The organism is Streptomyces sp. NPDC004629 (assembly GCF_042873595.1).
Taxonomy (GTDB): domain Bacteria; phylum Actinomycetota; class Actinomycetes; order Streptomycetales; family Streptomycetaceae; genus Streptomyces.
In genome coordinates this window covers 55,500-113,170 of sequence record NZ_JBIALO010000006.1, presented here as the reverse complement: position 1 = coordinate 113,170, position 57,671 = coordinate 55,500, and the positions used below count along the sequence as shown (strand labels likewise).

The following is a 57,671-nucleotide window of genomic DNA, read 5'->3' as shown; positions in this document are numbered from 1 at the left end:
CGAGGTCGCCGAGGGTGCGGGCGAGGTGCAGGCCGTGCAGCGGTTCGAGGTGCAGTGCGGCGGGCGCGATCTGACGGCCGGGGCCCAGGGGGGCGATGCGGAGTCCGCCGAACTCGGCCCAGGCCTCGACGGCCGCGGGGAAGACGGAGTGCCGGTGACCGGCGGGTGAGACATGGGCGCGCAGGGCGTCGGCCCAGACTTCGGCCTGTTTTATGTCCCAGCGTCCGGGCTGCCAGCCGGCGGCGCGCAGCGCGGCGTCGACGGGCACGGCGAAGCGGGTGGAGGTGGTGCGGTCGGTGTGCATCTGCCCTTCGTTCGTCGAGGCCTTGCGGTGGTACGGGTGGTTCCGGTCGTGCGGGCGTGGCGCGGGGAGGGTGGTGGGGGTGTCGGGGAGGGATACGGATGCCGGCCTGGGGTGTTCAGCCGTTCGCGGCGGTCGCATCGACGACGCGGACGCCGAAGTGGGCGCTCAGGGCGGTGCAGGCGCGGCAGGGTGCGGCGAAGCTGCCGTGCAGGGGGTCGCCGTCCTCGCGTATCCGGCGCGTGGTGAGCTTGGCCTGCTTGAGGGCTTTGCGGGCTTCGCCGTTGGTCATCGGCTTGCGGGCGGCGCGCTTGCTGCGTGCGGCGTCGGCGGCGGCGATGTGGCGGGAGATGAGGATGGTCTCGGCGCAGCGGCCGGTGAAGCGGTCCCGCTGGTCGCTGGTGAGGGTGTCGAGGAAGTCCTGGACGAGGGGGTGCAGGGGTGGGGTCTGGTCGCCGCGTGCGGCGGTGCCGGTGAGGGTGGCGCCGCGCACGGACAGGGCGGCGGCGACGGTCGGCAGGATGCCGTCGCGTCGGTGGAGGAGGGCGGGCACCTGGGGTGACTCGGTGTGGCTCCAGCCGATGCGGGGGTCGCCGGACGGGCTGTCGGCGGAGCCGGCCCGCGCTGTGGCGCGGGCGTTCCCCTGCGGTCCCGTCTGCGTCGAGTTCATGATCGTCTTTCCCCTCCCGGGCGTCCCCCGAAGGACACAGAGTGCCAAATGCCGTGGCGGGTGCGGAAGCTGGGGCGGTGCGACACGCCCGGGTTTGGGCGGGCTGTCACGGTGTGGTGACCTCTGGTCACGGAAGCGGAGGCCCGGTGACCGGTGTCCGCGTACCGCATAGGCTGTCGGCACCGCGATGGGCGCGGTCAACGCGTCGGTGACGTTGGAGAGACAGTCGGATACGGGTCGTGGCGCGCCGTGCGTGGTGCGGTCGCGGTTCGTACAGAGTGCCGCAGGGGGCAACCGCCATGACGACAGGTCGGCTCGGGCAACAAGCCGCGCCGCCGAACGCGGCCTATGCCGGGCAGGTCGTGCACTTCCCGGATCCGGTCCGGGCGGCGCGCCACCCGAGAGGGGTACGGGTCGACGAGCGCGGCTATCCCGACTTCTCGCCCTATGCGCGTGCGGCGGCGGAGATCGCCGATCCGCCGGAGGGTTTCGGCGTCGACGAACTGCGGCTGACGGACTATGTGTCGGCGAACGCGGCCCTGTCGGCGGCGGGGCACGAGCTGTGGGACACGGTCCCTGAGGTGGCCACCCCGCACGGCTGGACCTGGCATCACGTGGCCGGTTCGCGGCGGCTGGAACTGGTTCCGGTCGAGGTGAAGGCGCTGCTGCGGCACCACGGTGGGATCGCCACGGCGCGTGTCGACCGGGGCAAGCGGGGCACGCGGCCGTTGCAGGAGACGCGTCCGGCGCACTTCGGGCTGCCGAAGCCGGGTGTGGCCGTGACGGAGCAGCAGGTGCAGGGGGTCGAGGAGGACCTGGGGTACCGGCTGCCCGGCGCGTACCGCTCGTTCCTGAAGGCGGCGGGTGGTTGTGCGCCGGTGGGCACGGCGCTGGACGCGGAGTTGGGGCTGCTGCTGGACCAGCCGTTCTTCACGGTGCGGGACGAGGCGGCGGTCAATGACCTGGTGTACGTGAACAAGTGTCTGCGGGACCATCTGACCAAGGATTACCTGGGTGTGGCCTTTGTGCAGGGCGGGCTGCTCGCGGTGAAGGTCAAGGGCGAGCGGACGGGTTCGGTGTGGTTCTGCGCGTACGACGATGTGCGGGACGTGGATCCGGCGTGGCCGCCGGCGGAGCGGGTGGCGCGGCTGCTGCTGCCGTGCGGTGAGGACTTCGACGCCTTTCTGTCGCGGCTCGCGGGCAGTCCGCCGGAGCTGGATACGGTGGCGAACCTGATGGTGGACGGCGGCTTCGCGCGTGCGGTGCCGGTGTCGTCGGCCGGGTCTGCGGGGGAGTGAGCTTTCGATGGTGACGTTTGCGCAGGCGCAGGAGCGCGCGGAGGAGTGGATCAACGGGGACGTGCCCGCGTACCAGCATCGCGAGGTGCGGGTGCGGGAGTTCGAACTCGGCTTTGTGGTGTGGGGCGAGGACCGGGCGGAGGGTCCGCGTTCGGACGCGGGCGCGCAGCGGCTTGTGATCGCCCGGGACAGTGGTGAGGCCACGTTGTGGCCGGCGCTGCCGGTGGGTGAGGTGATCCGCCGGTACGAGGAGGAGTACGGCCGTGAGGCGGGCCTGGCCGCGGCGCCGCCGGCGCCCGCGGCGCGGGTGGATCTCAACCAGACGTCGTTCCTGCTGAGTCCTCCGGAGTGGCTTCAGGAGGCGGCCGACAAGCTGGGCATTCCGGATCGGCGGGCGGCGGGAGGCGGTGCGTTGCCCGAGACTCAGGCCGGGGTTCCGGCCCGGCCGCCCGCGTCCGATACGGCGTCGGGTGCGACGCCCGGTGCGGGGGGCGGTTCCGGTTCTGTGTGGCCGGCCGCGGGGGGCGCCGAGGGCGGTGCCGGGCAGGTGGCGCCCGGTGCGCCGGTGGGCGCGACGCCCTGGGCGGGCACGGACACCAACGCCGACGCGGGTGAGGACCGGTCGGTGCCGCTGCCCGCGACGGTGTTCTCGCCGCCGGCGGGCGACTCGGACGACGACACTTCGCCGCCCGCCGCGCCGGACGCCAAGACGGCGCTGATGTCGGGCGGCAGTCAGTTGCCGCGCACGGTGGTCTCCCCGGCCGTCGACGACCCGAACACCCCCGTCCCACAGGGCAGCACGCCTCCGCCCCCACCGGGGAACATGCCTGCACCTCCGCCGGTCACACCGAGCAGCATGCCTGCGCCTCCGCCGGGTGTGCCGGGCAGCACGCCGCCGCCCGCGCCGGGTGTGCCGGGCGCTACGCCTCCGCCTGTGCCGGGTGGTTCGGGGGGCATGCCTGCGCCTCCGCCGGGTGTGCCAGGCAGCACGCCGCCGCCCGCGCCGGGTGTGCCGGGCGCTACGCCTCCGCCTGTGCCAGGTGAGCCGGGGAGCATGCCTGCATCTTCGCCGGGCGCGCCGGGCGCTACGCCTCCGCCTGTGCCGGGCGCGCCGGGCAGCGTGCCCCCGCCTGTGCCGGGTGGGCCGGGGAGCATGCCTGCGCCTCCGCCGGGTGGGCCGGGCAGTATGCCTGCATCTTCGCCGGGTGTGCCGGGGGGCATGCCTGCGCCTCCGCCGGGCGCGCCGGGGAGCACGCCTCCCCCCGTGCCGGGTGCGCCGGGCGTTACGCCTCCGCCTGTGCCGGGTGGGCCGGGGGCCATGGCTTCGGCTCCGGCGGGTGTGCCCCCGTACGGCTATCCGCAGGGTGCTGGTGCCCCCGGCACCCCGCCTCCGGGTGCCGGGCCGGCCGGCCCGTCCCCTGCGCAGGGCCCCGCCACGCCGCCGCCTCCGGGATTCCCGCAGGGCAGTCCTCCGCCTCCGGGTGTGCCGCAGGGCAGCGCTCCGCCGCCGTCTGGGTTCCCGCAGGGCAGTCCTGTGCCCCCGGCCGCCGCGGGTGACATCGCGGACGCCGCCACGAGCAAGGCCGCGCCGCCGGCGCGTCGTGGCGCCGGCATGGGCACGCCGCCTCCGCCGCCGGGCGCTCCGGGCACCCCGGGCGTACGGCCGGGGAGCACGCCTTCGCCGGGTGGGCCCGGTACGCCGCCCGGCGGTTACGTGCCGACGCAGTTCGTGTCGTCGCTCGGCCCGGACGGATCCGGCGCCCCGAACCCGCCGGGTGCGCCGGGCGACACCCCTCCCGGCAGCGTGCACCACGCGGCCACCGTGCTGGCCGACCCGAGTCAGATGGCGGGTGGCGGCACGGGCGGCGGCGCCCCGCAGCGCCCGGGAGCCCCGCAGCCTCCCGGAGCGCCGCAGCCCCCGGGTGCCCCTGGCGCGCCGAATCCGCCGGGTGTGCCGGGTGCGCCTCCCGTGGCCGGCGCCCCGCAGCCGCCTCCCGTGCATCACGCCGAGACCGTGCTGGCCGCGCCCCCGGTGGGCGGCCCCGGCACGCCTCCGCCGCCGCCCCACGGCGTACCGGGCGTACCCGGTGCGCCGGGCGCTCCCGGTATGCCCCCGGGCGCCCCGCCGGCGCCGCCCGGCGCGGTCCCGCCGCCCGCGTACGGCTATCCGCAGCAGGCGCAGCCGACGGTCGGCCCGGGGTATCAGGCCGTGCTGCGCTACCGCGCGCTGGACGGTTCCGAGCAGCAGCTGATCCGGCGCTCGGCGCCGGGCACGCCGCACCCGGAGTGGCAGATCTTCCACGAGCTGCGCGCTATGAACGTCCCGCCGGACCAGGTGCTGGAGCTGCACACGGAGCTGGAGTCCTGTGAGCTGCCGGGTGCCTACTGCGCGCGAATGATCCGCGAGCAGTGGCCGCAGGCACGCATCACGAGCATCGCGCCGTACGGCACGGACCATGCGAGCCGGCAGCAGGGAATGCAGCAACTGCTCGCGCACCAGGGCGAGTTGCACCAGGTGGCGGACGGCCCCGCGCGGCCGGCGCCGGTACGGGCGCCGCTGCCCCCGGTGCAGGCCGCGCCGCCGGTCCCGCCGGAGGGGGTGGCGCAGGAACTGGCGGCGGCGTTCGGGCCGGGTGTGTTCCACTTCGAGCAGGCCGCGGTGTCCCGGCAGGGCGTGCCGCCGGTCGTGGCGCACACGCTGGTCGTGGCCGGACTGCCGGTGGACGTGGGCCCGTTCTTCTGGGCACAGGCCCAGCCGGGCCGTCCGGTGCCGACGCTGGCGGAGCTGGCGCAGGAGCGCGGGGTGCAGCCCGCCGCGGACGCGGGTTCGTACCTGGTGATGGGCACCGACTTCGGCCGGGCGATCTGTGTGCAGTACGGCACGGCGAACATCGTGGCCGTGCCGGTGGAGGCGGGGCCTGGCGGGGCGCCGGTACCGCCGCAGTTCGTGAACACCGGCCTGCCGGAGTTCGCGCGCTGCCTGGCGCTGCTCGGCCGGATGTGGCGGCTGCGGTACGGCCTCAACCAGGAGCAGGCGGGTCGCTGGACCGTCGATTTCCAGGCCCAGCTCGCCTCCCTCGATCCGGCGGCGCTCGGTTCGCCGGAGAGTTGGTGGTCGGTGCTGCTGGAGCAGATGTGGGACGGCCTGTTGTAGCCGTGCACTGGTGAGCCCGGGGGCCGGGTCCGGTCGAGTGATCGGACCCGGCCCCCTTTGCGTGTCACGAACGCTTACACCCTATTCATCCTGATCTGCGCGAAATCATCATTTCGTGTGTGTTCGGCGGAGAGAGGTTCCAGGATGAACAGGGCATCGGTGCCATCGCACGGCTTCCTGACCGTCCGCGGGCGCGGCTACCGCCCCGAGCAGGTGGACGCGTACACGGCGGCGCTCTCGGGGGAGCGGGACGCCGCGTGGGAGCGGGCCGCGCGGCTGACCGTACTCGCCAGGGACATGGAGGCGGAGGTGGGGCGGCTGCGTGAGACGGTCGCGCGGCTCGCTCCGCAGACGTACGAGACGCTCGGGGAGAACGCGTGCCGGATCTTCCAGCTGGCGCAGGAGGAGGCGGCGGCCCTGCGGGAGGGCGTTCGAGGCGTGGTGCGGGAGGAGTTGGCCCGGGCCGAGGAGTATGCGCTCGGCGTGCGCCGGGCGGCCCAGGCCGAGGCGGACATCTTGCGCGCGGAGGCCGAGGAGCGCGCCCGCCGACGGCTCCTCGCGGCGCAGGCCGAGGCGGACGACGTGCGCGTCGGGGCCCGGCGTGCGGTGAAGGAGTGGCGCGGCGAGGCCCTTGCGGCGCTGCGGGACATGCGGCAGCGGACCGCCGCGATGCTCGCCGAGCAGGCCAAGGAGCATGCGGCGCGGTGGGCGGAGGCGGACCAGGAGGAGATTGAGCGGGCGGCGGCGCGGGAGAGCGGGGACACCGATGCCGTGACCCGGGCCGAGGCCGCGCTGGCCGTGGCGCAGCGGGAGATCGGGGAGGCGCGGGAGGCGGCCCGGCGGTGCCAGGACGAGGCACACGCGCGTGCCGCCGAGATCGTTGCCGACGCGCGGGTGCGGGAGGAGTACATCGCGCACGAGACCGAGCGGGTGCTGCGCGAGCACAGCGAGGTGTGGGACGACATGCAGGCGCAGATGGACTGTGTGCGCGACAGCCTCACCTCGCTGACCGGGCGCACCGCCTGGGAGTGACCCGGCCGCACCGGGCCCCGAGGCGTCCGGCGGCGGGGTCAGTCGTGCAGTACGGGGAAGCGGCGCGGCGCGAGGAGCAGCACGGCCAGGAAGGCCAGGGCCGCCGCGCAGGCCGCTCCGAGGTACACCGCGTGCACCGCCTCGGCGATGGCGCGCCGGGTGGACTCCGCTGCGGTGCCGGAGTCCAGGGAGCGGGTCACCGCGTCCAGGTCGCCCGCGTCGCCCAGCCGGGCGGCCAGCACGCCGTTGGCGACCGCGCCGAACACGGCGGCGCCGACGGTCTGGCCGGTCTGGCGGCAGAACAGGACGGAGGCGGTGGCCGTGCCGCGTTCCGCCCAGCCCACCGTGGACTGGACGCCGACGATCAGCGGCAGTTGGAACAGGCCGAGCGCGGCGCCTAGCAGCAGCATCAGCAGCGTCGGCTGCCACGCCGCGCCCGGGTACGGCAGGAACGGGAACGCGAACAGGATCAGTGCCGCCGCGCCGATGCCGAGCAGCGCGGTGTCGCGAAAGCCGATGCGCCGGTACACGTGCTGGCTCAGCGCCGCGGACACCGGCCAGGTCAGGGTCCACACGGAGAGCACGAATCCGGCGGCCACCGGGGCCAGGCCGAGCACCGACTGCGCGTACGTCGGCAGGAACACGGTGGGTGCCACCATCAGCAGGCCGAGCGCGCCCAGCGCGAGGTTGACCGCCGCGATCGTAGGGCGCCGCCACACCCAGCCGGGGATGATCGGCTCCGCCGCCCGGCGCTCCACCCACACCACGACCGCGACCAGGGCGAGGCCCGTGGCGAACAGGGTGAGTGACGGCGTGGACAGCCATGGCCACGCCACCCCGCCCTGTACCAGTGCGGTCAGCAGCGCCCCGCCGCACGCGAACACCGCGAGCGCGCCCGCCCAGTCGATGCGCGGGGGCGTGCGCGGCTCGCGTGCGGGTTCGTGGAGATGGCGGACGATCAGCCACAGGGCCGCCGCGCCGATGGGCAGGTTGACCAGGAAGATCCACCGCCAGTCCGCGTAGGCCGCCAGCACTCCGCCGAGCCCCGGGCCGGCGACCGCCGACACCGCCCACACCGTGGACAGCTTGGACTGGATCTTCGGGCGTTCCTTGAGCGGGTACAGATCGGCCGCGAGGGTCTGCACCGTGCCCTGCAACGCGCCGCCGCCCAGGCCCTGCACGATGCGGAACGCGATCAGCGCCCCCATGTTCCAGGCGAGCGCGCACAGCAGCGAGCCGACCAGGAAGACGGCCGCGCCCGCGACCAGGACCGGCTTGCGGCCGAAGGTGTCGGAGAGCTTGCCGTAGACGGGGAGGGTGACGGTGACGGCGAGCAGATAGCCGGAGAACAGCCAGGAGAAGACGGAGAAGCCGCCGAGGTCGCCGACGATCTGCGGGACGGCCGTGGAGACGATGGTGGAGTCGAGGGCCGCCAGTGCCATCGCGAGCATCAGCGCGGCGACCACCGCGCCCCTGCGGTTTGTCCCGGCCTGCCGAGCGGCGTCGCGTATCACGGGTTTCGTGCTGCCCACCGCGGTCCCCCTGACTGGTTTCCCTGTGCATCCATCCGGCGTACGACAGCTTCCCACTTGACCCTGACGCGGCGGGAGGGTGGAGGCTTCCTTGGCCGGAGGGTGGACCCGACCCCGAGAAGGTGTCCACCCGGCGGTGGACGACCCCTAGGGGTACCTCCGTACTGAGGCCCGGGCAGGGTTCGTCCCGGCGAAGGACGAGATGCGTACGTCGTCGTCCTTAACCTGGCTTTATGCCGCTGGGGGGCGGCTCGCCGCACGGCAGGGGTGGGGTTTTCCCCAGGAGGAAACGGGGCTGTGCACCAGCGCGCGGCACCCCTGCCGGCCACGAGACTCATCGACGTACCGCTTCGCGCCGCTCAAGCGCAAACCGACATAGGAGACTTACCGTGACATCGGCTGTGACCATTCCCAGGCACGGGGGTACTGGAGGGCGTACGGCCGTTGCCGCGCGGGCGCGGCAGGTCGTCAAGGCGTACGGCTCCGGGGAGACCCGGGTCGTCGCCCTCGACCACGTCGACGTGGACATCGCCCGCGGTCGGTTCACCGCGATCATGGGCCCCTCGGGGTCCGGCAAGTCCACCCTGATGCACTGCCTCGCCGGTCTCGACACGGTCACCAGCGGGCAGATCCACCTGGACGAGACCGAGATCACCGGCCTGAAGGACAAGAAGCTCACCCAACTGCGCCGGGACCGGATCGGGTTCATCTTCCAGGCGTTCAACCTGCTGCCGACGCTGAACGCGATCGAGAACATCACCCTGCCCATGGACATCGCCGGGCGCAAGCCCGACAAGGCGTGGCTGGACCGGGTCGTGGAGACCGTCGGCCTGGCCGGACGGCTCAAGCACCGGCCCACCCAGCTCTCCGGCGGACAGCAGCAGCGGGTCGCCGTGGCCCGCGCGCTGGCCGCCCGCCCCGAGATCATCTTCGGTGACGAGCCGACCGGAAACCTCGACTCCCGGGCGGGCGCCGAGGTGCTGGGCTTCCTACGCCGGTCGGTCGACGAACTGGGCCAGACCATCGTCATGGTCACCCACGACCCGGTGGCCGCCTCGTACGCGGACCGGGTCCTCTACCTCGCCGACGGCCGCATCGTCGACGAGATGTACCAGCCGACCGCCGACCAGGTCCTCGACCGCATGAAGGACTTCGACGCCCGGGGGCGCACGTCATGACCGTCCTGAGGACCTCGCTGCGCAACTTCTTCGCGCACAAGGGACGCATGGCGCTGTCGGCGGTCGCCGTCCTGCTGTCGGTCGCGTTCGTGTGCGGCACGCTGGTGTTCACCGACACCATGAACACGACGTTCGACAAGCTGTTCTCGGTGACCGCGTCCGACGTCACCGTCTCGCCGAAGGAAGCCAAGAGCGAGGAGACCCCGCAGAACGGCGTGCCGCTGTCGCTGCCCGCCGCCGCACTGGACCGGGCCAAGACCGTGGACGGCGTCAAGTCGGCCGAGGGCGCGGTCAGTTCGATGAGCGTGACCGTGGTGGACGGTGACAACGAGAACGTGGGCTCCACCACCGGCGCGCCCACCATCGCGGGCAACTGGACGAGCAACGACCTGCGTTCCATGGAGATCACCTCCGGGCACGCCCCGCGCGGGCCGACCCAGACGATGGTCGACGCCGACACCGCCGACAAGCATCACCTGAAGCTCGGCGACGAACTGCGCACCATCACACAGCGGGGTGACTTCACCGCCCGGATCGTCGGCATCGCCACCTTCAAGGTGACCAACCCCGGCGCCGCCATCGTCTACTTCGACACCCCCACCGCCCAGCGCCACCTGCTCGGCGGCACCGGCCGCTACACCCAGATCAACGTCACCGCCGCGGCCGGCGTCTCCGACGCGCAGCTCAAGCAGAACGTCGCAGGCGCGCTCGGCGGGCCGTACAAGTTCCAGACGGCCAAGGAGAACGCCGACGAGAACCGCAAGGACGTCGGCGCCTTCATGGACGTCATCAAGTACGCCATGCTCGGCTTCGCCGGGATCGCGTTCCTGGTGGGCATCTTCCTGATCATCAACACCTTCTCGATGCTGGTCGCCCAGCGCACCCGCGAGATCGGCCTGATGCGGGCCATCGGCTCCTCCCGCCGGCAGGTCAACCGGTCGGTGCTGGCCGAGGCGCTGCTGCTCGGCTTCGTCGGCTCGGTCCTCGGCGTCGGCGCCGGCGTCGGCATCGCGGTCGGCCTGATGAAGCTCATGGGCGCGGCGGGCATGGAACTGTCCACCCGTGACCTGACCGTCAAGGCCACCACCCCGGTGGTGGGCCTGGTGCTCGGCGTGGTCGTCACTGTGCTGGCCGCCTATCTGCCGGCCCGGCGCGCCGGCAAGGTCTCCCCGATGGCCGCGCTGCGCGACGCCGGCACCCCGGCCGACGGCCGGGCGGGTCTGGTACGCGCCCTGATCGGCCTGGTGCTCACCGGCGCCGGCGGCGCCGCCCTGTACGCGGCGGCCACCGCGGACAAGGCGAGCGACGGCGCGCTCGTCCTCGGCCTGGGCATCGTGCTGACCCTGATCGGCTTCGTCGTCATCGGCCCGCTGCTGGCCGGGGGCGTGGTCCGGGTGATCAGCGCGGTGCTGCTGCGGGCCTTCGGGCCGGTCGGCCGGATGGCCGAACGCAACGCCCTGCGCAACCCGCGGCGCACCGGAGCCACCGGCGCCGCCCTGATGATCGGCCTCGCGCTGGTCGCCTGCCTGTCGGTGGTCGGCTCCTCCATGGTCGCCTCCGCCACCAGCGAACTGGACAAGTCGGTCGGCGCGGACTTCATCATCGAGGGCAACCAGCCGATCGTCCCGCAGGCGGAGAAGGCCATGGCGCAGGCCCCGGGCCTGGCCCACGTCACCCGCTACAAGGACCTCGACGCCACCCTCACCTCGCCCGACGGCAAGGCCGACGACTCCGGCATCACGGCCGCGGATCCGACGTACGCCGACGACCTGCGCCGCCCGACCACCGAGGGCACCCTGAAGGACGCCTACGGCACCGACGCGATGTCGGTGGGCTCCGACTACGCCAAGAAGCACGACGTGCGGGTCGGCGACACCCTCACCGTCGCCTTCAAGGGCGGTCGCACGGCCCGGCTGAAGGTGGCCGCGATCACCGACGACTCCACCGCGATCGACCAGGGCGCCCGCTACATCAGCATCGCCACCATGGAGAAGTACCTGCCCAAGAGCCAGATCCCGCCGAACCTGATCATGTTCGCGAAGGCGGAGAAGGGCCAGGAGAAGCAGGCGTACGCGGCACTGAAGAGCGCGCTGAAGAAGTACCCGACCTACCAGGTCAGGGACCAGACCGACTACAAGCAGGAACTGAAGGACCAGGTCGGCCAGCTCCTGAACATGGTCTACGGCCTGCTCGCCCTGGCGATCATCGTCGCGGTGCTGGGCGTGGTGAACACCCTGGCGCTGTCGGTGGTCGAGCGGACCCGGGAGATCGGCCTGATGCGGGCCATCGGCCTGTCCCGCCGCCAGCTGCGTCGCATGATCCGCATGGAGTCCGTGGTCATCGCCCTCTTCGGTGCCCTCCTCGGCCTCGGCCTTGGCATGGGCTGGGGCACCACCGCCCAGAAGCTGCTCGCCCTGGAGGGCCTGGGCGTCCTGGACATCCCCTGGCCGACGATCATCGGCGTCTTCATCGGCTCCGCCTTCGTGGGCCTGTTCGCCGCCCTGATCCCGGCGTTCCGCGCGGGCCGGATGAACGTACTGAACGCGATCGCCACGGAGTGACAGCCTCAAGACCACCGCAGACGGGGGTTGCGGGGGAAGGGAAAGGCCCGGTGCCGGGAAGTGCGACAACTCCCCGGCACCGGGCCCCTCGTCACGCAGATCTGGGGCGGCGCACACCTGCCGTAGGCCGTCCGGATCCTCGGCCAGGACCTTGGCTGCCGTATCGAGGGCCGGTTCGTCCCACGGTTCACACACTGTCACGTCGATCGCTCTCGCGGGTGAACGTCACTCGGGCGTCGTAGGCTGGACACGCCCCGGCCCGCACAGCGTGTCGGGTGATTCGCGTTGCCCATCCCAGGACGGACACCCCCTCCATGAGCCTGCACGGTCTGCTCGACGCCGTCGTCAAGGACGCCGCCGTCGCGGAAGCGATCAAGGCGGCGGCCGACGGCAACCGCACCCACGTCGACCTGGTCGGCCCCCCGGCGGCCCGCCCCTTCGCGATCGCCGCCCTGGCCCGCGAGACCGGCCGCCCCGTGCTCGCCGTGACGGCCACGGGCCGCGAGGCCGAGGACCTGGCCGCCGCGCTCCGCTCACTGCTGCCACCGGAGGGCGTCGTGGAGTACCCCTCCTGGGAGACCCTTCCGCACGAGCGGCTCAGCCCGCGCAGCGACACCGTCGGCCGCCGCCTCGCCGTGCTGCGCCGCCTCGCCCACCCCAGCCCCGACGACCCGGAGACCGGCCCGGTCTCCGTCGTCGTCGCCCCCGTGCGCTCCGTGCTCCAGCCGCAGGTCAAGGGTCTCGGCGACCTCGAACCGGTCTCCTTGAGGAGCGGCCGGAGCGCGGACCTGAACGAGATCGTGGACGCCCTCGGAGCCGCCGCCTACGCGCGCGTGGAGCTGGTCGAGAAGCGCGGCGAGTTCGCGGTGCGCGGCGGCATCCTCGATGTGTTCCCGCCCACCGAGGAGCACCCCCTGCGCGTCGAGTTCTGGGGCGACGACATCGAGGAGATCCGCTACTTCAAGGTCGCCGACCAGCGCTCCCTGGAGGTCGCCGAGCACGGCCTGTGGGCACCTCCCTGCCGCGAGCTGCTGCTCACGGACGACGTACGCGCCCGTGCCCGTGCCCTCGCCGAGGAACACCCCGAGCTGGGCGAACTGCTCGGGAAGATCGCCGAGGGCATCGCGGTCGAGGGCATGGAGTCCCTGGCCCCCGTCCTGGTCGACGACATGGAGCTGCTGCTCGACGTCCTGCCCGCGGGCGCCATGACCGTCGTCTGCGACCCGGAGCGGGTCCGCACCCGTGCCGCCGACCTCGTCGCCACCTCGCAGGAGTTCCTCCAGGCGTCCTGGGCGGCCACCGCCGGCGGCGGGGAGGCCCCCATCGACGTCGGCGCGGCCTCCCTGTGGTCCCTCGCGGACATCCGGGACCGGGCCCGCGAGTTGGGCATGATGTGGTGGTCGGTGTCCCCGTTCGCCGTCGACGAGTCCCTGACGTCAGCCGCTGACGCGGTGGGCGACGCCGACACCCTCACGCTGGGCATGCACGCGCCGGAGACCTACCGCGGCGACACCGCCAAGGCGCTCGCCGACACCAAGGGCTGGCTCGCCGACGGCTGGCGCACCGTCTTCGTCACCGAGGGCCACGGACCGGCCGCCCGCACGGCCGAGGTGCTCGGCAACGAGGGCGTCGCGGCCCGCCTGGACGTCGACCTCGGGCAGATCGCGCCGTCCGTCGTGCACGTGGCCTGCGGCTCGATCGACTACGGCTTCGTGGACCCGGCGCTGCGGCTCGCCGTGCTCACCGAGACCGACCTGTCCGGGCAGAAGGCGGCCGGCAAGGACGGCGCCCGCATGCCCGCCCGCCGCCGCAAGACCATCGACCCGCTGACCCTGGAGGCGGGCGACTACATCGTCCACGAGCAGCACGGCGTCGGCCGCTACATCGAGATGGTGCAGCGCACCGTGCAGGGCGCCACCCGCGAATACCTGGTGGTCGAGTACGCCCCCGCCAAGCGCGGCCAGCCCGGTGACCGCCTCTACATCCCCACCGACCAGCTGGAGCAGATCACCAAGTACGTCGGCGGCGAGGCACCCACCCTGCACCGCCTGGGCGGCGCGGACTGGACGAAGACCAAGGCACGCGCGAAGAAGGCCGTCAAGGAGATCGCCGCCGACCTGATCAAGCTGTACAGCGCGCGGATGGCCGCTCCCGGGCACGCCTTCGGCGGGGACACCCCCTGGCAGCGCGAACTGGAGGACGCCTTCCCCTACGCCGAGACCCCCGACCAGCTGACCACGATCTCCGAGGTCAAGGAGGACATGGAGAAGTCGGTCCCGATGGACCGCCTGATCTGCGGCGACGTCGGCTACGGCAAGACGGAGATCGCGGTGCGGGCCGCCTTCAAGGCGGTGCAGGACGGCAAGCAGGTCGCGGTGCTCGTGCCGACCACACTGCTGGTGCAGCAGCACTTCGGGACGTTCGGCGAACGCTACGCGCAGTTCCCGGTGAACGTGCGCGCCCTGTCCCGCTTCCAGACCGACACCCAGGCCAAGGCCGTCCTGGAGGGTCTGCGGGAGGGCTCCGTGGACGTCGTCATCGGCACCCACCGCCTCTTCTCCGCCGAGACCAAGTTCAAGGACCTCGGCCTGGTCATCGTCGACGAGGAGCAGCGCTTCGGCGTCGAGCACAAGGAGCAGCTGAAGAAGCTGCGGGCCAACGTCGACGTCCTGACGATGTCCGCGACCCCGATCCCGCGGACCCTGGAGATGGCCGTCACCGGCATCCGTGAGATGTCCACGATCACCACCCCGCCGGAGGAGCGGCACCCGGTGCTGACCTTCGTCGGGCCCTACGAGCAGAAGCAGATCGGCGCCGCGATCCGCCGCGAACTGCTGCGCGAGGGCCAGGTCTTCTACATCCACAACCGGGTCGAGTCGATCGACCGGGCCGCCGCCCGGCTGCGGGAGATCGTCCCCGAGGCGCGCATCGCCACCGCGCACGGCCAGATGTCGGAGTCGACGCTGGAGCAGGTCGTCGTCGACTTCTGGGAGAAGAAGTTCGACGTGCTGGTGTCCACGACGATCGTCGAGTCCGGCATCGACATCTCCAACGCCAACACCCTGATCGTGGAGCGCGGCGACACCTTCGGCCTGTCCCAGCTGCACCAGCTGCGCGGTCGCGTGGGCCGGGGCAGGGAACGGGGATACGCGTACTTCCTCTACCCCCCGGAGAAGCCGCTGACGGAGACCGCGCACGAACGGCTCGCGACCATCGCCCAGCACACCGAGATGGGCGCCGGCATGTATGTCGCGATGAAGGACCTGGAGATCCGCGGCGCCGGGAACCTGCTCGGCGGCGAGCAGTCCGGCCACATCGCGGGCGTCGGCTTCGACCTGTACGTGCGTATGGTGGGCGAGGCCGTCGCCGACTACCGGCGGCAGCTGGAGACCGGCGCGATCGAGGAGGAGCCGCCGCTGGAGGTCAAGATCGAGCTGCCCGTCGACGCGCATGTCCCGCACGACTACGCGCCCGGCGAGCGGCTGCGCCTCCAGGCGTACCGGTCCATCGCCTCCGCCAACTCGGAGGCGGACATCACGTCCGTACGCGAGGAACTGGTCGACCGCTACGGCAAGTTGCCCGAACCGGTGGAGAACCTGCTGCTGGTGGCCGGCCTCAGGATGCTGGCGCGGGCGTGCGGGGTCGGCGAGATCGTCCTACAGGGCAACAACATCCGTTTCGCGCCGGTGGAGTTGCGCGAGTCGCAGGAGCTGCGGGTCAAGCGGCTGTACCCGGGGACGGTCATCAAGCCGGCCGTCCACCAGATCCTGGTTCCCCGTCCGAAGACGGCGAAGGTGGGCGGCAAGCCGCTCGTCGGCCGCGAACTGCTGGCCTGGGTCGGCGAGTTCCTGGCCACCATCCTGGGCTCGTAACAGCACGCCCCCGGTCCACCGCCCGGCTTGCCCTCCGGCGGTGAGGTCGACGGTGGCCGGGTGTGGGTTGGTGTTGGGGCGGTGCCGTGGGTGGTTGGTGGGGTGTGGGGCGGCTTCTGGTGGTGACGTGGGTGGTGGGTCGGGTGTGGGTCTGCTGGCTGGTGGTGGGGTTGGTGGTGGGCCGGGTGTGGTTTGGTGGTGGGGCGGTGACGTGGGTGGTTGGCCGGGTGCGGGTCGGCTGTCCGGTGGTGACGGCGGCGGTCGGCGGGGTGTGAGTCGACCCACAAGTGCCCGTCGTGCCACCGGCGATACGCCCTGTTCGCCCCCAACGCCCCTTTGAGCCCTCTGTGTCGGCCACCCGTCGGCGGCTACCGTGTCACCAGCAACGATCTGCTCCAAGCCGGGGCGGAGCAGAAAAGCTCAAGGGGGACGCGCCGTGGGGCGTCTGAGGGGCGGGGCCGTCACCGCCGCCGTCGTGATGCTTGCCGTGGCCGGCTGCACGGAGCTGCAGACGGACGGATCCTCCGGGGCCGAGGGCACGGACCGCGGGGGTGCGGCCCTGGCCGCCGCGGACTCACTGACCGTCAAGGGGCGGGCCCCCAAGACCGGTTACGCCCGCGACCGGTTCGGCACGGCCTGGGCCGACACCGACTCCAACTCCTGCGGCACCCGCGTTATCTCTGTGCTTCGCCGGGCGATTGAGGCGTTTGCGCAGTTCACTCAGGGAGCGGTGCGCTGTGCTTACTGAGAGGCACGTGGGTCACCGGGGTGTAGGAAACGCACGCCTCTTCCATACGGCGACGATGCTGGCGGTTGCCGTGCTTCTCGTCTCGGGTTGCGAGGGCCTCGGCGAGGACAACTCCTCGACGGGGTCAGGGTCAACCGCGTCGGACGGGCGGGCGGTCAGTCCGCTCAGGAACCCGGACGGCACGAAACCAGGGCTCGCGCCCGTGGCGGCGGACGCGGACAAGGCTGCGGCCCGCACGCTCATTGAGGGGCTGACCGTGAAGGGACGCGGACCGAAGACGGACTACGCGCGCGACAAGTTCGGCTACGCATGGATGGACACGGCCGACGGGGTGCCCCTCGCGAGGAATGGGTGCGACACTCGAAATGATCTCATCCGTCGTGACGGTCGGAAGCTCCGTTTCCGAGCCGGCTCCGACTGCGTGGTCATCGCCATGACGCTGCACGACCCGTACACGGGGACGACCATCGAGTGGCGCAAGCAGCAGGCCTCCGAGGTTCAGATAGACCACGTGGTGCCGCTGTCGTACAGCTGGCAGATGGGTTCGTCACGCTGGCCGAAGAGCAAGCGTGAGCAGCTTGCCAACGACGTGCTCAATCTGATCCCGGTCCAGGGGCGGGCCAACTCGGCCAAGGGCGACTCCGGACCCGCGTCCTGGCAGCCGCCCAACAAACAGATCAGGTGCGCCTACGCCGTCCGCTTCGCGCAGGTTGCCCACAAGTACGACCTTGCGGTGACGGCAGCGGACAAGGCGATGATGCTGAAGCAGTGCGGCGCCGGGTAGTGACCCGGTGAACTGGGAAAACGCGCTCGGTTTCGAGCTGTCGGACACGTACGCTCCATTGCGTGGCTGATCGCATACAGGAAATCGTGACGAGGTTGCCAGGGCTGAAGAGCGTCACCGACGTGTGGAAGGTGGCTGACCGCCGTCTCGCTCGCGGGGATGCCGCCTTCGTCGCGGACCTCGGGATCGCGCTCGCCGGGGCGTACGGCTCGGACACCAGGCGGATCTGGCAGTACCGGAGCGTCTTTGATTACCTGCTTCGCCTGCTGGTCACCACCCCCGGTTCTGGGAACGTCGCCCAGGCGCTGCGCCTGGTCTCCTCGGCGGAGGCCGGCGACAGGAAGCTGGACCGCTACACGGCCTCCTTGCTGGCCTCCGGCCACCCGGCAGCGGAACTGGCGGTGGCGTTCAGCGGGAAAGCCTCGGAGGAACTGCGTGCCTGCCTCGTTCACGAACTGGTCCTCAGGGGCGTCGGCGTGACGGAGATACCGGAGATCGCGCAGTGGGCGACATCGTCGCACTGGAGGCACCATCCTCTTGGATGGCTGCCGTTGGCGCTGTCCGACGTGGAAGGGCAGCCGGATCTGCCGAGCTACAGCGCCCGGGGCAGCAGCTACTCGATGCCGTACGGCCCGTCGGAGAACCGCGGCCTGGCAGTCGTCGCAGGAGCACACGTTCCATCGGCCGAGGAGACGACGACCGAAACCGTGGCCGAGGGCATCGGCGCGGCGGTGACGAACTGGGCCGAGGAGTCGAACGGCCGGATCGAGGCTCAAGTCTTCGAACTGGCAGATCCTCTGGAGGACGAGTCGGTACCGAGCCTGTTGCTGGCGCTGGGGCTGGAGTGCTTGAAGGGCGCGGGGAAGAAGTCCGGGTTCTCGGTCGCAGCCTGCCCGCCTGAGCAGGTGTGGCGGTTGCTTTTCTCCGCCGCGTCAACGGGAGGGGCCTACAACTCCGGCGCCTACGGTGCCTACGGCCGGCTGGCCGCGTGGCAGTCCCTGGCCCGCCTCTCCGGGGCCACGGAGGGCGACCCCGCAGAGGCGGTCGAGGTACGTGCTCAAGCGTGTGCCTGGTACGGCTTCAGCACCGACACGCAGTGGTTCGAGCAGGTGGCCTGGGATATCGGCCTGGCGGCGGTGTCTCCGGAGCGCCGACGGCTAGCGGTGCTGGCCGCGACGGACACCGACTGAACAAGACCATGTCCCTAGGGAGACGGAACGGCCCGAATCGCACGGCGGAGGCTGGTACGTGCGGCGGTCAGGTCGTCTTCCGTCTCCCGCAACCGGCGCTCCAGGGTGGCAATCCGATCCCGTGCCTCTGACAGCTGCTGGCCCAGCACGGTGTTCCGCTGCTCCAGATGCTGCACCCGCTCGACCAGCTGACGACGGTCCACATCGTGCAGCTCCGCACCCAGGGAGAGGCGCACGCGTTCCCGGAGACGGTCCCTTTCCTTCCTCAGATCCTTGATCTCTTCGCGGGCCAGGGCGAGTTCGGTCTGCAGGCCGGCGGAGGTGACCTGCCCTGAGTTCGGCGCGGCAGTGGTGCGGCGTCCGTGGTCACGCTGCTGCTGCATGGCGGTCTGGACGGCGTTGCGCACCTGTGTCTGGTTGGAGACGAACCAGGTGGACACCGAGGCTTCGCGCGCCACGCGAGCGGCGGTGATCCGCTCGCCCGAGGCAAGGAGGTCGTGAACAACCGCACGCTGAGCGTCAGCTGCCGAGCGCGTCCAGGTCGAGGATCTTGCCGGCCGGCTTCTTCGCCGGCACGGGCCGGTCGTAGTCGCCGAAGGTGAGGCGCACCGCGTCCTTCGCGGAGCCGCCGTCGACCTTCAGCAGATACGGCTCGCCCTCGGTGGCGACGTACAGCGTGTAGCGGTCCTTGCCGTCCTTCTCGTGCAGGACGATCGCGGGCGTGCCCCCGACGGTGGACGCCTTCCCGCGGGTGGCGTCCGAGTGGACGTCGTCCGCGCCCGAGAGCACCGAACCCAGGTCGCAGAAGCCGGCGATGTCCTTGGCGTCCTGGCCCTTCGCGGACATCTTGGTCCACTTGCCGGCCAGCATCGCCACGGCCGCATCGGTGTCCGCCTTGGACTCGCCCTTGCTCTGGGCGCGCAGGAACGCCTCGTCGTACTTCATGTAGACGATGGTGCCGGTCTTGATCAGATCGGCCTTGCCCTGCCCGTCGAGGCTCAGGGTGCCGGCGCATTCGCCCTTCTTGTCCAGGGCCATGTCGATCCGGATGGTGCCGTCGGACGCGTCGTCGGCGATGTCGCCCGTCATCCGCAACGACGAGGCACCCGTGGTGGCCTTCATCGCCCGGTCGGCGATCTGACCTCCGGTCAGTCCGGCGAACGGCTCCTTCGGTTTGTTGTCCGCCTTGTCCTGACCCTGTTGGCAGCCGGTGAGCCCCGCGGCGCTCACGGCGGCGAGACAGAGAACGGCGAGTGCGGTGCGACGCATGGGAGTTCCTCGGTGAAGTGAGACGGGGCTGACAACGGCGGACGGCGACGGATGGGGCCAACGGTCCTGTTCGTTGAGTCAATGAGAACAGAGCTTGTGAACCGAGTCAACATAGAACGGACGGTGCTAGGTGTACACGAGCGTGAAGGGGTGGATCATGTAAATATCGGTATGCTCGGCGTCACACACCGACGAGGGGAGTGGGGCGCGTGCAGGACAACGCAACGGAAGTGACCGCGGCGGGGATCGCGCGGCTCGCCGGCGTCGGCCGTGCCGCCGTCAGCAACTGGCGCCGCCGGCACGCCGACTTCCCCAAGCCGGTCGGCGGCACCGAGACCAGCCCGTCCTTCGCGCTGGCCGAGGTCGAGGCATGGCTGCGCAAGCAGGGCAAACTCGCCGAGGTCCCGCTGCGCGAACGCGTCTGGCAACAGCTCGCCGGACACCCCGCGGGCCCGGTCACCGCCCTGGTGCACGCGGGGTGCGTACTCCTGCTGATCCATGAACGGCCCGCCCTCTGGCGGGACGCGAGCACCGGCACCGACGAGCGCCTGGCCGCGAAACTGCCCGGCGCGCTGGAGCAGGCGTTGACCCCGCGCTTCGGCGCACCGGGCGGCGCGGCGCCGCACGCGCACTCCTCGGCCGGCGCCCCAAACCGTGTGAACCCCCAGCCCGCCGTGAACAGCCGGCCGGCTGTGAACCCTCAGGCTCCTGTGAACTCGCAGCCCACTGACAACCCCCGGGCCGCCGTGAACCCCCGTGCCGTTGTGAATCCCCGTGCTGCCGCGAACACTCGGCCAGCCGCGAACAGCCGTGCCGCTGTGAACGCCCCGGTTACTGTGAACCCCCGCGCTGCCGTGGACCCCCGTGCCGCTGTGAACGCCCCGGTTGCTGTGAACCCTCAGCCCGCCGTACATACCGCCCCCGCGGTTCACACGCCCACCGGCCCCGAACTGCTTCCCTCCGCCCCGCTGCTCCGCGGCGTCGCCGAACTGGCGGCCGAGGCGGGCGCCCCGCGGACGTTCGAGTTCCTGCTGGGGCGGCACCTGGACGCCAACCCGCGCCAGTACACGCTCACCCCGGCCGAACTCGCCCGGCTCATGGCCGACCTCGCGGGCCCCGCCCGTACCGTGCTCGACCCGGCCTGCGGCACCGGCGCCCTGCTGTGTGCCGTGACCGCCCGCCCCGACCAGGAACTGCACGCCCAGGACAGCGCCGCCGACCTCGCCGCGCTCACCGCGCTCCGGCTCGCGCTGCACACCCGCGCCACCGTCCGCGGCGCCGCCGGCGACAGCCTGCGCGCCGACGCGTACCGGTGGCTGCGCGCCGACGCCGTCCTGTGCCATCCGCCGTTCAACGAGCGCAACTGGGGCCACGACGAACTCGCCTACGACCCCCGCTGGGAGTACGGCTTCCCGGCGCGCACCGAGTCCGAGCTGGCCTGGGTGCAGCACGCGCTGGCCCGGCTGCGGGACGGCGGTACCGCCGTGCTGCTCATGCCGCCCGCCGCGGCCTCCCGCCGCTCCGGCCGCCGGATCCGCGCCGACCTGCTGCGGCGCGGTGCGCTGCGGGCCGTCGTCGCGCTGCCGGTCGGGGCGGCGCCGCCGTACAACATCCCCTTGCACGTCTGGATGTTGCGCCGCCCCGACCGGGCTCTCGCGCAACCCGAGGCGCTGCTCGTGGACACCGGGCGGTTCGCCGCGCAGGGGCGGGGCGGGCCGGACTGGCAGGCGGTGCGGGACGCCGTCCTGGACGCCTGGCGCGCCTTCGAACGCGCGGGGCGGCTCGACGAACGGCCGGGGCTCGCGCGTTCCGTGCCGGTGATCGAACTCCTCGACGACGATGTCGACCTCGCCCCGGCCCGGCACCTCCCGCCGCCCGCCGTGGCCGACGGCGCGGAGCAGCTCACGGCGGTTCGGGAGCGGCTGGGCGAGACCCTGCGCCTGGCCGCCGGGCTCACCCCGCCGCCCGCCGACCCCGCGCGGCCGGCGCGCTGGCCGCTGACGACGGTCGGCGAACTCGCGCGCGGAGGCGCCCTGTTGATGCGCACGGGCGGAAACGGAGGGCACGCGCGTGTGCCCGTCCTCACCGACCATGACGTCCTCTCCGGAGCCGTGCCCTCCGGGACGCTCCCGGAGAGCGACGAGGAAGCCGTGCTGACCGAACCGGGCGATGTCGTCGTCCCGGTGCTCGGCGGCGGTTCGGTGGCCCGTGTGATCGACGACGCGACGGCCGGCGCCGCGCTGGGCCGCAACCTCGTGCTGCTGCGCCCCGATCCCGCGGCGCTCGACCCGTGGTTCCTCGCCGGTTTCCTGCGCGGCACCGCCAACAACCGGCAGGCCAGCAGCTACGCCTCCACCGCCACCCGCCTCGACGTGCGCCGCCTGCACCTGCCGCGGCTCCCGCTCGACGAACAGCGGCGCTACGGGGCGCGTTTCCACGCCCTCGACGAGTTCGAGCGGGCGCTCGGGCGCGCGGGCCGGCTCGGCGAGCAACTGGTGCGCGGGATGTACGACGGCCTGACCGACGGCACGGTGGCGCCCGACTGAGACCGGCGGTACCGGACGTCCCGTGCGGGACGTCCCGTGCGGGCGGGCGCGGGCGCCGCGGGTCGACAACGGTTCGGTAGCTCCCTGTCCACATCGTTGGACCGCTTGTCCCCGGTGGGCCATATGCTCGAAGCGACACCGCCCGACCGGCGTCGCCCGCCCAGCGGACCGTGCCGGCGGGCACGTACGCCCACTTCAGGCACCACAGGAGCAGCCATGCAAGGCCACGGCTATGCACAGCCGGTGAAGCAGCCGCCGCACCCCGCGTGGCTGGTCTTCCTGCGCGTGCTGTTCGTGGGGCTCGCCTTCGCCAGCATGGGCTTTGTGAGCTGGGCGATGATGCTGCGCCTGGCCGCCGTGACCCGCAGGGCGCTGGACTGGGGCCTGCTCGTGGCGGTCCTGGTGGCCGACGTGCTCAGCGTGGTGCTGCTGGGCAGCGAGCCGGGCGACGAGATCCACAGCCCCGGCGGCTATCTGGGCCTCACCGTGCTCCTCTTCACGCTCGTGGCCTCGACCGCGTACTACCTGGTCGCGGACATACGCCACTTCCAGCGGCTCCAGGAGGCCCACGGCGGGCCGCGGACACCGGCGTACGGCTACGGGCAGCCGCCGTTCACCGGGGCGACCGTACCGATCGTGCCGCAGCCCGGGATACCGCACACGCCCGTACCGCACACCCCCGTACCGCACGCGCGCGCACCGCACATCCCCGCACCGCACGTGCCCGTTGCCCGCCCGCCGGTGCCGCAGCCGCCGATACCCGCGCCGCCCGCGCGTCCGGCGCCCGCGCGCATCGACCAGGTGCGCGCCGAACTCGACGAGCTGAGCGACTACCTGCGCAGGCACGACGGGCAGCCCGTGGACGGCAATGGCGGCAACGGCGGCGACCACGAGGGCGGAAGGTGAGCGTGGCGACGGGACGCGTCGTCGCCGGACGCTACGAACTGTCCACGCTGATCGGACAGGGCGGCATGGGCCAGGTCTGGACGGCGTACGACCAGCGGCTTGACCGGCGCGTGGCGGTGAAGCTGCTGCGCCCCGACAAGGTGGCCGGACAGGAGGCCGACGAACTGCGCCGCCGGTTCGTACGCGAGTGCCGGGTGACCGCGCAGGTCGACCACCCCGGCCTGGTGACCGTGCACGACGCGGGCAGCGAGGGCGAGGAGCTGTTCCTCGTCATGCAGTACGTCGACGGGGCCGACCTGTCCGACCACCTCGCCGAGCACGACCCGTACCCGTGGCAGTGGGCGGTCGCGGTCGCCGCGCAGCTGTGCGCCGTGCTGAGCGCCGTGCACGCGGTGCCGATCGTCCACCGGGATCTGAAGCCCCGCAATGTGATGGTGAAGCAGGACGGCACGGTCACCGTCCTCGACCTCGGGGTCGCCTCCGTGATGGACACGGACACCACCCGGCTGACCCACACGGGCTCGCCGATCGGCTCGCCCGCGTACATGGCGCCCGAGCAGGCGATGGGCGGTGCCGTCGGCCCGTACACCGACCTGTACGCGCTCGGCGTGCTGCTGCACGAACTGCTCAGCGGCGACGTGCCGTTCGCGGGTTCCACGGCGCTCGGCGTGCTGCACCGGCACCTGTACGAGCCGCCGCTGCCCGTGCGCCGGATCCGCCCCGAGGTGCCGGAGCCCCTGGAGGCGCTGGTGCTGCGCCTGCTCGCCAAGGACCCGCAGCACCGTCCCGGGTCCGCGCAGGAGGTGTACGAGCACCTGGCGCCGCTGCTGCCCGGTCGGGGTACGCCGACCGGGCAACCGCTGGATCCCACGCGCCCCTTCCTGCGCCCGCACGCGCCCTGGCCGGACCTCGCGCGCACGCCCGTGTCCTCGCCCGCCCCGGTGCCGGCCGTTCCCGGCAGGCCCGATGTCGCCGCGGCCGTCGACGAGGTCAAGCGGCTGCTCGGCGAGGGCCGTATCACCCAGGCCGTCGACATTCTCGGCGCGATCCTGCCGGCCGCCGCCGAGCAGCACGGCGAGCACTCCCCGGTCGTGCGCACCCTGCGCAAGCAGTACGCGGCCACGCTGATGGACGACGGCCAGTACCGGCGCGCGCTGCCCGAACTGCGCCGCCTGGCCGACGAACGCGCCGCCGAGGCCGGCCCGTCCGATCCGCAGTCCCTACGCTTTCGCTACGAGGCCGCCCAGTGCCTGGAACAACTCGGTGATGCGGCGGCGGCGCTCGCCGAGTACCGCGCGCTGCTGCCGTACTACGAGAACCAGTACGTGTCCGGTGACCCGCGGCTCGGCCACGACGTGCGCCGCCGCATCGGCCATCTGCTGCTCGCGCTCGGCGACCGGCCCGCCGCCCACGACACGCTCGCGCGACTGCTGATCGACGTGGAGCGGGTGCACGGCCCCGGCCACCCGCTGGCCGCCGAGGTCAGGCGGAGCCTGCAATGGCTGGGACAGGTGCGCGGCTAGCCTTTGCCGACTCCTGTGGGAATCTTGTGATCTTTGGGGGGCGGAGTTTCCCGAAGGCAGGGACGCGGCCGGATAGGTTGCGGTTCGTTTTTGCCAGAGAGCGCGTGCCAGACGGCGGGTGCCGGACAGCGCGTGCCGGTCGGCGAGCCGTCGCGGGCACCTAGCGATCAAGCGATCAGGGGTGGGGTCTTCATGTCCAGCCATCGGCAGTCGAAGAAGCGCAGATACATCACGTGGGCGGTGGCGGGCGCCGTCGTCGCGGCCGGCGCGGGCATCGCCGCGCAGTCCTCCATGGCCGCCACCACCTGGCCCGCGCAGAAGACGTACACCGGCCGCGCCTTCGACACCTGCGCCGCGCCCTCGACGGCCGCGATGAAGGCCTGGCACACCGGCTTCTACGGGGCCGCCGCCGTCTACGTGGGCGGCAAGAACCGCGGCTGCAACCAGCCCAACCTGACCGCCTCCTGGGTCAAGTCCGTCAACGCCGTCGGCTGGAAGCTGATCCCGATCTACGTCGGCGCCCAGCCGCCCTGCCAGACCGGTTCCAGCCCGGAGAAGCTCACCGCCACCACCGCCGCCTCCCTCGGCGCGCACGATGCCGCGGACGCCGTGGCCAAGGCCGCCGCGCTCGGCATGAAGGCCGGCAGCCCGATCTACCTGGACATGGAGGCGTACGACGTCACGAACAAGGCGTGCAACAACGCCGTCCTGACGTATGTGCGCTCCTTCACTAAGACGCTGCGCGGCAAGACGTACCGCGCCGGCATGTACGGCTTCACCAGTTCCAGCGCCAAGGCGATCGCCACCGCGATCGACAAGACGGACCTGCCGGGCAACCTCTGGTACGCGCTGTGGGACAAGAAGAACACCACGACCGCGGACTGGCCGTGGGGCCCGACGCAGTACACGAACCACAGCCGCGGCCACCAGTACATGGTGAACAGCAAGGAGACGCGGAACGGTTACACGATCATCGTGGACCGGGACGCCTGGGACGCACCGGTGGCCATCGTCGGCTGACATCGCCGCGCGGGGACGGGCCGGTGCCCGAAGAGCAGGTGAATCGTTGGTCCGATGGGTTGGCCAGAGGCTGCCCACTGCCTACCATCGATCATCGCAAGACCTTGTGCACCGTCGCACAATCTCCTCGGGAGGCTTCCTTGCACCGCCGCCGTCGCACCGCGCTCGTCCTGTCCGCCGCGATCGCCGCCGCGGTACCCCTGCTCACCGCCTGTGGAAGCGAGGCGCATCCGGGCGCGGCGGCCGTCGTGGGCGGTCAGCGGATCACGGTCGCCCAGCTGGAGGACCGGGTGAACGAGGTGCGCCGGGCGCAGCAGGCGGCGGTGCCGGACGAGAGCCAGTACCAGCAGGTCCTTGCCTCCACCAGCAGCCTCACCCGCGACACCCTGCACAACATGGTCCTCGACCGGGTGCTGCACCGGGCCGCGCAGGACGAGGGCGTCACCGTGAGCCGCAAGGAACTCCAGCAGATGCGCGCCGGCCTGGAACAGCAGGCGGGCGGCGCGAAGGTACTGGAGACGACGTGGCTCCAGCGGTACGGAGTCGCACCGAACCGGCTCGACGACAATCTCCGGGTCCAGCTGGAGGCCCAGAAGCTCGCCCAGAAGCTCGGCACCGACACCTCGGCGCCCGCCTTCTGGAAGGCCATGTCCACCGCCTCCGCGGAACTCCGGGTCGACCTCAACCCGCGCTATGGCACCTGGGACGTGGAGAAGAGCAGCCGCGTCGACGCGAAGACGCCCTGGGTGCGGGAGATCACGGCGAGCGGCACCCCGCAGCAGACGGCCTGACACCGCAGGTACGAGCCGACTGCCGGTGGTGGTCCGGCGTGGTCTGGCATCGCGGGTTCGGGCCGACTGCCGGTGGTGGTCCGGTGTGGTCTGGCATCGCGGGTTCGGGCCGACTGCCGGTGGTGGTCCGGTGTGGTCTGGCATCGCGGGTTCGGGGCGATTGCCGGTGGTGGTCCGGTGTGGCCTGACACCGGGGGCAGGTACGGGCCGACCGCCGGTGATGGCCGGGGCGTGGCCTGACACCGCAGGTCAGGGCCGGGCCGCCAGCGTAGGCGGGCCAGGCCGCCGGTGCCGCCCCGGGCCTGGATCCGCCCACGCCGGTCGTACGATCGCATCGGCCGACCCTGCCTGTGGACAACTCGCGGAGCGGTCGGCGGGGGTGCGTTACGTTCGATGCGTGAACACCACCAGCCTCGAAGCCGCCGCACCGGAACCGGGCCCGGACGCCGCCCCGGGCCGCGTCGTCCTGCTCACCACCAGCCACCGCGTCGCACCCGGCCTGCTGTCCTGGCCCGCCTGGCAGGCGCTGCGCGCCGCCGACCGGGTGCTGTGCGCGGACGGCACGCATCCGCAGCTGCCCTATCTGCGGGAGGCCGGCATATCCGTCCAGGAGGCGTCCCCGAGTGCCCCCGAGCTGGTCGACGCCTGCGCCGGCGGGCACACGGTGGTGGTCGTGGCGACCGGTGAGGGCGAACCGGCCCTCACCGACGGACTGGCCCGCCTCGCCGGCTCCGGCCGCGTCCGGATGCCCGCGCTGGAACTGCTCCCCGCCTCCTACGACCTGCCGGGCGCCCGGCTCCTCGACCTCGTCCAGGTCATGGACCGCATCCGCACCGAGTGCCCCTGGTCGTCCCGCCAGACCCACCAGGGCCTGGCGAAGTACGGCATCGAGGAGGCGTACGAACTCGTCGAGGCGATCGAGGCAGGCGATCGCGACGAACTCAGGGAGGAACTGGGCGACGTTCTGCTCCAGGTCGTCTTCCACTCCCGCATCGCCGAGGAGGACGCCGACGCACCGTTCTCCATCGACGACGTGGCCGGCGGCATCGTCGCCAAGCTGATCCACCGGCACCCGCATGTCTTCGGCGACGAGACGGCCGAGACCCCGGAGGACGTCAAGGAACACTGGCTGCGCACGAAGGCGGAGGAGAAGCGGCGCGCCTCCGTGACCGACGGCGTCCCGCTCGGCCAGCCCGGGCTCGCCCTCGCCGCCAAGCTCGCCTCCCGCGTGCGTACGGCCGGGCTGGAGGTGCCGCTGCCGCGGGGCGAGGGCATCGGATACGAACTGCTGGCGCTGGCGGCGCGGGCCGAGGCGGAGGGCGTCGACCCCGAGGCGGCGCTGCGGGCGGCGGCCCGGACCTACCGGGACGCGGTGCGCAGGACGGAGGGGGTGGACGCCTAGGTGTCGCAGGCATCGCTCGGGGCAGCGGGGGACCGCCCAGGATCCGCCCAGGACCCGCTCGGGGACCGCCCGGCGGATCGACCGCTAGTACCGTGGGTCACACGGGTGGCCGCGATGCGTGGGGGCGTTGCATGGAGCGGGAGTTGGAGTGGCTCGTGGGCAAGCTCCAGGAGATGCCCGACGCACAGCGGGAGTTACGGTTCCCCGGGTACGCGAGTCCGGAGTCGATGCGCAGCTATCTGCTCGCGCTGCGGGAGCAGAGCCCGGAGGCGTACCGGCAGTTCGTCGACCGGATGAGGACCACCGGCCGCCCCACGGACGCCCCCGAACCCTGGTTCCCGCCCTACCCCGACTCCCCGTACGCCGGCTCCCCGCGCCCCGATTCCCTGTACGCCGATTCCCCGTACTCCGACTCCCCGCGCCCCGATTCCCCGCACCCCGGCTCCAACAGCCCGGCCGACGCCGATGCCGACCCCTACGACGCCGACCCCTACGATGCCGACCCCTACTACGCCGATCCCTACGGCGCCGACTCCGACGCCCGGCGTAACTCCCTTTACAGCGGCCTCTCTTACAGCGCCCTTTCCAGCAACTCCGAGACCGTAGACGCCCGCGCCGCCAGCCCCCTCGCTGACGCCCGCGCCACTGACGCCGTCGCCCATGACGCTCGCGCCGCCAACCCCCTTGCCCCTAACGCTCGCGCCGCCGACTCCCCGGTCGGCGACACCCGCTCCGAACGTGTCGACCAGGCCCCCGCACCCTCCGACGCCCTCCGCCACGACCACCCCCACCCGACCGCCTCCGCGGCTCCCGCGGCCCCCGCGCCCGCCGGTGTCGACGCCCCCGCTCCCGCCCCGCTCGCCGACCACGTCGACTTCCGCGACGCCACCTTCCACGCCGATGTGATCGGCGTGCAGCACCACCACTATCCGGCCGTGCCGATGCCCACGCCGGTGCAGTGGAGCCCCGTGGACGAGGTGGACCCCGTGGAGTTCGGGGTGCAGCCGACCCGGCTCGTCCCCGGGCTGCCGGAAGTGCCGCCGTACGTCACCCGGGACTGCGACGAACAACTGCGGGACCTGCTCCTGGAGGGCGGCGGGCTGGTCGTGGTCCTGGGCGAGCGGTCCGTCGGCAAGTCGTACACCGCGTGGAACGCCGTGCGGTCGCTGGCGGAGCAGGGGTATCTGCTCTACGCCCCCGATCCGCACGAGGACCTGCGCGCGCTGCCCACCGGGCCGAAGGGCGACGCGGACAAGCGGGTCCTCTGGCTCGACGAACTCAGCGACCACCTCGGCGGCCGGAGCGGGCTGGACCGGCGGCTGCTGGGGCGCTTCGCCCACCGGGGCATGGTGGTGCTCGGCACGATGGAGCCGGAGGAGTACTACCGGCGCCGGTCCGGGACCGGGCCCGGCGAGAGCGTGCTGACGCGGGCGCGCACGGTCGCGCTGGCCCGCGAGTGGAGCGAGTCCGAGCTGGCGCGGCTGGCCGGGCACACCGACGACCCGCGCGCCTACCCGGCCTATATGTGGAGCGGGCGGGAGGGCGCCGCCTCCTACTTCGCGATCGGGCACCTGCTGTTCGACGAGTGGCAGCGCGCCGGCACACAGGCCGAGCATCCGCGCGGGCGGCTGCTGGTGCGGGTGGCCGTCGACCTGGCACGGTGCGGTGTCACGGAGGCCGTGTCGGTGGAGCTGCTGCTGCGGGCGGCCGGCAGCTATCCGGCCGAGGGGGCGGAACGGGAACCCTGGGAGGCCGCGCTGGCCTGGGCCACGGCGCCGATGTTCGGGATATCGGGGCTGCTGGTGGAGGGGGAGACCAGAGGCACCTGGCGGGCGTACGGGGCGCTCGTCGCGGAGGCGCTGCGGGCGGGGGACCTGCCGCCCGTTCCGGACGGGGTGTGGTGGACCCTGCTGGGCGACCGGGAGGTCGACCGGGCGGCCGTCCTGGACGCGGCGAAGGCCGCGCTGCGTGCGCGGGTCGAGGGCGGCGACGTCCCGGTGATGATGCGGTTCGCGTCGCTGACCGAGGGCGAGGAGCGGGAGGGCTGGTACCGGCGGGCCGCGGACCTCGGTGACGACCGCGCGGCCCTGCTGCTGGCGACGCTGCTGCTGCGCCGCGGCGAGGACGGCCAGGCGATCCCGTACCTGGAGGTGGCGGCGCGGCGGGGAGCGGTGGAGGCGGCCCGGCAGCTCGCCGTGATCTACGAGGTCCGCGCCCGGTACTGGCGGGACCGGAGCCTGGCCCACCCCCCGCCGCCCGATACGGTCGGGGAGTGACCGACCAGCCCCACCCCCCGAAGCCCGCCCCGGCCGCGCCCGACCTCTTCACCTGGGAGTTCGCTGCAGATCCCTACCCGGCCTACGCCTGGCTGCGCGAGCACGCCCCGGTGCGCCGGACGGAGCTGCCGAGCGGGGTCGAGGCCTGGCTGGTCACCCGTTACGCCGACGCCAAGCAGGCCCTGGCCGACCCGCGGCTGTCGAAGAACCCGGCGCACCACGACGAGCCCGAGCACGCCCGCGGCAGGACCGGCATCCCGGGGGAGCGCAAGGCCGAGCTGATGACGCATCTGCTGAACATCGACCCGCCGGACCACACCCGGCTGCGCCGGCTGGTCAGCAAGGCGTTCACGCCACGGCGGGTCGCCGAGTTCGCCCCGCGCGTGCAGCAGCTCACCGACCGGCTCATCGACCGGTTCGCGGACCGGGGCTCGGCCGACCTCATCCATGAGTTCACCTTCCCGCTGCCCATCTACGCCATCTGCGACCTGCTCGGCGTCCCGCGCGAGGACCAGGACGACTTCCGGGACTGGGCGGGGATGATGATCCGGCACGGCGGCGGGCCGCGGGGCGGCGTGGCCCGGTCGGTGAAGAAGATGCGCGGCTATCTGGCCGAGCTGATCCACCGTAAGCGCGCGGCGCTGCCCGCCGAGCCCGCCCCCGGCGAGGACCTCATCTCCGGGCTCATCCGCGCCTCCGACCACGGCGAGCACCTGACCGAGAACGAGGCCGCCGCGATGGCCTTCATCCTGCTGTTCGCCGGGTTCGAGACGACCGTCAACCTCATCGGCAACGGCACGTACGCGCTGCTCACCCACCCCGAGCAGCGCCGCCGCCTGCAACGGTCCCTCGCGGCCGGGGAACACGACCTGCTGGCGACCGGCGTCGAGGAGCTTTTGCGCTACGACGGCCCGGTCGAGCTGGCCACCTGGCGGTTCGCCACCGAGCCGGTCAGCATCGGCGGGCAGCGGATCGCGCCGGGCGACCCCGTTCTCGTCGTCCTCGCCGCGGCCGACCGGGATCCGGAGCGGTTCGCAGACCCGGATGTGCTCGATCTCGGCCGGCGTGACAATCAGCACCTCGGCTACGGCCACGGCATCCACTACTGCCTCGGCGCGCCGCTCGCCCGGCTGGAGGGCCGCTCCGCACTCGCCACCCTCCTCACCCGCCTCCCCGACCTGCGACTTGCGGTGGAACCGGCCGATCTGCGATGGCGCGGCGGGCTCATCATGCGTGGACTGCGCACTTTGCCCGTAGAGTTCACGCCTGTCCGGCAAGAGACCGGAATGTGAGATTCCGGAGTCCCGTGCCCCGGCCGAAGGTGACGGATTCTCAAGTTTGTGATCTTCACGTGATCTGCGCGGCATGGACTTGTGACAGATGATCGTGTGCCGATACGTTCACCATCGGTGCGGTATCCCGGCGTGGCCTGCCGCGCCGGTCAGTGCTGTCGCGCGAAAGGCTTCCGCATGCTCTCCGGGAACGGTCGTCACCGTCGCCCTCGTCAGGCTCCGGCCTTCGTCGTCGCGGCCGGAGTGACCGGCTCCGCGATCGCCATCCCGCTGCTCGGCGCCACCGGCGCGAGCGCCGCCGACGGCTCCACATGGGACCGGGTCGCCGAGTGCGAGAGCGGCGGCTCGTGGAGCGCCAGCACCGGCAACGGGTACTTCGGCGGGCTGCAGATCTCGCAGCAGGACTGGGACGGACACGGCGGTCTTGAGTATGCGACGACCCCGGACCAGGCCAGCCGTTCGCAGCAGATAGCCGTCGCCGAGAAGATCCTCGCCGACCGGGGCACCACCCCGTGGGCGACCTGCGCCCTGCTGTCCGGGCTCACCTCGGCCTCGGGCTCCGTCGGTGTCGACACCGGCGTGACGGACGGCGGTTCGTCCGGTGCGAAGGGCTCCACGAAGTCCTCCGGTCCGTCAGATCCTCAGAAACCACTGGATTCCACCGATTCACCGGAAGGATCCGAATCCTCCGGCTCGTCCGACTCGTCCTCGCCCTCAGAACCCGCCGACCCCGCGGCGCCCGAGGCGGACGCCTCGCCGTCCGCCTCGCCCTCGCCGAGCGCGAGTGCCGGCCGCGATGCGACGGACGGCCCTACGGGTTCCGCCGAGCCCGGTGGGCCGGCCTCGTCCGAGCCCGGCGCCTCGCCGGAGGACGGCTCGCCCACGGAGAACCGCGAGTCCGCGGCCTCGGACAATTCCTGGCGCAGCGGAGGCTCCTGGAGCCTGGTCGACACCGGATCCCTCGGCGGCGGTCGCCACCGGGGCGACAGTGCGAACGAAAGCGGGGCAAGCGAGGCAAGCGGGGTAAGCGGGGCAAGCAGGACGGCTGACCAGGAGTCAGGCCCCGCCGGGCGGCACGCCTACACCGTGCGCGCCGGCGACACTCTCGCCTCCATCGCCGACTCCCTTGATGTGGACGGCGGCTGGCGTGCGCTCTACGCCGCCAACGAGAAGGCCATCGGTGCCGATCCGAACCACATCGCCCCCGGTCAGACCCTGGACGTCGGGGTCGAAACGGGCGAAAAGTAGCGGGAGCTGACGTCTCGTTTCGTGGGTGATGTCCGGTTTGCTCAAAGTGTGGGATGAGTCTCAGAAGCCCTGATCGTCTTTGAAATTCCGGCGATCGCATGCCTACGGTCATGACCGCTCGCCACCGCGAGCCCCGGCTGCCGCAACGCCGAGTCCTGCCAGCGGCCGTACGGGAACAGTCGTCGCGTCAAGCGCCGTAGGCAGGAGCGGGGGACCCAAGGTAAGTGCCGTGCCGGTCGGTTGACCGAAGCGGCTCGGGGTGAAGCCACGCCTCCACACGGAGACGTGGCCGGGCAACTCAACCGGCCCGAACCCGACAGCTCACCTCGCAGGCGTCGGTGAGGGGATCCATCCATGCTGTTCTTCGGCAAGGGCAAGCGTCGTCGTACGTCCAAGGTCACCCGTGTCGTGGCGCTCGCCGGTGTCACCGGCGCCGCAGTCGCCGCCCCGCTGATGGCGGCCGGCAGCGCCTCCGCCGCCACCGCCTCCGAGTGGGACACCGTCGCCCAGTGCGAGTCCGGCGGCAACTGGTCCATCAACACCGGCAACGGCTACTACGGCGGCCTGCAGTTCTCGGCCTCCACCTGGGCCGCGTACGGCGGCACGCAGTACGCGGGCACCGCCGACAGGGCCAGCAAGTCGCAGCAGATAGCGATCGCCGAGAAGGTTCTCGCGGGCCAGGGCAAGGGTGCCTGGCCGGTCTGCGGCAAGGGCCTGTCCGGCGCCGCCTACGCCGGCGGCTCCGCGTCCGGCGGCAACACCGGCTCCTCGAACACCACCACGGGCAGCGGTTCCTCGAACACCGGCACCGGCACCGGTTCTTCGAACACCGGCACCGGCACCGGTTCTTCGAATGCCGGCACCGACCGCTCCACCGAGCGGCAGTCCGCCTCCCGCTCCGCCGACCGGCCGGCCGCGAACAAGACGGTCACCACCCCGACCGGCAAGACGGTCAAGAAGGGTGACGGCGAGTACAAGGTCGTCACGGGCGACACCCTCAGCTCGATCGCCGAGCGACACGGCGTCAAGGGCGGCTGGCAGAAGCTGTTCCAGCTGAACCAGGACATCGTCGAGAACGCCGACCTCATCTACCCGGGCCAGCAGCTGCACCTGAAGTGACGGCTGGTCGGTAGTCCGGCCACAGCCCCGGCGCAACGGCGCCCTCCCCCGTGGAGGGCGCCCCGGGGCCGCCCCCGTCCCCACGAACCCCCCGCCCCGACGCGTCTTCCCCCGTACGCGCCGGGGCGGGGCCTTTCCATGTCGCGGTGACCAGGCGGGCGGCGCGGGTGCGGCCGGCGGTCGAGGAGACCCGCCGCCTCCTACGCTCACCGCACCCCCTCAGTTCCCCCCGCCTTCTCGTTCCCGTCCTCTCCTCGTCGCTTTCCGTCCCCCGTCGTGCATGTCTCCTCCTGTGATGCGCCCGCGGTTTTTGCCCCGCCCTTTGTTCCGTTTGGAAACAATGTGTACCGTCAGCCTGTCGTCACCCTGTCCACGGGGCGGTCGGCGACCGGCCGCGGGCCCCGGGCCGGTTAGGCTCTAGTCGCAAGGCGCACAGCCCCGCACTTCCAGCGTCACATCCCAAGAAGGAGATGCTCGTGCCGTCCATCGACGTCGTCGTAGCCCGGGAAATCCTGGACTCCCGAGGCAATCCCACGGTCGAGGTCGAGGTCGGCCTCGACGACGGCAGCACGGGTCGTGCCGCCGTCCCGTCCGGCGCCTCCACCGGCGCCTTCGAGGCCATCGAGCTGCGCGACGGTGACCCCAACCGCTACCAGGGCAAGGGCGTCGAGAAGGCCGTCCTCGCCGTCATCGAGCAGATCGGCCCGGAGCTGGTCGGCTACGACGCCACCGAGCAGCGCCTGATCGACCAGGCCATGTTCGACCTGGACGCCACCGACAACAAGGGCTCGCTCGGCGCCAACGCCATCCTGGGCGTCTCCCTCGCCGTCGCCCACGCCGCCTCCGAGGCCAGTGACCTCCCCCTCTTCCGCTACCTGGGCGGCCCGAACGCGCACCTGCTGCCGGTGCCGATGATGAACATCCTGAACGGCGGCTCGCACGCCGACTCCAACGTGGACATCCAGGAGTTCATGATCGCCCCGATCGGCGCGGAGTCCTTCTCCGAGGCCCTGCGCTGGGGCGCCGAGGTCTACCACACCCTCAAGTCCGTCCTGAAGTCCAAGGGCCTGTCCACCGGCCTCGGCGACGAGGGCGGCTTCGCCCCGAACCTGGGCTCCAACCGCGAGGCCCTCGACCTCATCCTCGAAGCGATCAAGCAGGCCGGTTACGTGCCCGGCGAGCAGATCGCCCTGGCGCTCGACGTCGCCGCCTCCGAGTTCTACAAGGAGGGCAAGTACGTCTTCGAGGGCAAGGAGCGCTCCGCCGCCGAGATGACGGAGTACTACGAGGAGCTGGTCGCGGCCTACCCGCTCGTCTCCATCGAGGACCCGCTGTTCGAGGACGACTGGGCCGGCTGGAAGGTCATCACGGACAAGCTCGGCGACAAGGTCCAGCTCGTCGGCGACGACCTGTTCGTCACCAACCCCGAGCGGCTGGCCCGCGGCATCGAGGAGGGCAGCGCCAACGCCCTGCTGGTCAAGGTCAACCAGATCGGCTCCCTGACCGAGACCCTGGACGCCGTCGAGCTGGCCCAGCGCAACGGCTTCAAGTGCATGATGTCCCACCGCTCCGGCGAGACCGAGGACGTCACCATCGCCGACCTGGCCGTCGCCACCAACTGCGGCCAGATCAAGACCGGCGCCCCGGCCCGCTCCGAGCGCGTCGCCAAGTACAACCAGCTGCTGCGCATCGAGGAGATCCTCGACGACGCCGCGGTGTACGCGGGCCGCAGCGCGTTCCCGCGTTTCAAGGGCTGACCCGGTCAGGATCAGGGCTCAGCCAGTCGTACGTACGTCCCCGTACCCGGTCCCGTACCGTGTCCGGGGACGTACGCGCGTATGACGCACGCAGGCAAGGGGAGGCGGGAGATGGCCGCGAAGGACCGGGACCGGTTCTCCACCGCGACCAGGCTGCGGCTGCTGGGGGAGCAGACGGCGGCCCGGGTCTACCGCTCCCAGACCCGCCGCCAGGCCCGCCGCTCCCGGCTCACCGGCCGGGCCGCGCTGCTCGCCCTGGTCCTGTGCACGATGGTGGTGGCGCTCGCCTACCCGATGCGGCAGTACGTCTCCCAGCGGGCCGAGATCGCCGACCTGGAGCGGCAGCAGCGGCAGGCCAGGGAGCGGGTCGAGCAACTGCGCGACCTCAAGGCGCGCTGGCAGGACGACGCGTACGCGGAGCAGCAGATCCGGCAGCGGCTGCACTATGTGATGCCCGGCGAGACCGGCTACGTCGTGATCGACCCGAACGCGGCCAAGCAGGCCCGCGCCGACCACGAGGCCGCCCACCGTCCCTGGTACGCCAACGTCTGGGACGGCGTCGACAAGTCCGACGCCTCCGATCAGTGAACCGACAGAAAGACACCCTGAACACAGTCATGGAAACGCCTCCGCCGCGCACTGCGCGCACCGAGCCCACCGACGCGGACGTCGCGGCCTTCGAGCAGCAGCTCGGCCGACCGCCCCGGGGGCTGCGCGCGATCGCCCACCGCTGCCCGTGCGGGCAGCCGGACGTCGTGGAGACGGCCCCGCGGCTGCCGGACGGCACCCCCTTCCCGACGCTGTACTACCTGACGTGCCCGCGCGCCTCCTCGGCGATCGGCACCCTGGAGGCGAACGGCGTCATGAAGGAGATGACGGACCGCCTCGCCGCCGACCCCGAGCTGGCCGCCGCCTACCGTGCCGCGCACGAGGACTACATCCGGCGCCGGGACGCGATCGAGGAGCTGACCGGCTTCCCGAGCGCCGGCGGCATGCCGGACCGGGTGAAGTGCCTGCACGTCCTGGTCGCCCACGCGCTGGCCGCGGGGCCCGGGGTGAACCCCCTGGGTGACGAGGCGATCGCCCTGCTGCCCGAGTGGTGGCGCAAGGGACCGTGCGTGACGGTCCCCTCGAAGGACACCGACCACATCCCGGAGGGGGAGAACCAGTGACCCGCGTGGCCGCCGTCGACTGCGGTACGAACTCGATCCGGTTGCTCGTCGCCGACGCCGCCGTGTCCGAGGGCGCCTTGGGCGCTGGGACGACGGGCGAACTCGTCGACCTGGACCGGCGGATGACCATCGTGCGGCTCGGCCAGGGCGTCGACCGCACCGGCCGGCTCGCCCCCGAGGCCCTGGAGCGGACGTTCGCCGCCTGCCGGGAGTACGCGGCGATCATCAAGGAGCACGGCGCCGAGCGGCTGCGGTTCGTGGCCACGTCCGCCTCCCGGGACGCGGAGAACCGGGACGAGTTCGTGCGGGGTGTGCTGGACATCCTGGGCGTGGAGCCCGAAGTGATCACCGGGGACCAGGAGGCGGAGTTCTCCTTCACGGGGGCCACCGCGGAGCTGACGGGCCGCACCGACCTCGCCCGGCCCTACCTGGTGGTGGACATCGGCGGCGGCTCGACCGAGTTCGTGGTCGGCGACGAGCGGGTGCGCGCGGCGCGCTCCGTCGACGTCGGCTGTGTGCGGATGACCGAGCGGCACCTGGTGCGCGACGGCGTGGTGAGCGACCCGCCCACCGAGGCGCAGATCGCCGCCATGCGGGCCGACATCGAGGCGGCGCTCGACCTCGCCGAGGAGACGGTCCCGCTGCGCGAGGCGCACACGCTCGTGGGGCTCGCGGGGTCCGTGACCACCGTGTCGGCGATCGCGCAGGAACTGCCCGCATACGACTCCGCCCGCATCCACCACTCCCGGATCTCCCGCGACCGGGTCGCCGAGATCACCGGGTGGCTGCTGCGCTCCACGCACGCGCAGCGGGCCGCGATCCCGTCCATGCACCCGGGACGCGTCGACGTCATCGGCGCGGGCGCCCTGGTCCTCCTGGCCCTCATGGACCGCACCGCCACCCCCGAGATCATCGTCAGCGAACACGACATCCTCGACGGCATCGCCTGGTCTTTGGCCTGACCGCCTACAGGTTGCGGTACACGTCCCGCCGGTCGCCCACCTTGACCACGAGAACGACGAGTTCACCGTCGTTGATCTGGTAGGCGACCCGGTAGCTTCCGACCCGGAGCCGGTAGAGCCCGGACGGGCCGGTGAGCTTCTTGACGTCGGCGTCCTGGCGGTACGGGTCGTCACCGAGTGCGGTCAGCGCGGTCAGGATGCGCATGGCGTCGGGCCGGCTGATGGCCCGGAGCTGCCGTTGCGCCGCCGCGGTGAACCGGAAGGCGTACTTCACGCCGCCTCGCCGTCCTGTTCGGTGAACAGGTCTGCCAGCAGTTCCGCCATCGTCACTGTGGGACCGCCCTCGGCCAGGACCGCTTCGGCTTCGCGAGCCAGCATGACGTCGGCCGCTTCCTCCAGAGCTTCGAAGTCCGCGATCGGGACTACGGCGGCCACCGGAGCGCCGTTGCGCGTGATGACGGTCGGAACGCCTTCCTCGGCCCGGTTGATGTGGTCGGCGAGGTGCGCGCGGGCTTCCCGTACGGTCACGGTGTTCTCAGTCATGAGGTTAGTGTACGCATTCGCGTGTACACATGCCCGGTTCGGAGAGTCGCGTTCGGTGAGCGATCCTCGACGGCATCGCCTGGTCTTTGGTGTAGCCCTTCTTTCGCTCGTCGGGTGTACTCCGGTGAGCGGTGGGGGTGACGTCTGAGCGGGTCGGGGGCGGTGTGGTGGGGCGGTCGGCGACACGCCGCCCAGAAAGTTCGTGAAGTTCTTCACAAGGATTTGCCGCCCGGTGGCGGGCCGAATGGGGCCGGTCGGCCCTTTGCGGGGCTCAACGGCCCTGCGACCATGCTCAGGAGAGCGATATGAAGGGGTCACGCGGCGGTGCCGAAAAGGGGTCGGCCATGCCCTCCGCGGGCCCGGACGGGCAGCTCACGCGGCATTGACAACGGCCCGTATCGGACACGGGTTCCCCCGTTCCGTCATGACCTCGGTCACGCGGGCCGCGCAGTTTACCACAGGGGCCGTCGGAGCTTGTGAAGGGGCGCACGAGCCACCCCCCGAGGGCGGGTGGATACTCGATGCCATGAGCACCACGGAGCGTCCCAGGATCCTCGTAGTAGGCGGTGGGTACGTAGGCCTGTACGCGGCTCGGCGCATCCTCAAGAAGATGCGCTACGGCGAAGCGACCGTCACGGTCGTCGACCCCCGGTCGTACATGACCTACCAGCCCTTCCTTCCCGAAGCCGCCGCCGGCAGCATCTCCCCTCGCCATGTCGTCGTCCCCCTGCGACGCGTGCTGCCGAAGGCGGAGGTGCTCACCGGCCGGGTCACCACCATCGACCAGGACCGCAAGGTCGCCACCGTCGCCCCGCTGGTCGGCGAGGCGTACGAGCTGCCCTTCGACTACCTGGTGATCGCGCTCGGCGCGGTCTCCCGCACCTTCCCGATCCCCGGCCTCGCCGAGCAGGGCATCGGCATGAAGGGCATCGAGGAGTCCATCGGCCTGCGCAACCACGTCCTCGAACAGCTCGACAAGGCCGACTCCACGACCGACGAGGACATCCGCCGCAAGGCGCTCACGTTCGTCTTCGTCGGCGGCGGCTTCGCGGGCGCGGAGACCATCGGCGAGGTCGAGGACATGGCCCGGGACGCGGCCAAGTACTACACCAACGTCTCCCGCGAGGACATGCGGTTCATCCTCGTCGACGCCGCCGACAAGATCCTCCCCGAGGTCGGCCCCAAGCTGGGCCAGTACGGCAAGGAGCACCTGGAGAGCCGCGGCGTGGAGATCTACCTCTCCACCTCCATGGACTCCTGCGTCGACGGCCACGTGGTGCTCAAGAACGGCCTGGAGGTCGACTCCAACACCGTCGTGTGGACCGCCGGCGTCAAGCCGAACCCGGCCCTGGCCCGCTACGGCCTGCCCCTCGGCCCGCGCGGCCACGTGGACACCGCGCCCACGCTCCAGGTGCAGGGCACCGACTACATCTGGGCCGCCGGCGACAACGCCCAGGTGCCCGACCTGGTCGGCCGCAAGGCCGGCAACCCGAACGCCTGGTGCCCGCCCAACGCCCAGCACGCGCTGCGTCAGGCCAAGGTGCTCGGCGACAACGTCATCTCCGCCATGCGGGGCTTCAAGCAGAAGGACTACGCGCACGCCAACAAGGGTGCGGTGGCCGGCCTCGGCCTCCACAAGGGCGTCGCGATGATCGTCGTCGGCAAGATGAAGATCAAGGTCAAGGGCCGGCTCGCCTGGTACATGCACCGCGGCTACCACGGTCTGGCCATGCCGACCTGGAACCGCAAGATCCGCATCTTTGCCGACTGGACCCTCAGCATGTTCCTCAAGCGCGAGGTCGTCTCCCTCGGCGCCATGCAGAACCCCCGCGAGGAGTTCTACGAGGCCGCCAAGCCGGCGCCGGTCGCCGCCGCCGCGGTCTCGGCCTCGGCCGACAAGGCCGAGGCGAAGGCCAAGGCCTCCTGACCGGGGCTCCGTCCAGCCGCCCGAAGGGGCCGCCCGCCATCCGTGGTGCGGGCGGCCCCTTCGGCATGCGGGCCGCGGAGCGCCGGTTCGACGGTTGAACCGGCGAACCGGCGGAAACAAGCCGTACACCCACGCGTCGTGGATTGGCTACGCTCATGGCGTGCGGCGCGCGGCCCAACGGGGGGTCGGGGGAGGGGGCGGCACGGTGACCGAGGGGCTGGACGGGACCCACGAGCGGGCCCGGGACACGGACGGCGACACCCGGCCGGCCATCCAGCGCAGGATACGCGGCGAGGTCGTCGACGCCCTGCAGAGCGTCCGGTCGATGCCCTACGACTCCTTCCGCGCCCTGCTGCAGGACGAGTTGGCCGACGAGACCGGACGGCCCTTCGCGCTGGGCGACCTGCCGGACTGGCGCATGTGGTGCCGCGCCCTGACCCGTGCCTGCACCCGCGACGGGGAACCCTGTCTGCTGCCCGGCCTCGCGAGGGTCGTCCAGGACCTCGACCAGGACGGCCCGCCGGCCCTGGCCCTGCACCGGGCGGCCGACGAATGGACCGCCGCGAGCGCCCTCGGCCGGTTCGTGCCCCACTGGACCTGGCTCAGGCTGGAGTTGAACGGCCGCCCCGAGGACGACCTCGGGGACCTGCTGCGCGCCGCCACCGACGGGCGGATGACACGGCCCCCGGACCACTGCACGAGCGTATGGGATCTGTTCCTGTACCTCGTCGGGCAGGCCGCCAGGCCCGGCGGGGTGCCGCCCTGGACCGTGCTGCTGGACCGGGTGGCCCGCGAGCGCGGCCCCCGCACCCGGCGCGACCTGCCCAAGCTGACCCGGCACAGCGTCCTGGACCTCGGCGGCCCGGAGCTGGCCGACCGGCTCGACAAGGACCGCTGGGCCCGCCGGGCACCGGCCGCCCTGCCCCGCTCCGCCGTCGACTACCTGCTCATCGGCATCGCCCCCGACCCGCTGACCACCGACTGGTACACGGTGTCGTACTGGCTGCAGTCCCCCGACGAGCACGGCCGGCTGGTGACCACCCCGGGCCGCGCGGTGCGCCGGGTGCGGCTGACGGCCGCCGCGCTGCTGGCGCCCGGACCCGCCGGGGCACGCGACGAGCGGGCCGCGGCGCTCCGTGAGGAGCAACTGGCCGCCCTGGAGGAGGCCGTCAACGAGATCGTCTCGCTCGTCGAGGTCGAGGAGGGCGCCCGTGGCCGGGGCGCCGATCTGCGCCTTGAGTTCGTACTGCCGCTGGAACTGCTCAACCTCCCGGTGCACTGGTGGTCCACGGGGCGCGGCGGCGCGCGGGCCAAGCTCGCCGCCCGCTACGAGGTGGTGCTGCGCAGCCTCGACCGGCTGCGCAACCAGGGCTGGTACCGGGAGTGGATCAGACGCTGGCAGCGGCTGCAGAGCGGCTCCGACTGCCGGCCCGTGTTCATGACCGCCGAGAGCTTCCCGGCCGACGCCCGCGATGTGTCCGGGCTGGTCGCGCAGCTCAACGACGAGCGGTACGTGGCGGTGATGCTCAGCGAACCGCCGGACCCCTGGCGCCCACGCGGCCCGCACGAGGCCGCGGCCGCGCTGTCGTCGGGGCTGCCGGTGCTGGTGTGGCACCGCACCGAGGAGACGAACGTCGAGATCACACAGTCGGTCAACCAGTTGCTGCGGGGGCGCCTGCCCGACCTGCCCGCCCGGGTCGCCGCCGCCCGCCGGCAGGTACTGGTGGAGACCCCCGAGGCCAACCCGGTGACCGAGCATCTGGCCGTCCTGTGGGACGACCCCGGACGCAACCCGCTCGCTCCCGGCGAGCCCGTGGCACCGGGGGCCCTGTAGGCACGGGGGCCCTGTGGACAAGGGAGAGGGGAGCGCGTGTTGGACACCGAACCGTGGTGGATCTACCGGGGGACCGGACGGCCCCCGGACCCCGGACAGCAGGGACAGCCGGGACAGCCGGGACAGCCCGAGCCGCCCCTGCCCGCGCCCCCGCCCTGGCGCCGTCCCGACGCCCCGCCCGGCGCCGCGGTCGACCTCGGCCCGGACGGGCTCGCGCTGGTCAACGCCGCCCTGCTGTGGCGCCGTCCGCTGCTCGTCACCGGCCCGCCCGGCGCGGGCAAGAGCACCCTCGCCCGGCAACTCGCCCGGGAACTGGGCCTCGGGCCCGTGCTGCGCTGGTGGATCACCAGCACCACTTCGCTGCGCGAGGGCCTGTACGAGCACGACACCACCGGTCGGCTGTGCGCCGCCGCGGCCCGGCGGGAGGACCCCGGCGCGGGCGCCTTCGTCCGGCTGGGGCCGCTGGGCACCGCGCTGCTGCCGCGCGAGCGGCCCCGGGTGCTGCTGGTCGAGAACCTGGACCGCAGCGACGTCGCCCTCTGCGAGGCGGTGCAGGACGTCCTGGAGGAAGGGGCGTTCGACGTCGCCGAGTTACGGGACGTGCCCGCGGCGACGGTCGGCACCGCCGACGGGCCGGGCGCCGCGGCGGAGATCGCCCACGGCCGGGTGGCGTGCGGCGACGGATACCCCGTGGTGGTGATCACGGCCGCGGACGAGGACGTACTGCCGCGGGCGTTCACCGGCCGCTGCGTTCCGCTGCGGCTGTCCGCGACGCCCGACCCCGACCGGCTCGCGGAGACCTGGCTGCCGCCCGAGACCGCCGGCGCGGGCGCCCGCGCCGCCCTGCGCGTCCTGGAAGGCATGGAACCCGGCCAGGCCCCCGGCGCACGCCCCCTCCTGGACGCGATGTGGCTCGCGCAGACCCGGCACTCGGCGGGTGGACCCACGCCCGAGGGGGAATACCCCGGACAGACGGCCCTGGACGCCCTGTTGCGCCGGGCCGCATGGGGGGAGACCCGATGACAACGCCCACCTCCACCACCCGAACCCCGAGCCAGGCGCCGACGGGCACTGCGGAGCCCGGCGGCGGGCGGTGCGTGTCGGGCGCGCCGGCTCGGGCCGGTGGTGGGGTGGCGGACGGCGGGCGTGAGCCGGTGGGCGTGGCGGGACCGCACTCGGCCGTGGCGGTCCACGGGCGGCGAGTCCCACCGAGCCCCCACGGCGCCCCCGCGACCGGCAAGCCCCCGACTCCGCCCGCCCCATCCGACACTCACGAGCCCTGCACGCGTTCCGGCCCGCCGGTTTCGCCCGAGCCACGAACGCACCCCGGCCCGCCGGCTTCGCCCGAGCTGCGGACACGCCCCAACCAGCCGCCTCCCACCGAGCCATACACGCGCCCCGGCCCGCCGGTTATTCCGCCCGAGCCGCCGACAGAGCCCGGGCGGTCGGTGTCGTGCACCTCGTTCCCGACGTGGCGGGCGTTGGGGAGGGGGGTGTAGTGGAGGGGGTTGATCCCGGTGGGGTGTTGGGGGTTTTGCGGGGGCTTGCCGTGTTGCCGGGGCGGCGGGACGTCGCCGTCGTGCTGGACGACGGGCCGGCCACGGACGTGTGGTGGGAGACCGCGCGGGAGGTCGGCGCGCTGGCGCGGCGCAGCGGTGCCTTCGAGCGGGTCGCCGTGCGGCGGCCGGGCGACGGGCGGGCGTTGCCGCGCGCGCCGGGCCGGGTCACGCTGCTGCTCACCGACGGCTGGGCGGGCGGCTGGACGACGGGCCGTACCGACGGACTGCTGGCCCGCTGGGCGGCGGACGGACCGGTGGCCGTCGTACAGCTGCTGCCGCGCACCCTGTGGGACCGCACCCGGCTCACCACCTGGCCCGCCTTCCTGCGGCCCGGCGCACCCGGCGCCCGCGCCCACCGGCTGCGCTGCCGGGTGCGGGGCATCCGGCCCGGCAGCGCGGGCCGGGCCGCGCCGGGCGCCCCCGTGCCGGTGCCCGTCCTGGAGCTGGCCGCGCCCGAACTCGCCCGCTGGACCGGCATGCTGACCTCCCGGACGCCCGGCTGGACCGCGCTCCCGGTCACCTTCGCCGGCCGCGCCACGGCCCCCGCCCCGCCCCGTCCGCCGCTGACCGCCCCGCGCGCGCCCGCCGACCTGGTCGACGGCCTGCGCCGGTGGGCCCCGCCCGAGGTCTTCGAGCTGGGCGTGCTGCTCGCCGCCGTACCGCTGACCGGGCCGCTGATCCACCGGGTGCGGCGGCTGTGCCCGGCCGCCGCGGGACCGCACGCCCTGGCCCAGCTGTTCGCCTACGGTCTGCTGCGGCCGGTCGCGGCACCGCACCGGGCCACCGGCGCCCAGCGGGTGCGCTTCGACTTCGTGCCCGGCGTACGCGAGGAACTGCTGGCCTACGTCCGGCAGGAGGACCTGCGGCGCCTGGTGCGGACGGCCACCGCGGCGCTGGGGCCGCGCTCCCGTCCGCTGTGGGACCTGCCCCGGCTGATCGACGATCCCACGGCGCCGCTGCGCGTCCCGGTCGGCACGGACAGTGTGCCGTGGCTGACCGCGCAGAAGGCCGTCCTGGGCGCCCTGTCGGGCCCCAGCCTGGAACCGGCCCGGCGGATCGGTCAGGCGCTGGCCGAGCACGCGCCGGTGCCCTCGGCACCCCTGTCGCCGTCACCGGCCCGGACGCCGGCCGCGGGGCCGGTCACCCGGCAGCCCCGGGCATCGGGCCAGAGCGTCATCCCTCAGCACGTCACACCGGAAATACGGAAACGTCAGCAAACGCAGGAAACGCGGGAAACGCGGGAAACGCGGGAAACGCGGGAAACGCGGGAAACGCGGGAAATTCAGCGAACTCCGCGAACTCTGCAAACTCTGGACATTCGGGAAAGGGGCCAGGAGATGGTCGAGGCCAGCCGGCCGCGGAGCGGTACGCGGTCGGGCAGCACCCCGGTGGTGTGGGGCAACGTCCCGCCGCAGAACGCCAACTTCATCGGCCGTGAGGACCTCCTGGAGAACCTCCACCGCCGGCTGCAACGGGAGCGCGCCACCGCCGTGCTGCCCAACGCCCTGCACGGCATGGGCGGCGTCGGGAAGTCCGCGCTCGTCGTCGAGTACCTGTACCGCAGGCTCGGCGAGTACGACGTCATCTGGTGGATCCCCGCCGAGCGCAGCACCCAGATCCAGCGCTCCCTGGCCGAACTGGCGGTGCGCCTCGGCCTGCGGACCAGCGGCGAGGCGGGCACGGCCGTACCCGCCGTCCTGGAGGCGCTGCGCCGCGGCGAGCCGTACGAGGACTGGCTGCTGGTCTTCGACAACGCGGAGAGCCCGGAGAGCGTCCGCGGCTACTTCCCGGCCGGCGGCACCGGCAACATCCTCGTCACCTCCCGCAACCCGCAGTGGTCGCACGTCGCGCGCCCGCTGGAGGTCGACGTGTTCGCGCGCACGGAGAGCGTGCAGCTGCTGCGCCGCCGCGGACCCGAACTCACCGGCGCCGAGGCCGACCGGCTCGCCGACGCCCTCGGCGACCTGCCGCTCGCGGTGGAGCAGGCCGCCGCCTGGCTCGCCGAGACCGGGATGACGGCGGACGAATACCTGCGGCTGTTCGACGAGAAACGGATCGAACTCCTCGACGAGACCGAGGCACCGGACTACAACGCCCCGGTGATCGCCGCCTGGAACGTCTCCCTGGACCAGTTGGAGGCCAAGAACCCGGCGGCCCTGCAACTGCTCCAGGTGTGCTCCTTCTGCGCTCCGGAACCGATCCCGCGGCGGCTGTTCAACCGGCTGCGGGACCGTTCCATCGCCCCGGAGCTGGACACGGCGCTGCGCGACCCGATCAAGCAGGCCCAGGCCATCCGGGAGATCGGCCGCTACTCGCTGGCCCGTATGGACCACCGCGCCAACTCCGTCCAGATGCACCGGCTGGTGCAGATGGCCCTGCAGGCCCGGATGACCGACGAGGAACAGGAGCGGATGCGGCGCGGCGCCCACCAGCTGCTGGTCGCCAACGACCCGGAGGACCCGGAGAACGCCGGTGAGTGGGACCGCTACGGCGAGCTGACCCCGCACGTCATGGCCTCCGACGCGCTGCACTCGGAGGACCCCTGGGTGCGCGCGCTCATCATCAACGAGGTCAAGTACCTGTGCCGGTGGGGCGACTACGAGACGGGCAGCGACCTGGCCGGCCGGGCGCACGGCATCTGGAGGGAACGCTTCGGAGCCGACGACGTGCAGACGCTCGGCGTGGCCAAGTGGCTGAGCGTGCTGAACTTCTCGCGTGGCCGGTACCAGGACGCGGCGCGGCTGAACACCGAGGTGCTGGAGGCCTACCGGCGTACCGTCGGCGAGGATCACCAGGACACCCTGGACGCCCTCGGCAACGTCGCCATCGACTACCGGGTGCAGGGGGAGTTCGGCGTCGCGCTTGAGCTGTCGGAGTCGGTCCACGAACGGTATCTGCGGCTCAACGGCGAGGACGACCCCGAGACCCTGCGCGCCGCCCACAACGTGGGGGTGAGCCTGCGCCTGGCCGGGCTGTTCGAGCGGGCCCGGCGGCTGGACGAGGAGACCTGGAACCACAAGGTGCGGATGTTCGGCGTCGACCACGCGGTGAGCCTGGTGACCTGGCTCGGGCTGATCGTCGACATCCGTGAACTGGGCGACTACCACCAGGCGCTGACCTACCAGGAGGAGATCACCTCCCAGTGCCGGCGGGTGCTCAGCGTGGACAATCCGCTGACCATGTCCTGCCTGCGCCACCTCGCGGTGACCCGGCGCAAGGCGGGCCGGCACGACGAGGCGCGGCGCGCGGCCGACAGCGCCCGGCGCCGCCTGGTGACCCGGTACGGCGACCACGACCCGGAGACCCTGGCGGCCACCTTGGAGGTGACCGTGAACATGCGGCACTCGGGGGAGCTGGAGGAGGCCCGGGAGCTGGGCCTGCGCACCTTCGAGCAGTACCGGGACACGTTCGGCGCGACCCACCCGCACACCGTGGCCGCCCACGTCAACCTGGCGGTGACGGTCCGGCTGGTGGGCGACCCGGAGGGCGCCCGCGCCATCGACGAGCAGGCGCTCGCCGCACTGCGCGGGATGCTGGGCGACGACCACCCGCTGACCATGGTGTGCGCGACCAATCTGGCCAGTGACCTCTTCGCGCTGGGCGAGCCGGAGGCCGCCCGTGAACTGGACACCGAGACCCTGCGGCGCAGCACCGAGGTCTTCGACGCGGACCACCCCTCCACGCTGGCGTGCGCCGCCAACCTGGCGATGGACCTGCGCGCGACGGGCCGTACCGCGGATGCTGATGCCTTGTATGCCGATACCGCCGAACGTCTGCGGGCCGTGCTGGGGGCTGATCATCCGGCTGTGGTGCAGGCGCTGGACGTGGACCGGCGGGCCAACTGCGATATCGATCCGATGCCGTTGTGAGCCGCCGCCCGCCGGTCACCCACGCACCAGACCGGCCACACCGATCCGGGCGTCCGGCTCACCGGCCAGCGCGCGCACGAACTCGGGCCGGTCCACGAGCAGCCGCCCGGGTGGCGTGCCGCGCTCGCGCAGCGCCAGGGCGAGCCCGGCCCAGTTGGCGGGGCGGTCGAGTCCGGCGGCGTAGAGCGCGTGCGCCCGTTCCGCGTCCCCGGCCACCAGGGCGAGGTCGGCGGGTGCCGCGCCGGTCAGGGTGTCCGCGCCGTCGTGCAGCCGTGCGAAGGCCGCGGGGTCGGCGAGCCGCAGCCGGGCCAGCAGGGCGAGCACGTCGAGCCGGCAGCCCTGCGGATCCGGTTCCACCATGCCGTCGGGGGCGTCCCCGTCCGGCAGGGCGCCGCCCGTCGCCAGCGTGGCCGCCGCGGCCCGTACCGCTTCCTTGTCCGGGCGTACGTGGTGCGCCCGCCAGGCCCCCCGGTGGTGGGCGGCGGACAGGTCGGCGAGCCGCGCGGCGGGCTGCGGCACGGGCTCGTCACGCCACGGGGCGAGCGCGGCCCGCAGACCCTCGACGAGATGACGGCCCGCCGCCGTCAGCGCCGGGCGTTCGCCAAGGGCCGCCAGCACGGCCCAGGTCTGCCGTCGCCACAGGGCGAACTCGAAGTGGGCGAGGAGCGCCGCGGGTCCGGTCTCGGCCAGCCGCCGGGCCCGCCAGAACGCCGTCACCCCGGCGAACGCGTACGCCCCGTGCAGCAGCCCGACGAGCGGGCGCGGATCGTCTCGCCAGGGCGCGTGGTAGAGCCCGTCGTCGGTGCCGTCGTGCAGGGGGGCGAGCCGCATCAGCCCGTTGAGCGCCGAGTGCCGGTACTCGTGCAGCAGGGTGACCGCCAGTTCGGTGGCCGCGCCCGGCTCGTCGTCCGGATGCGGCGCCGACAGCACCACGCAACCGAAGGCGTCCGAGGAGGAGGCGCTGTGCGGGCGCAGCCGCTCCCCGTGCGGCAGCGGGACCAGCGACAGCAGGCCCGCCGACAGGGCCGCCGCGCTGTCCGGGCGGTCCCGCACGAGGATCGCCCACGCCCGCCGGGTGCGGCGCCGCCAGCCCTCGTACTCGGCGTCGGTCAGCCGCGTGGGGCGCTGCGCGTGCCCGCCGACCGGGGGCCGCCCCAGGTCGTCCAGGGCGACGTCCAGCAGTTGTCCGTCGCATTCCGCGCGCAGCCGGCGCAGCCCCGACCAGCCGGGCGCGGACGCCGCGGGGTCCCGGGGCACGCGGACGTCCCCGATCCGCATCCCGGCCGGCCCGCCGCGCACCTCGGCCGTGTCGCCGTGGGGGACGTCCGCGCGGCCCAGGCCGGGCAGCAGGACGCTGCCGTCCTCGACAGGCACCTCGATGCGGAAGGTGAGGCCCGCCAGGCTGGCCGCCGCGGCGGCCAGCCGGTGCAGACCGCCGAACTCGGCCCAGTACGGGGCGCGTCCGGCCGACTGCTGCCGCTCCGGGGCGGTCCGGGGTCCGCCGCCGGCGGTCCGCCCGGCGGCGGTCTGCCGGGTTGCGCTCTGTCCGGCGGTGGTCTGTTCGGTTGCGGTCTGTCCGGCTGTCGTGTGTCCGGCGGTGGTCTGTCCGGTCGGGGTCTGTCCGGCTGTCGTGTGTCCGGCGGTGGTGTGCCCGGCGGCTGTGTGCCCCGCCGCCGTGTGCCCGGCCGCCTGGGGGCCCGCCGCGGGCAGCGCGCGCAGGGCGTCGGCGACCCAGATCCCGGTCTGCGGGTCGAGGATCACCCGCCGGACCCGGTCGGGGTCCGTGCGCTGGGCCCGGGCCAGCAGGTCCCAGGCCGACCCGGCGGCCGGCAGCCGGCCGGCGGCGTCGGCGGCCGGGCCGCCCCGCTCCAGCAGGATCCGCAGCAGCAGCAGTCGTCTGCTGTACTCGGCCGCCAGCAGTTCCGCGGCCGCCGACGCGCTGTCCCCGGCCGAACTCAGCGCCGTGGAGCAGGTCGGGGACAGCCGGTGGTGTCTTGGTGCCACGTCCGGTTCAGCTTCCCTGGCTGCCTGCGACGGAGCTGAGGGGGCGTTGGACGTCGTGCAGCAGCGCGGTGACGGCCGGCCGCAGTGTCGGGTGATCGAGGGCGGGCAGGTCGTCGATCAGCGTGCCGTTGAGGTCGGGGAGCCAGGGCCTGGCATCGAGGGCGACTTCCCCCGCCGGCGCTTCGGAATTCATGGAGGGATGGTGTCATACACCCTCGCGGGGCGCTTCTCAAACGACCGGCCCGGACGGTGTGTCGGGGGCCTGCCCCGCACGTCCAGGCCCGGCCCGATGCGCCTATCGGGTGTCCTGTGGACGAACGGCGGCGTCGGTATGGCGGCCGTGTGACGGTACGGGCATGGTGACGGCGGTGACGGCGGCCGGGGAATGACGTCGACGGGCCCGATCGTTGCCTGAGGTGACCGAATGCGTGGCCGATTCCTTCACAGACGAATTCCCTCCCGGAGGTGTGCATCATGGCCGACGCCGCGTCGCGGCTGACGAGTCTTGCCGAGCAGTTGCTGGGAACCCCGCTCCCGGTGGGCGTCCGCGCCTGGGACGGTTCGCAGGCCGGTCCGCCGGGCGCCCCCGTCCTGGTCTTCCGCAGCCGGCGGGCCCTGCGCCGGCTGCTGTTCAAGCCGGGCGAACTGGGCCTGGCCCGGGCCTGGGTCGCGGGCGACCTGGGCGTCGACGGCGACCTCTACACGGCACTGGCGCTGATGTCCCCGCTGGTGTGGGACCGCGGGGAGGGCAACACCCGCAGCCTCGCCCAGGCGCTGCGCGACCCCGGGGTGCGGGCCGCCGCCCGCGACCTGCTGCGGCTCGCGGGGCCGCCGATCCCGCCGGCCCCGCCGCGCGAGGAGATCCGCAGGCACGGGCACCTGCACACCAAGAGAAGCGACAAGCGGGCCATCAGCCACCACTACGACGTCGGCAACGACTTCTACGAGATCGTCCTCGGCCCGTCCATGGTGTACTCGTGCGCCTACTGGGAGGAGGCCGGCACCCTGGAGTCCGCCCAGCGCGACAAGCTCGAACTCGTCTGCCGCAAGCTCGGTCTGACCCCCGGACAGCGGCTCCTCGACGTCGGCTGCGGCTGGGGCTCGATGGCGATCCACGCCGCCCGCGAGCACGGCGTCCACGTCGTCGGCGTCACCCTCTCCCAGGAGCAGGCCGCCTACGCCCGGAAACGGGTCGCCGAAGAGGGGCTGGCGAACCGGGTGGAGATCCGGGTGCAGGACTACCGGGACGTCGCCGACGGCCCCTACGACGCGATCTCCTCCATCGGCATGGCCGAGCATGTCGGCGCCGAACGGTACCTGGAGTACGCGACCGATCTGTTCGGCCTGCTCAAGCCCGGCGGACGGCTCCTGAACCACCAGATCGCCCGCCGTCCGCTGCGGGACGAATCGGCGTACCACGTGGACGCGTTCATCGACTCCTACGTCTTCCCCGACGGGGAGCTGGCCCCGCTCGGCAGCACCGTGTCGCTGCTGGAGCGGGCCGGTTTCGAAGTCCGGGACGTGGAGTCGATCCGCGAGCACTACGCGCTCACCCTGCGCCGCTGGGTGGCCCGCCTGGAGGCCGACTGGAACCGCGCGGTACGCCTCGCCGGGCCCGGCCGCGCCCGCGTCTGGCGCCTGTACATGGCGGCGTCCGCGCTGGCCTTTGAACGTAATCGCATCGGCGTCAATCAGGTTCTGGCCGTGCGTACTCCCGATTCGGGGGAGTCCGGTTTGCCGTTGCGCGCCCGCACGTGGAACTGAGGGCGCCCGGCATCTGCGAGGGTCGGGCGGGCCGCTGCGGCTCCGCAGGGTCGGCCCGGCCCCTTCGAGGGCGCCGGCGTGTTCGGCGATGGCGACTTCGGGGTGATCGATCGTGGCGGCGCGCAGGCCGACGTGGGGGGTGGTGACCTCCTCGGCCGGCGGCCACGCCATGGGCCGTTCGCTCTTGCTGAGCCGCGTGCCCCCTTCCTGGGCGAACGCTGCCGGGCAACGGGCTGCCTCCGCCCCGTCGGACCTGATCCGACCGGGCGGAGCACCGGGCAGACCCCCGCACCGCCAACCCGGCGTCCGCCAAGCCGGCGTCCGTCAAGCCCGGCCCGAGCACGTCCGCGGGGCGGGACGGTCCCCCGGGGGCACCGCAGGTGCTGCTGCCCCCGTGGAGTCCTCCGGGCCTTCGCCCACTCCACCCCGTGCCCGTGCGACGACATGAACCCCGCCACCCCCTGAACACGACGACGGCCTGTACCACCCCCGACGGGGTCGTACAGGCCGTCGTCGCCCAGGTAGTGCCCGCGGTCCACGGCGGAACGCACCGGCATCCAGCGCGGCGGCTACTCCGACTTGATCGCGGTCAGCATGTTCAGCCGTGCCGCCCGCCGGGCCGGCCACAGCGCGGCCAGCACGCCGACCACCGCCGACAGCAGCAGGAAGATCGCGATCCGCTCCCACGGCAGGACCAGTTCGTAGGTCGGCATGCTCGAACCGGCGAGCCGGCCGGCGGCCCAGCCGAAGAACACGCCGAGGCCGATGCCGAGGACGCCCCCGAACAGGGAGATGACCAGGGACTCCAGCCGGACCATCTGCTTGACGGAGCCGCGGTTCAGGCCGATCGCGCGCAGCATGCCGATCTCCTGGGACCGCTCGAACACCGACATGGCGAGGGTGTTGATGACACCGAGGACGGCGACGAGCACCGCCATGCCGAGCAGGCCGTAGAGCATGTTTAGCAGCAGCGTGAACATCTGCGCGATGGAGTCGGACAGGTCCTTCTTGCTCTGGACCTGGATCCCCGGGTTGGAGTCGAGGGCCTTCTCCAGCTTGTCCTTGGCCGCGTCGGAGGCGCCGCCGGCCATCTTGACCATGACCTGCATGTCACGGGCGTCGGACAGCTTGGGCAGGGCCGCGGTGTCGACCAGGACGCCCCGGATCAGCTCGTTGCCTTCGTAGACGCCGGCCACCGTCAGCCGCTTGTCCCTGCCGCCCTCGAAGTGCGCGGTGAACTCCGTGCCGGCCTTCCAGCCGCGGGACTCGGCGGTGCTGTCGTCGACCACGATCTTCGAGCCGGACACCGTGAACGCGCCGTCGTCGACCTTCAGATCGGTCAGCTTGCCGATCGCCGAGCCGTTGACGCCGGTCAGGTACTCCGACTCGCCGTCGATCCGGGCGATCGTGTCGCGCATCGGGCTGGACGCGGAGACGTCGTCGAGGGCGGCGAGCTTCCGGTCGACGTCCGGGGAGAGGTCGTTGCCGTTCGCCATCTGCACCACGTAGTCCGCGCGCAGCGCCGAGGTGGCCATCTTGTCGATTCCGGTCTGGAGGCTGACCGCCATCACCGTCATGCCGGTGATCAGGGTCAGGCCGATCATCAGCGCGGAGGCCGTGGCGGCGGTGCGGCGCGGGTTGCGGACCGCGTTCTGCCGGGCCAGCTTGCCCGACACCCCGAACACGCGCAGCACCGGGGCCGCCGCCGCGATCAGCGGGCGGGACAGCAGCGGGGTCAGGATGAACACGCCGATGATCAGCAGGACGGCGCCCAGGCCCATCGGCGCCTGACCGTCGGTGCCCTCCATCGTGGTCGCGGCCAGTACGACGGCCACACCGGCCGCCGCGAACAGCGCGCCGATCGTGTTGCGCAGCACCAGCGACTTGGTGGTGGCCTGCGCGTGCAGACTGCTCATCGCGGCGACCGGGGGGATCTTCGCGGCCCGGCGGCCCGGCAGCCACGCCGCCAGCATGGTGATGACGACGCCGACCGCGAGGGCGGCCGCGACCGTGCCCGGAGTGACGGCCAGCGGGCCGTCGGGGATGGTCTCCCCGAACGAGCCGAGCAGGGCGCGCAGTCCGGCCCCGATGCCGATACCGACGGCCAGACCGGTGACCCCGGCGACCGTGCCGACCACGAACGCCTCGATCAGCACCGACCGGGTGACCTGGCGGCGGGAGGCGCCGACCGCCCGCATCAGCGCCAGTTCCTTGGTGCGCTGGGCGACCAGCATGGTGAAGGTGTTGGCGATGATGAAGGTGCCCACGAACAGCGCGATCCCGGCGAAGACCAGCAGGCCCTGACGCATGCCGCTCATGCTGTTGGCGATCTGCCGGGCCTGCTCGTCGGCGAGGGACTGCCCGGTGGTGGTCTCCGTGAGGTCCTTCGGCAGGGCCTTGTCCAGCTGGGACTTGAGCGCGGCCTGGCTGGTGCCCGGCTTCGCGCGCACGTCGATCTCGTCGTAGCCGCCGGCCTTGCCGAACAGCTTCTGCGCGGTCGCGGTGTCGAACAGGGCGAGGCTGCCGCCCGCGGCGACATTGCCGTCGTCGGTGGTGAACACGCCGACGATCTTCGGGCTCAGGACCGGCCCGTCGATCGACAGGCGGACGGTGTCACCGACCTTGTAGCCGGCCCGCTCGGCGGTCTTGGCGTCGACGAGGACCTCGTTCTCGCCGCGCGGGGCGTGGCCGCTGGTCAGCGGGTAGCGGCTGTCGTCGGTGCCCCAGTAGTTGCCGCCCTTGGTCTGCCAGCCGTTGCCGATCAGCTTGCCGTTCTTGTCGGCCATGGCGGTGAAGCCGCTGACGACACCGACGGCCGAGGCGGCGCCCGGGACCCGGGCGCTCTTGTCGAGCAGTGCCTGGTCCAGGTCGGGGTGGCCGCCGGGCTCGTCGCCCTCGGGTTCCTGGTACGTGGCCGTGACGGCGACGTCGACGCCGTCGAAGCCCTTGGCTGAGCTGTTCTGGTAGGCGTCGGTGATGGTGTTGGTGAAGACCAGGGTCCCCGACACGAAGGCCACGCCGAGCATCACGGCGAGCACGGTCATGAGGAGCCGGGCCTTGTGCGCGAGTACGTTGCGCAAGGCAGTGCGGAACATTGTGTTCTCTTCAGTCCGTGGTGGGGGCGGGGGTCAGCTGGTGCGGCCCTTGGCGTCGAACCGCTTCATCCGGTCGAGCACCGAGTCCGCGGTCGGCCCGTACATCTCGTCGACGATGCGTCCGTCCGCGAGGAACACCACCCGGTCGGCATAGGCCGCCGCCACCGGGTCGTGGGTGACCATCACCACGGTCTGCCCCAGTTCGCGCACCGAGTTGCGCAGGAAGCCCAGCACCTCGGCGCCGGACCGCGAGTCGAGGTTCCCGGTCGGCTCGTCGCCGAAGATGATCTCCGGCTTGGCGGCGAGTGCGCGGGCGACGGCGACGCGCTGCTGCTGGCCGCCGGAGAGCTGGGAGGGCCGGTGGCCGAGCCGCCCCGACAGACCCACCATCTGGATCACCTGGTCCAGCCACTGCTTGTCCGGCTTGCGGCCCGCGATGTCCATCGGGAGCGTGATGTTCTCCAGTGCCGTCAGGGTCGGCAGCAGGTTGTACGCCTGGAAGATGAACCCGATCTTGTCCCGGCGCAACTTGGTGAGCTGCTTGTCCTTCAGGGAACCCAGCTCGGTGTCGCCGATCCGCACGGAGCCGGAGGAGAAGGTGTCCAGACCCGCGACGCAGTGCATCAGCGTGGACTTGCCGGAGCCCGACGGCCCCATGATCGCCGTGAACTCGGCCTGCCGGAAGTCGACGGAGACCCGGTCCAGGGCGACCACCTGGGTCTCGCCCTGCCCGTAGATCTTGGACAGCTCCGCGGCGCGTGCGGCCACGGTGGTGGTCCGGTCGGCGGCGATGGGTGTGGTGGTCACGGGAGGGTGCTCCTGTCGGGACGACGACGTTCGTGGGGACTGGACTGTCTCCATCGTCCTGGCCGTCCGCGCCCCGGGAGTCAGCCGCTGTTCCGGTTCCGGGGGCCGACTTCGGTCGGAGAGAAGGCGGCCGTGTCATACCTGGGGATGACGGCAGGGCGTACCGAAAGCAGGAGGGCCCGCCGCCGACGGGGGCTGAGCGGCGCCGTGCCGGAAGCAGGGGGGCGCCGCCGACGGGGGGCGCAAGGGCTCCGTACCGAAAGCAGGGAGCGCGCCGTCGGCGAGGACGGAGCGGCGCCGTGCCGTGAACAGGTGGGGCGCCCTGGTCCGGGCGGTGAAATTCCGTCATTTCGCGTACGCGCGTGCCCACCGGCCGTCACGCTATTGGCAAGTGCGGATGGGCCGTACCCCTTGCTGATGCTCCCTCAGGCATCAATAAAATAAGACAACATCGGTCCGCCCGTCCGCTGTTCGGGGGAGGTATCCCGATAGGCTCGGGACCTCGTAAGCGGAGCCCACGGCCTGCCCGGATGGTGGAATGCAGACACGGCGAGCTTAAACCTCGCTGCCCCTCGCGGGCGTACCGGTTCAAGTCCGGTTCCGGGCACATCCCGCACGACGGCGTCTGACCAGCCCGAACACCCGTCAGACGCCGCTCTTTTTTTCTGTTCTGGCGCACCGTGGGAGCACCGCGGGAGCACGACTTGGCACCGTCCCGGCATGGCATAGACGGCAAAGCGGAAGAATGCCGACGCCGGGGCCGCACGGGCCGAGCGAAGTGGGCTCCGGGAGCCGTCGAGTACCGCTACCGGATCCGCTGCCCGGCGCGGGAACCGGCGCCGCGGAAAACCCGCACACGCTCAACTGCTCCCTCCCTCAAAGGCTCTCGCCGGCGGACGCGCAGGCCGCGGATACTTCACCTTTCAAGCGCATAACGCGGGTCTCAACCGGGTAATCCGGGCCCGAATCCCACCGCCCGCACCACGCCGACGCGGTCCGAGATCGCCGCCAACCGCCTCTGGATCGCGCCAACTTCGCGAGGGGTGCCGCCAAGTGAGGGCCGCAGGTGCAGAACGGCGGCCCGTCTCGGTGAGGGTGGGCCGCCGCGGTGGGGTTGGTCAGCGGGTTGCGCGGATCATCACGGTGAGGAGTGGGGAGGTCGGCGAGGGCTGGCTGTGCCCGATGTCCTGGTAACTCCAGGACTGGTAGAGGGCGTGCACCCACGCAGGAACGCGACCAGACGAGGACCGGCGGTCGGCGCCGCCTCGGCGCGGAGTCCGCCAGATCGAGTGTCATCTGCCCGCGTCCGAGGTTCGACGCTTGCAGCGACATGCCGCGCAGCGTGCGGCAGGCAGGCCACGCCGTGGGCCGCCCCCGGCCTCATCGGCCCCTGCTCAGCCCTGGCGGGCCGCTCCTTCTGGCCAGACGACGTCGATGGGCAGTCCGGCGGCACGGGCTTCCAGGACCGTGTCCGCTGTTCCCCCGCCCTTGGGGCTCGGCGGCGAGCCGTCCCAGACGGCGACGAGCCGTTCTGCACGCCTGAGCACTTCGCTGTTGGCGTCCTCGTAGGCGGCCCGGTTGGCGTGGTCGTGGTCCAGAATCACGACGTCCGAGGCAGCCTCGATGAGCCGGTCGAAGACGGGAGCGTGGTCAGGCTTGACCTTCGCCTCCCGGTAGTCCCGCGATGGAAGAACCACGACCAGGCTGCCGCCGACATCGAGCAGCGCTTCGGCGAACAGCGAGTCGGAGCCGCGCGCGATGCACGAGACCCCGACCAGGCTCCCGTCAGCGTATTCAGCGAGCAGCTTCCGCAGGGCGGCGCGCACCAGCTCGGTGCTCGGCCCGGTCAGGTCCATGTGCCCAGTCACGGCGAACGTGGTCACGTCGCTCCTTCAGCTCGACAGCACTTCGCGGATCCTTGCCCGCGCTTCGCCGACCGTACGCGATGATGACCGGCCGACCGTATACGGATAGAGCTGGCCAAGCTGCGCACGGACGCGATTGGACCGGGTGCGGCCAGCGGCGTCGACCGCGCGGTGCGTCTGGGCCACGGCCCCGGTCATGTCGCCCATCAGGAAGTGGCACTCGGCCAAGCCGATCAGGTCGAGGGCATGACTGCGGCCGGCCTCGGAACCACGTGTGGCCAGCGCGTCACGGATGCTCTCGGCCGCCGCCTCGGCGTGCTGCTGCGGGTCGCTGCGAGCCATGTCCAGGAGCCGGCCGCCGGTGACCCCTGCCAGCTCGGCTTCGTCGAAGTAGGCGATCCAGTAGGGATCTTCGCCCTCTGCCGCGGCGAGGGCTTCTGCTGCCTCGTCGGTGGCCCGGCGGAACGCGGCGGAGCGGCCCATGGCCGCGTACGCCCAGGCCTCGCGGGTGTGAAGCATGGAGCGGATGCGGGGGCTTGCTGCCTTCCTTGCGCCCTTCTGCGCAAGGCGGACGAGTTCGAGGGCGTCCTGGGGGCGCTCCTGGTAGAGCATCTGCCGTGCCATGCCGGCGAGCACGTTGGCGCCGAAGGCCGCGTCACCGCCAGAGTGTGCCGCGCGCAGCGCGAGCAGGTAGTAGTTCTGAGCCTGCTTGTGGAGCCCCGAGTCCCAGGCCATGGTTGCCGCGGTGCCGCCGAGGTAGGCCATCACCCGGAACAGGCCTTGCTCGACTGACGGTTCCTG

General features: G+C 72.4%; 40 protein-coding genes, 1 tRNA gene, 2 pseudogenes and 1 riboswitch (2 of these 44 cut by a window edge). Of the genes and pseudogenes, 29 read left to right on the top strand and 14 right to left on the bottom strand.

Annotated features, from left to right (window positions below):
• Positions 1-304: the 5' portion of an SUKH-3 domain-containing protein gene (locus ACFYTE_RS11000; protein WP_388707823.1), read on the bottom strand. 191 nt of this gene lie to the left of the window's left edge; the window shows 304 of its 495 coding nt (coding positions 1-304); the start codon lies at positions 302-304; the stop codon falls past the left edge of the window.
• Positions 305-419: 115 nt separating this feature from the next.
• Positions 420-971 carry a YwqJ-related putative deaminase gene (locus ACFYTE_RS10995; protein WP_388707820.1) on the bottom strand — a complete coding sequence of 184 codons (552 nt, stop codon included), beginning with the start codon at positions 969-971 and terminating at the stop codon, positions 420-422.
• Positions 972-1,270: 299 nt separating this feature from the next.
• On the opposite strand from ACFYTE_RS10995, the gene ACFYTE_RS10990 reads away from it, so the two are divergent.
• The 3 genes from ACFYTE_RS10990 (at position 1,271) to ACFYTE_RS10980 (ending at position 6,455) form a co-directional block, all read left to right on the top strand.
• Entirely contained in the window at positions 1,271-2,269 is a 999-nt protein-coding gene (locus ACFYTE_RS10990) for an SMI1/KNR4 family protein (protein WP_388707817.1), read from the top strand.
• Positions 2,270-3,092: 823 nt separating this feature from the next.
• On the top strand, positions 3,093-5,423 hold the full coding sequence (locus tag ACFYTE_RS10985) for an SUKH-4 family immunity protein (RefSeq protein ID WP_388708357.1): 2,331 nt from the start codon (positions 3,093-3,095) through the stop codon (positions 5,421-5,423).
• A gap of 144 nt (positions 5,424-5,567) precedes the next feature.
• A complete protein-coding gene (locus tag ACFYTE_RS10980; protein ID WP_388707814.1) occupies positions 5,568-6,455 on the top strand; it encodes a cellulose-binding protein in 888 nt (295 codons plus the stop codon).
• A gap of 38 nt (positions 6,456-6,493) precedes the next feature.
• On the opposite strand, the gene ACFYTE_RS10975 is transcribed toward ACFYTE_RS10980, so the two are convergent.
• Entirely contained in the window at positions 6,494-7,987 is a 1,494-nt protein-coding gene (locus ACFYTE_RS10975) for an MFS transporter (RefSeq protein ID WP_388707812.1), read from the bottom strand.
• A gap of 389 nt (positions 7,988-8,376) precedes the next feature.
• On the opposite strand from ACFYTE_RS10975, the gene ACFYTE_RS10970 reads away from it, so the two are divergent.
• From ACFYTE_RS10970 to ACFYTE_RS10945, 6 genes are all read left to right on the top strand, one after another.
• The gene (locus ACFYTE_RS10970; RefSeq protein ID WP_388707809.1) at positions 8,377-9,165 is read left to right on the top strand and encodes an ABC transporter ATP-binding protein; all 789 of its coding nucleotides are present in this window, start codon (positions 8,377-8,379) and stop codon (positions 9,163-9,165) included.
• Positions 9,162-11,726, top strand: coding sequence for an ABC transporter permease (locus ACFYTE_RS10965; protein WP_388707807.1), 2,565 nt, complete (start codon positions 9,162-9,164; stop codon positions 11,724-11,726). The genes ACFYTE_RS10970 and ACFYTE_RS10965 overlap by 4 nt, the downstream gene beginning before the upstream one ends.
• Positions 11,727-12,040: 314 nt before the next feature.
• A complete protein-coding gene (gene mfd, locus ACFYTE_RS10960) occupies positions 12,041-15,598 on the top strand; it encodes a transcription-repair coupling factor (protein ID WP_388707805.1) in 3,558 nt (1,185 codons plus the stop codon).
• Between the two features lie 436 nt (positions 15,599-16,034).
• Positions 16,035-16,346 (top strand): hypothetical protein, encoded by a 312-nt coding sequence (locus ACFYTE_RS10955; RefSeq protein ID WP_388707804.1) that lies wholly within the window; start codon positions 16,035-16,037, stop codon positions 16,344-16,346.
• 55 nt (positions 16,347-16,401) lie between these two features.
• Positions 16,402-17,130, top strand: coding sequence for an HNH endonuclease family protein (locus tag ACFYTE_RS10950; protein WP_388707802.1), 729 nt, complete (start codon positions 16,402-16,404; stop codon positions 17,128-17,130).
• Positions 17,131-17,192: 62 nt separating this feature from the next.
• Complete coding sequence (locus ACFYTE_RS10945) at positions 17,193-18,320, top strand: DUF6183 family protein (protein ID WP_388707799.1); 1,128 nt, start codon at positions 17,193-17,195, stop codon at positions 18,318-18,320.
• Positions 18,321-18,334: 14 nt separating this feature from the next.
• Here the strand turns inward: ACFYTE_RS10945 and ACFYTE_RS10940 are convergent.
• Positions 18,335-18,826: pseudogene (locus ACFYTE_RS10940) on the bottom strand (DUF6262 family protein); the annotation flags it as partial.
• 13 nt (positions 18,827-18,839) lie between these two features.
• Positions 18,840-19,589 carry a hypothetical protein gene (locus ACFYTE_RS10935; RefSeq protein ID WP_388707797.1) on the bottom strand — a complete coding sequence of 250 codons (750 nt, stop codon included), beginning with the start codon at positions 19,587-19,589 and terminating at the stop codon, positions 18,840-18,842.
• A 209-nt stretch (positions 19,590-19,798) separates the two neighbouring features.
• Between ACFYTE_RS10935 and ACFYTE_RS10930 the strand changes: the two genes are divergently transcribed.
• The 14 genes from ACFYTE_RS10930 (at position 19,799) to ACFYTE_RS10865 (ending at position 37,603) form a co-directional block, all read left to right on the top strand.
• Positions 19,799-22,135, top strand: coding sequence for an N-6 DNA methylase (locus ACFYTE_RS10930; RefSeq protein ID WP_388707794.1), 2,337 nt, complete (start codon positions 19,799-19,801; stop codon positions 22,133-22,135).
• A 216-nt stretch (positions 22,136-22,351) separates the two neighbouring features.
• The gene (locus ACFYTE_RS10925; RefSeq protein WP_388707791.1) at positions 22,352-23,041 is read left to right on the top strand and encodes a hypothetical protein; all 690 of its coding nucleotides are present in this window, start codon (positions 22,352-22,354) and stop codon (positions 23,039-23,041) included.
• A gap of 38 nt (positions 23,042-23,079) precedes the next feature.
• Positions 23,080-24,564 (top strand): protein kinase, encoded by a 1,485-nt coding sequence (locus ACFYTE_RS10920; protein WP_388708354.1) that lies wholly within the window; start codon positions 23,080-23,082, stop codon positions 24,562-24,564.
• A 192-nt stretch (positions 24,565-24,756) separates the two neighbouring features.
• Positions 24,757-25,584, top strand: a complete 828-nt coding sequence (locus tag ACFYTE_RS10915; RefSeq protein WP_388707788.1) for a glycoside hydrolase domain-containing protein — start codon at positions 24,757-24,759, stop codon at positions 25,582-25,584.
• Positions 25,585-25,724: 140 nt separating this feature from the next.
• Complete coding sequence (locus ACFYTE_RS10910) at positions 25,725-26,375, top strand: SurA N-terminal domain-containing protein (RefSeq protein ID WP_388707786.1); 651 nt, start codon at positions 25,725-25,727, stop codon at positions 26,373-26,375.
• Positions 26,376-26,772: 397 nt separating this feature from the next.
• On the top strand, positions 26,773-27,777 hold the full coding sequence (locus tag ACFYTE_RS10905) for a nucleoside triphosphate pyrophosphohydrolase (protein ID WP_388707784.1): 1,005 nt from the start codon (positions 26,773-26,775) through the stop codon (positions 27,775-27,777).
• A gap of 131 nt (positions 27,778-27,908) precedes the next feature.
• Positions 27,909-30,053 carry a hypothetical protein gene (locus ACFYTE_RS10900; RefSeq protein WP_388707782.1) on the top strand — a complete coding sequence of 715 codons (2,145 nt, stop codon included), beginning with the start codon at positions 27,909-27,911 and terminating at the stop codon, positions 30,051-30,053.
• On the top strand, positions 30,050-31,345 hold the full coding sequence (locus ACFYTE_RS10895) for a cytochrome P450 (RefSeq protein ID WP_388707779.1): 1,296 nt from the start codon (positions 30,050-30,052) through the stop codon (positions 31,343-31,345). The genes ACFYTE_RS10900 and ACFYTE_RS10895 overlap by 4 nt, the downstream gene beginning before the upstream one ends.
• Before the next feature lie 177 nt (positions 31,346-31,522).
• On the top strand, positions 31,523-32,593 hold the full coding sequence (locus tag ACFYTE_RS10890; protein WP_388707776.1) for a transglycosylase family protein: 1,071 nt from the start codon (positions 31,523-31,525) through the stop codon (positions 32,591-32,593).
• Positions 32,594-32,775: 182 nt separating this feature from the next.
• Positions 32,776-32,943: riboswitch (cyclic di-AMP (ydaO/yuaA leader) on the top strand.
• A gap of 4 nt (positions 32,944-32,947) precedes the next feature.
• Positions 32,948-33,712 (top strand): transglycosylase family protein, encoded by a 765-nt coding sequence (locus ACFYTE_RS10885; RefSeq protein WP_388707774.1) that lies wholly within the window; start codon positions 32,948-32,950, stop codon positions 33,710-33,712.
• Positions 33,713-34,182: 470 nt separating this feature from the next.
• Positions 34,183-35,469 carry a phosphopyruvate hydratase gene (gene eno / locus ACFYTE_RS10880; RefSeq protein WP_388707772.1) on the top strand — a complete coding sequence of 429 codons (1,287 nt, stop codon included), beginning with the start codon at positions 34,183-34,185 and terminating at the stop codon, positions 35,467-35,469.
• Between the two features lie 111 nt (positions 35,470-35,580).
• On the top strand, positions 35,581-36,057 hold the full coding sequence (locus ACFYTE_RS10875) for a septum formation initiator family protein (RefSeq protein WP_388707769.1): 477 nt from the start codon (positions 35,581-35,583) through the stop codon (positions 36,055-36,057).
• A gap of 29 nt (positions 36,058-36,086) precedes the next feature.
• Entirely contained in the window at positions 36,087-36,641 is a 555-nt protein-coding gene (locus ACFYTE_RS10870; protein WP_388707767.1) for a DUF501 domain-containing protein, read from the top strand.
• Positions 36,638-37,603 (top strand): exopolyphosphatase, encoded by a 966-nt coding sequence (locus tag ACFYTE_RS10865; protein WP_388707764.1) that lies wholly within the window; start codon positions 36,638-36,640, stop codon positions 37,601-37,603. Before ACFYTE_RS10870 ends, ACFYTE_RS10865 begins: the two co-directional genes overlap by 4 nt.
• A 4-nt stretch (positions 37,604-37,607) precedes the next feature.
• Here ACFYTE_RS10865 and ACFYTE_RS10860 read toward each other — a convergent pair whose 3' ends face one another.
• Complete coding sequence (locus ACFYTE_RS10860; protein ID WP_062774287.1) at positions 37,608-37,877, bottom strand: type II toxin-antitoxin system RelE/ParE family toxin; 270 nt, start codon at positions 37,875-37,877, stop codon at positions 37,608-37,610.
• The gene (locus tag ACFYTE_RS10855) at positions 37,874-38,146 is read right to left on the bottom strand and encodes a type II toxin-antitoxin system Phd/YefM family antitoxin (RefSeq protein WP_137302729.1); all 273 of its coding nucleotides are present in this window, start codon (positions 38,144-38,146) and stop codon (positions 37,874-37,876) included. The genes ACFYTE_RS10860 and ACFYTE_RS10855 overlap by 4 nt, the downstream gene beginning before the upstream one ends.
• Positions 38,147-38,672: 526 nt before the next feature.
• Here ACFYTE_RS10855 and ACFYTE_RS10850 point away from each other — a divergent pair.
• From ACFYTE_RS10850 to fxsT, 4 genes are all read left to right on the top strand, one after another.
• A complete protein-coding gene (locus tag ACFYTE_RS10850) occupies positions 38,673-40,073 on the top strand; it encodes an NAD(P)/FAD-dependent oxidoreductase (RefSeq protein WP_388707761.1) in 1,401 nt (466 codons plus the stop codon).
• Positions 40,074-40,278: 205 nt separating this feature from the next.
• Positions 40,279-41,907 (top strand): hypothetical protein, encoded by a 1,629-nt coding sequence (locus tag ACFYTE_RS10845; protein WP_388707759.1) that lies wholly within the window; start codon positions 40,279-40,281, stop codon positions 41,905-41,907.
• A 36-nt stretch (positions 41,908-41,943) separates the two neighbouring features.
• On the top strand, positions 41,944-42,930 hold the full coding sequence (locus ACFYTE_RS10840) for an AAA family ATPase (RefSeq protein WP_388707756.1): 987 nt from the start codon (positions 41,944-41,946) through the stop codon (positions 42,928-42,930).
• 526 nt (positions 42,931-43,456) lie between these two features.
• Entirely contained in the window at positions 43,457-47,335 is a 3,879-nt protein-coding gene (gene fxsT / locus ACFYTE_RS10835; protein ID WP_388707754.1) for an FxSxx-COOH system tetratricopeptide repeat protein, read from the top strand.
• A 15-nt stretch (positions 47,336-47,350) separates the two neighbouring features.
• On the opposite strand, the gene ACFYTE_RS10830 is transcribed toward fxsT, so the two are convergent.
• Positions 47,351-49,339: an aKG-HExxH-type peptide beta-hydroxylase gene (locus ACFYTE_RS10830; protein WP_388707751.1), complete on the bottom strand. Its 1,989-nt coding sequence runs from the start codon at positions 49,337-49,339 to the stop codon at positions 47,351-47,353.
• Positions 49,340-49,346: 7 nt separating this feature from the next.
• Positions 49,347-49,532 carry a hypothetical protein gene (locus ACFYTE_RS10825; protein WP_388707749.1) on the bottom strand — a complete coding sequence of 62 codons (186 nt, stop codon included), beginning with the start codon at positions 49,530-49,532 and terminating at the stop codon, positions 49,347-49,349.
• Positions 49,533-49,813: 281 nt separating this feature from the next.
• Between ACFYTE_RS10825 and ACFYTE_RS10820 the strand changes: the two genes are divergently transcribed.
• The gene (locus tag ACFYTE_RS10820; RefSeq protein WP_388707747.1) at positions 49,814-51,103 is read left to right on the top strand and encodes a class I SAM-dependent methyltransferase; all 1,290 of its coding nucleotides are present in this window, start codon (positions 49,814-49,816) and stop codon (positions 51,101-51,103) included.
• A 569-nt stretch (positions 51,104-51,672) separates the two neighbouring features.
• Here ACFYTE_RS10820 and ACFYTE_RS10815 read toward each other — a convergent pair.
• Both ACFYTE_RS10815 and ACFYTE_RS10810 read right to left on the bottom strand, forming a co-directional pair.
• Positions 51,673-54,198 carry an ABC transporter permease gene (locus tag ACFYTE_RS10815; RefSeq protein WP_388707745.1) on the bottom strand — a complete coding sequence of 842 codons (2,526 nt, stop codon included), beginning with the start codon at positions 54,196-54,198 and terminating at the stop codon, positions 51,673-51,675.
• A gap of 33 nt (positions 54,199-54,231) precedes the next feature.
• A complete protein-coding gene (locus ACFYTE_RS10810; protein WP_388707742.1) occupies positions 54,232-55,059 on the bottom strand; it encodes an ABC transporter ATP-binding protein in 828 nt (275 codons plus the stop codon).
• A gap of 470 nt (positions 55,060-55,529) precedes the next feature.
• Between ACFYTE_RS10810 and ACFYTE_RS10805 the strand changes: the two genes are divergently transcribed.
• Positions 55,530-55,612 (top strand) — tRNA-Leu (locus ACFYTE_RS10805).
• Between the two features lie 511 nt (positions 55,613-56,123).
• On the opposite strand, the pseudogene ACFYTE_RS10800 reads toward ACFYTE_RS10805, so the two are convergent.
• The 3 genes and pseudogenes from ACFYTE_RS10800 to ACFYTE_RS10790 all read right to left on the bottom strand — a co-directional run.
• Positions 56,124-56,225, bottom strand: a pseudogene (locus tag ACFYTE_RS10800) (GNAT family N-acetyltransferase); the annotation flags it as partial.
• 174 nt (positions 56,226-56,399) lie between these two features.
• Entirely contained in the window at positions 56,400-56,888 is a 489-nt protein-coding gene (locus tag ACFYTE_RS10795) for a hypothetical protein (protein ID WP_388707740.1), read from the bottom strand.
• Positions 56,889-56,897: 9 nt separating this feature from the next.
• Positions 56,898-57,671, bottom strand: the 3' portion of a protein-coding gene (locus ACFYTE_RS10790) for a helix-turn-helix domain-containing protein (protein ID WP_388707738.1). It continues 669 nt past the right edge of the window; only the last 774 of its 1,443 coding nucleotides appear in the window; its start codon lies beyond the right edge, outside the window; the stop codon is at positions 56,898-56,900.

Excerpts from the sequence above, each read along its gene's own strand:
- mfd (WP_388707805.1), top strand. The coding sequence starts at position 12,041 with ATGAGCCTGCACGGTCTGCTCGACGCCGTCGTCAAGGACGCCGCCGTC.
- ACFYTE_RS10980 (WP_388707814.1), top strand. The coding sequence starts at position 5,568 with ATGAACAGGGCATCGGTGCCATCGCACGGCTTCCTGACCGTCCGCGGG.
- eno (WP_388707772.1), top strand. The coding sequence starts at position 34,183 with ATGCTCGTGCCGTCCATCGACGTCGTCGTAGCCCGGGAAATCCTGGAC.
- ACFYTE_RS10950 (WP_388707802.1), top strand. The coding sequence starts at position 16,402 with ATGCTGGCGGTTGCCGTGCTTCTCGTCTCGGGTTGCGAGGGCCTCGGC.
- ACFYTE_RS10820 (WP_388707747.1), top strand. The coding sequence starts at position 49,814 with ATGGCCGACGCCGCGTCGCGGCTGACGAGTCTTGCCGAGCAGTTGCTG.
- ACFYTE_RS10900 (WP_388707782.1), top strand. The coding sequence starts at position 27,909 with ATGGAGCGGGAGTTGGAGTGGCTCGTGGGCAAGCTCCAGGAGATGCCC.
- ACFYTE_RS10870 (WP_388707767.1), top strand. The coding sequence starts at position 36,087 with ATGGAAACGCCTCCGCCGCGCACTGCGCGCACCGAGCCCACCGACGCG.
- ACFYTE_RS10890 (WP_388707776.1), top strand. The coding sequence starts at position 31,523 with ATGCTCTCCGGGAACGGTCGTCACCGTCGCCCTCGTCAGGCTCCGGCC.
- ACFYTE_RS10875 (WP_388707769.1), top strand. The coding sequence starts at position 35,581 with ATGGCCGCGAAGGACCGGGACCGGTTCTCCACCGCGACCAGGCTGCGG.
- ACFYTE_RS10990 (WP_388707817.1), top strand. The coding sequence starts at position 1,271 with ATGACGACAGGTCGGCTCGGGCAACAAGCCGCGCCGCCGAACGCGGCC.
- ACFYTE_RS10810 (WP_388707742.1), bottom strand. The coding sequence starts at position 55,059 with ATGGAGACAGTCCAGTCCCCACGAACGTCGTCGTCCCGACAGGAGCAC.
- ACFYTE_RS10885 (WP_388707774.1), top strand. The coding sequence starts at position 32,948 with ATGCTGTTCTTCGGCAAGGGCAAGCGTCGTCGTACGTCCAAGGTCACC.
- ACFYTE_RS10815 (WP_388707745.1), bottom strand. The coding sequence starts at position 54,198 with ATGTTCCGCACTGCCTTGCGCAACGTACTCGCGCACAAGGCCCGGCTC.
- ACFYTE_RS10925 (WP_388707791.1), top strand. The coding sequence starts at position 22,352 with ATGCAAGGCCACGGCTATGCACAGCCGGTGAAGCAGCCGCCGCACCCC.
- ACFYTE_RS10995 (WP_388707820.1), bottom strand. The coding sequence starts at position 971 with ATGAACTCGACGCAGACGGGACCGCAGGGGAACGCCCGCGCCACAGCG.
- ACFYTE_RS10825 (WP_388707749.1), bottom strand. The coding sequence starts at position 49,532 with ATGAATTCCGAAGCGCCGGCGGGGGAAGTCGCCCTCGATGCCAGGCCC.
- ACFYTE_RS10985 (WP_388708357.1), top strand. The coding sequence starts at position 3,093 with ATGCCTGCACCTCCGCCGGTCACACCGAGCAGCATGCCTGCGCCTCCG.
- ACFYTE_RS10965 (WP_388707807.1), top strand. The coding sequence starts at position 9,162 with ATGACCGTCCTGAGGACCTCGCTGCGCAACTTCTTCGCGCACAAGGGA.
- ACFYTE_RS10850 (WP_388707761.1), top strand. The coding sequence starts at position 38,673 with ATGAGCACCACGGAGCGTCCCAGGATCCTCGTAGTAGGCGGTGGGTAC.
- ACFYTE_RS10855 (WP_137302729.1), bottom strand. The coding sequence starts at position 38,146 with ATGACTGAGAACACCGTGACCGTACGGGAAGCCCGCGCGCACCTCGCC.
- ACFYTE_RS10935 (WP_388707797.1), bottom strand. The coding sequence starts at position 19,589 with ATGCGTCGCACCGCACTCGCCGTTCTCTGTCTCGCCGCCGTGAGCGCC.
- ACFYTE_RS10915 (WP_388707788.1), top strand. The coding sequence starts at position 24,757 with ATGTCCAGCCATCGGCAGTCGAAGAAGCGCAGATACATCACGTGGGCG.